The following is a 57,671-nucleotide window of genomic DNA, read 5'->3' as shown; positions in this document are numbered from 1 at the left end:
TCCAATCATTCCTCCAATAACTATCATAGCCATGGTTTCCTCCTAAATTAAAAAATAACACAAGATGTAGTGTCGTTTTTTTAATACTAACACAAAATCTTGTGGATGACTATCTTTTTATCTGTAAAAAAATATTTGAGAAATTGACAGAGATTACTTATGATAGTCATTAAAGACTGATAATTGATTAATTTTTAGAAAGGGTGTTATTATGCTAACTAACCACTGTGCACGTCATGTATTAGAAGAAATCATTGCTCTATTTCCAGATGCTAAAGCAGAATTAAATTTCTCAAACCGCTATCAATTATTAGTAGCTGTATTATTGAGTGCTCAAACAACCGATGTAGCGGTTAATAAAGTGACGCCTGCCTTATTTGCCGCCTACCCTAGTCCTAAAGAACTTGCAAAAGCGAGCCCGCAAGAGATAATGCCTTATTTAAAAACAATCGGCTTGTATCGCAACAAGGCAAATTATCTCCACAAATGTGCCAATCAATTAATGGAACGCCATCAAGGTGAAATTCCTGGTAATCGTAAAGATCTTGAAGCCCTGGCCGGAGTTGGTCGTAAAACAACCAACGTGGTCTTGAGTGTCGGCTTTGGAATTCCTGCCTTTGCAGTGGATACGCATATCCATCGTATCTGCCTCCATCATCAGATTGTTGATCCTGGTGCGAGTGTTCGTAAAGTTGAAAATCGTGTAATGGAGGTCTTGGATAAAGACCAATGGACTCAAGCCCATCAATCTTTAATCCTATTCGGTAGGAGAATTTGTCATCCGCGCAATCCAGAGTGCCATAACTATCCTCAACTCTTTACTTGTCAAGAGGAGGAGTAGACCCTAGATTTGCACGATTTAGAACGCTAAGTTGTGGTGTCTTTTGGTCGAGGCGACCTTGCATTCTTTTAAAGATAGGATCAAGCATTTTAATCGTTGCCACTGCATAATCGCCTTTGTTTATCATGACACAATCTGAGCGAGCTCCCTCAGTAACATCTGTTACTTCAGAGCGACTCGGCACACCGGTTTTAATTAATTTATCGAAGACTTCTGTGCCCCAAACGACGGGGGCATCAGCTGCTTCAGCCATCCACATGATTGGCTGTGGAAGTTCGGCTAAGCGAATATAAACTCTTTCAACAGCTAAATCGCCACGCGCGATCATTAAAGCGAAAGGCTGCTAGCTCGCAGTTGTAAGATAATTTCAGCTAGCTTCGTAATGGCTTGGACGGTTTCTATTTTAACCATAATTGGCATATAACTCGCAGCCTTACCTAATTCAATTTGAAGTTGTTTTTGAATTTCTTTAATATCCTGAGCAGTTCTAATGCATGAGCAAGCAATTACATCGGCACATTGACAAGCAAAAGCGATACCTTGCTTGTCTTTTTAATTTAAAATATCTGTTTCAAAAATTGTTTGAGGAAAGTGAAGTCCCTTTTTCAGCTTTTTGGCGCTTGGATCTTCTCTTTACTTTTTTATCCCTAATACAGCATACTTATCATTTGCTTTACTCACTTTTGTAGTAATTACCCCATCATCAATTAAAACCGAATCTCCAATTTTTAAAGCAGAATAAATCGTCGGAATTTGACTTGCTCATATAAAAAGATCCATTCTACAATTAATCATTTGGCTAAGAGACGCCGATTGGCTTCAATCATAGTAAATATCCAATTATAAAATTGTTTTAATGATTGGACTCTGCTTGGTGATTTATCTGAGCTTGGGTGAGATTGACATTTTTTCCTTTTTGAAAGCCGTCTTGATAGGCATGGTTAGATCTCGAAAAGGAAGGTTGATTAAATGTGAGTGAACCCGTTATTTCTCGGTTAAATTTTTCTTTGACAGCTTCTGGCGTTTGAATAATCAGGGCATACTTTTCATTTTCATTCATCATGACTTGACGTTGGATATCAAACTTTTCCTTAAGTCCGTCCATAAATCCTTGATAATAGGATTTTCTCAACTGAGATAGAGGATTGCTGCTTAAATCTTCTTCACTTAATTTAGCTAGATGAATTTTAGAATAATACTTCATTGTATCCGCTGCTAAATTAAACATTTGAAAAGCAAGATCCACATCTTCTGGAAAACCCATTAAAACAATTTTGCGTTGAACCGAATGCTGATGAGGTAATCGGTTACTTTGGATATAAAACATGCAACGAAAATTATCGGCGATAATCCTAACTAAAACTTTTTCCCACCAATACAAGCGTTTATAGACTGATAAGGAGCGTAAAATGATTTCTGGACTTTTTTTATCAGAAACTTCTTGCTGAGAGATTTTATGTTTTAACATCAGTTTTTGAGCCATCAGCAAAGCAGTTTGGCTCTCTTCATCATTTCCGCCATCTTCAGCTAAAGTCAATAAATTTCGGATCTTAGCTAAAATCTTTTGATTAGTCTCAGACATCTCTACTTCCCTCCTTTTCTAACTATTTTAGACTATTTATAATTTTTTGCATCTTTAAGGGCAATGGACATTCAAAATGTAAGGGCTCATCTGTAACAGGATGTAATAAATCAATGGCCTTTGCATGTAATAGTTGCCCGTCTTTTTGATTAGCTAATTCCCCCGGTAAATTTTGAAGATTTCTGCGATAAAGTGGATCGGCTATAATTGGATGACCTATAGCTTCCATATGGATGCGAATTTGGTGAGTCCGACCAGTCTGTAACTTTAATTGCATTAATGTGGCGTATTGAAAACGTTCCAGCACTTGAAAATCAGTAATAGCTTCTTTACCCGAGGGATCCACATGCCATCTTAAGCGATTGGATGGGTCACGTTTAACAGGCATTTCAATATGTCCGGAGTCGCTTTCAACTTGCCCATTAACTAAAGCGACATAAGTCCTCCCCATGGTGTGATCCACCAATTGTTGACTTAAGTGACGATGGGCTTGATCATTTTTTGCTACTACTAATAAACCAGAGGTATCTTTATCAATTCGATGAACAATTCCTGGTCGGTAAGATTGAAAGCCTTGGGATAGCGCTTTTCCTAAATAATGATAGAGGCCATTCACTAGAGTTCCGTTAGTGTGTCCTTTAGCAGGATGGACAACCATCCCAGCTGGTTTATTAACAAGCAAAAAACTGTCATCTTCAAAGATAATCTCTAACTCCATCACTTCAGCAATCAACTCGAATTCTTCAGGGCTGGCTTCTTTTTCAGGAAAATCAATCGTAATCATCTCATCCCCTTTTAAAATGGCGTTAGCTTTTAAAAATTGATTGTTAACTTTTACTCTTTTTTCTTTAATTAATTTTTGTAATTGCGATCTACTAAAATTTGGATAATAATTAGTCAAAACTTTATCTAAACGGTCTTGATCTGCTTCATTATTAGAGAGCTTTAATGCTTCTGTCAAATTAAATCACTTCCTTCTTCGGTCCATATAACCATTATAATCAATAAAATAACGCCTAGAGTAAGCGCCACATCTGCCAAATTAAAAATTGGAAAATCAAACAGACGAATCTGTAACATATCTACTACATAGCCTCTCACTAAACGATCAATTAAGTTGCCAACTGCCCCTCCTAATAAAAGTGCATAAGCAAGTTTAGTCCAAGGGCTATGGTAGCGATTTTTCCAAATTAAATAAACTAAATAGAAAATCACTAAAAAAGTTACCCCTATTAAGAAAAAACGTTGGCCGGCAAATAAGCCCCAACCCGCTCCTGTATTATGAATATAGTTTAACTGAAAAAAATCAGGAATAATTTCTAGCGTTTGATTTAGCGTTAAATGATTTTGGGTCCATATTTTTAAAGCTTGATCAAGTATTACGATTATAGCCGTTATGATAAAAGTGGTCGTCATTTAATCCTCCTTGTCCAAATTAATTCTAATTTGTTATAATATTTGTGTTTACAATACCTATTATTATATACTAGATGTATTAAAAAGTTCAATTTAGATAAACTATAAATGAATGACAAGGAGAAACGATGAAAACAAAAAAAATATTAATCCTCCTAAGCCTATCTATTCTCATTATTGCTTGTGGAAACTCATTAGAAAGAGCTAAACGAACTGTTGGTCTCATCCAAGACAATGTTACTCTAATTATTGGAAATGTTAGTGAAATTCAAAACCGTGAATTGGATCTTCAACAAGATTTTGAAGCGACCATTAATTTAAGTGAAGATTTATCCGGCTTTGGACAGAGTGATAATCCTCTTAACAAAAACATCGCAAAGCGCAAAGATTTATTAGCTGAAATGGAAGAAAGCCGTCAGCAATTACTTGAATTATGCCAAGAGCTTAAAGACATACCAGAAAACGATCAACTTCCCAAAGATCAAATAACAAAAGTTATTGAATATACGACCAATCTATGTGATAAAACAGATATCTATATTTCTAATTATCTTGAAAACATTGAAATAGAAGATCAGTCTTATCAATCTATCACTAGTGAAGAAATTGATCATGAGAGTTTCTTCGCTGTTTTTGATAATGTTAATCTTTTATATACGGAAAATAATATGAACTTAGATCAAATTCTCGAATACTTTGAACCTTTAAATACACTCTTAGTTAATTTAAAAGTCTACCTTGTTAATCTTACAGGCAAATAATTAGAAAGCGGTGATTTAAATGAATAAAAAACGCATTTTACAATTGACTTTACTTTCCTTTTTAATGCTTTTGCTAGTAGCATGTAAACCAAAAGTAGAAGATAAAAAAGAAGCCAAAAAAGTCCAACTTCCAGAAGTAGTCTTAGCCTATTCAGATGAAGAAGTAGTGGCATTCAACAACCGCATTAATCAAGGAGAAAATAATACTTATGAGGGCTTATCGCCTCACAATAATCCCATTCTTACCGCACCTGAGAAACTACCTTCTGTCCTCTTTTATGATTCAGGCATCGATATTACCTATCCTGAAGAAGGTGTTAAAGGCATTTATCTTGCTCCTTCTGTTTTTTCTGATCCTGAACGACTAAACTACCTATTAGATTATGTTGAAACCACCGCCTTAAATGCAGTGGTTATTGATTTTAAGGATGATGAGGGGGTTATTCAAACAAAATTAGAAACAGACAATCCTTTAGTTAATCAAAATTCTTATAACAATGTAGATATTAAAGAACTTTTGAAAGAATTAGAAAAACGTCAAATTTATCCAATCGCTCGCATTGTAACTTTCAAAGATCGACTAGTGGCTGAAGCCAAACCTGAATATTCCTTTAAAGATAGTGAAACAGGAGAAATTTGGCAGGATGGTAATGGTGCTAAATTTATTAATCCATTCCTTCCAGAAATTTGGGACTACAACATTACTATTGCTATCGAAGCTGCTAAATTAGGTTTTAAAGATATTCAATTTGACTATGTTCGTTTCCCTGAAGGTTTCCAAACTTTCTCAGATCAACTAGATTATAATATTGGTAACTATCAAACCTATGTAACCGATGACCCTGAAAAATTTGGACAAGAAAGGGTTTATGCCATTAATGATTTCTTAGAAGAAGCCAATGATAAATTAGCCCCATATGGCGCAGATGTTTCAGCTGATATCTTTGGATATACTGCAATTGCTGGGGACGCTCCTGATGTACGTGGAATCGGTCAAAATTTTGAACAAATTGCTGAAAGAGTCGATACGATTTCTTCTATGATCTACCCTTCTCACTGGGGTTTAGGATTTTTTGGTATACCGGCTCCTGACTTAGAACCTTATAACTTAGTTGATCAATATATGTATTCTGAAAACCTCATCCTAAAAAATATTACCAATGCGGCAAATAGTCGTCCATGGTTACAAGACTTTACTGACTGGAATCTGGCACCTGGTACCTATCAAGAATATGGACCTCTTCAAGTTCAACAACAAATTGTTGCTTTGGAAGAAAATGGAATTACTGAATTTCTTCTTTGGAATCCATCTGGTATCTTTAACGAAGGCGTAGATTACGCTCCTGAGTCTTCAGGTAATGAATACTATTACTAAACCATACAAAAAAGAAGCTGGATATTCAGCTTCTTTTATTTTATTATTTATCAACTTTTAGAGGACGTATCATGCGACCTTGCAGGTCGTATATGTAATCTTGAACTTTTTTACCGTCTCCCATAGCCTCGACTAAACGGTCGCGATAAGGCTCGGCTAATTCATCAAATAAAACTTGCTCATCTTCTAATAAATATTTCTTCCTTAAGGATTCAATTTCTCCTTGACTCCTTAATTTTACTTTCAATGAAGGAAGTTCCTCATCCATCTCCCTTTCAACAATACGATAATAATAATTATTATCCCCGTAAGTGATTTCTAAAGCTCCTGAATTGGTTCGTCTTTCCACAACATCTTTGTAATTATCTTTTTGTAATTCCCACCAAGCTTTTATCCCTCTGAGAGCTTCTGACTCTGTAGCGTAAGATCCATGTTCTTTCACAACATTATCACGACGATTCATCCAATAATTGGTATAAATTTTATGACTCATCTGATCATCCTTTCTAACTTAATTGACACTTTCATTATAACTATAAAGGTAAACGCTTTCAATGATTTTTGATTTTAAGCTCAAATATTTATTATAGAATATCAAAAGGAGGTGTCTTATGCCACTTATAAGCATCAAGGATGCTAGACCTTGTGATATTGACGATATTCAAACAATTTTTAAGACTTTATTCAAAACAGTCAGCTAACTTTGGAAAGTCCTGTTCCTTCTAACCAAAAATTTGAAGAAAAAGTCACTCGCTATCAAGAAAGTCATGCCGTTCTTCTAATTCTTATGGATCAAGAGATAATTGGCTTCGCCTATGCCTACCCTTTTTCGCCTCGCAGAGCATATCAACATTCAGCAAATATTGCTATGTATTTATTAGCAGAGCATGATGAATGGACACTTAAAAATTTACTCTATCAAGAACTAGAAAGTCGATTAAAAGCCAAAGAAATCATCAACTTGCTTACATGTCTACCGATTCATCAACAAAATCAGATCGATTTTTAAAAACCTAAAGTTTTATAATCAGAGGAAATTTTCCTAAATTTGAACGCAAATTCGATCAAATTTGGGAATGGGTTTGGCTAAGTAAAGAATTATGATTTAAAAAGCTCGATAAGGACACTTAAATCCGTACCGAGCTTTTTGACTTAATATGTAGTAACTTTCTTTCCACGATAATCAAAGCGGTAATACCCTCGTTCTATTAATTGATCAGCGTATTTTTCCTCTAGATGCAAAATATAGATATTATCGTCCAATGTTGGATCGATAGTTAATTGATAATCTACAGCAGAGAAAAATTTATCTTCATCAATGAGACGTTGAATCATCACTTCAAAAGCACGTTTTACAAATCGATCTTGAATTTCATTGTTTTTAAATTGAAAAATAGAATAAGTTTTAGCTGGTGGTAATTGAGTATAGGCTTGTTCAAAACTTTCACTGGATTCAATTTTTTCTATCGTTTCGATAGTTGTTGAGATTCTGATTTGATCAGATTCTTGAGATGAAATAGAACTTTCTTCAACCGTTGTTTGACTAGTTTGGTCAGGCTTGGTCTTAGTGCTTGACTCAGTTATTTCTGTTGTTGAAAGTGCTAAGGATTCAGATGATTCCTTGGCAACTTGAGATTGTATTCCAAAACTTTGACCTGCTTCTTGAATAGAGTCACTTTTTAGCCGTAACAACATGGTAGCTGAGAATAGAATAATCATAATGAAAAACCAGACAATTGGGCTTTTAGGAGTTTTTACTTGTTTTTGTTTGTCTTGCAATGTTACTCTCCTCTGTTAACTAAGCTAGTATGCTCTAGCAAAATCAATAATCTCTTCTACTTTCATAGAAGAATCGCAAACTGTTTCTGTACGATTCGAATCAGCATAAACTAATCCAGGAACTGTGACAACGTTATATTTTTCACGAAACATTTGTGTTCCTTCTAGGTCATTTTGAGTTTGTGAATGTAAGAAATAAACATTTAAATCACTTGTAATCGCAGCTTCCGCTAACTTACTAACAAATAAACGGCAATATGGGCAAGTCTCACGACCTACAAAAATAAGATTCCCTTCTTTTGCTTCTATTAATTCAAAAGCTTCATGACTATCTATTTGCTTAAAGTGCTTAACTGCTTCATTAAAATCATTTATATCCATATAAAACGCCCCTTTCGATTAGGTTTATTATATCGAAAGTTTTTAAATAGTGAAACTAAAATAGATCCTCCTCATTGAAAAGATGATCTTGTATTCGCTTTTTATGCTGAAGCTGTTTAAAGTAGCGGTTAATTAATAAGGCGATTAAGCCAATTATCAATAGAGACCATGCGATATTGAGATAGAACTTTTGCTCACTAGTAGTTGGTAAAAGTTGTGATTTTTTATCATTTGATTGCGTCTTGTCTTTGATATTTTTATCTTTATCAGAGGGTTTAGCTAAATTACTGGCTTTTTTGCCTTTAGTCTTATTGGCTAGTTTGTCTTTTAAGAAGGCTAAATTATCCTGTTTATCCGTTTCATTTGCTATTTGCTTATCTTCTAGTTTGAGTAACCCTCTATCATTTAGGTTCTTTTTGACCTGATCTACTGGCTGATCATGCTTTACATCTTCTTTAGCCATATCTGCTGATTCATTATTAGGCGTTTGAGTTTGAAGTAAGTCTTTTGCCTGATATTCTAATAAATAGCCCGAATCAGCCCCTAAATTAGCTGACCAAGTCTGATTATTCTCATTATATAAAACTAATTTCATTTGATAACGGTCATGAAGTGTTTTAATTTGTTGGATGTTTTCATCACTAATTAATTGATGCTGGTTAAGATAATTTGCAAGATAATGCTTAAGATTTTCAAATAATTCACTATTAATTAGATAAAAGTAATGTAATTGGCTTTCTTTTAGATTTAATAAATTACTATAAACAGTGTGATAAACTTCAGCCTTATTATTTATATAATAATTATTCAAGGCTTGGTAAGCCATCACTTCGATATCAAATAAGCTCAATTCTTTTGCATATTGGTAAGAGGTAAAAGTAAAATCATCTAATACAATCACTTCCTTGTCAGTAAGCTTATTATTTAGTTCTTCAACAGTCATCTTTTTATTAAAAAGATCATAAATTTGTTGAAAAGTAACTTTAGCATAGGCTTTGGGGACAATCTTTTGTAAATAATTATCGATTGAGACGATTAAAGTCGCTAGATCTGAAGCGTCTAATTGCATATTTTCTTGATTGATAAGGTAAGCAGTTGTTGAATAAGGATAAAGCTGGCATTGACTAAGTTGGGCCGTTGTTTCCTTACTACTTTGAATTTGATCCCCTAAAGTTTCGTTATCATAGAGTAATTGTTGGTATTCTGCTTCTAATTCGGCTTGTTCACTAATATATTGATCCAAAATTTGATTCAACTCTTCAATGTAAGCTTGCCATTCTATAACTGTTTCATCTTGACTGATTAAGGCTAATTGCTCTTGAGCAGATAGGGAAACAAAATCTTGCTGCTCAATTGATAAATTTTGGTAAAGAGTTTCAATGACCTCTTCCAATGCAAGATTTGCCTCGTTCAAGGAATTGCTAGGCCCTTCTTGAATAGAAATAATTTCTTGGTTCAAAATTTGATAGCGTTCATTAATGGCTGTCATGCGCACTTGATTGGCTTCAAATTGATTTTGTAACTCTTTATCTGAGATTATTTCTTGACTATTTGAAGAAGTCAGTGGGGTCTCTCTTAAAAGTATTTGACAAGCTTCTAAAGATACCATATTTTTATCGGTTTGGCTTTTGAGATAAGTCATTTCACCTTTTTGAGCATGAACATTCGGTAAACTGAAACTTTGAGTAAAGAGCATTAAAACAACTATTATCCTTTTCATAATTCACCCAATCCTCTATTTTGTAAGTAACTAGTTGTAAATACAGAATAGAGAGCAAAAAGATGCTATCCTTTATAGAGTTAATCTAAAAAAGGTACAAAATCAAGGTCTTTTTCATAGTTAGTGAATCGTTGCTCTACTTCTTCATATAAACGATCACCGTTCCACAGACCAAAGTCTTGAGCCTTTGCTAATGGAATTACTTGATAAAAAGACCATTCTGGATAGCCAACATTATAAGTTGGCATCAATCGCATAGAATCTAAAGTAACTTTTCCATCAACATCCATCTTAAAGGTATACTCTCCAATTCCACCGACTTTTTCATATGCTCTTACTTGGCCGGACAAAAAATTACCATGAGAATACCAAGCACCTTGATGATCGTTAAAACGTTTCATGGGTTGCATAATGTGAGAATGTCCTCCTAGAACAAAGTTTGCTCCTGCATCAATAGCCAATTGAGTTAATCTAATTTGAGAATCAACTGGTAAAAAAGCATCTTCGCCAAATTGATAAATAACGATAGCTACATCACATTGTCTTTTTAAATGTTGAATTTCTAATGGGATAAGTTCTTCATCAATCAGAGTCACTAAGTATCTTTCTTCTTGAGGAATTGGGTTACCATTCGTACCATAAGTATAATTTAAAAATCCTACTCGAATGCCATTTTTTTCAATGATCCGTAGACGGTTGTAATCGTCCCAAGATGAATAGGATCCGACATATTCCATTTTCTTATTTTTAAGAATTTCTAATGAAAGATGCGCCCCCTTAGCTCCGAAATCCATGGTATGGTTAGTGGCGGTTGAAACAATATTTACATCCATCGCTAATAGACTATCGACAATTTGATCTGGAACATTGAAGAAAGGATAAGAAGATACTCCCATTTGATTTCCGGCCACCAAGGTCTCCATATTGGCTGTCGTGATATCAGCATTAGCGACATATTTTGCCACTTCTTTAAACATTGGATCAAATTGATAACTCGTTGAACCAGTTTGGGCACTCCAATAAACACTATCATGTAATAAAATATCGCCAATTGATCGAATGGTTACATATTTTACTTTAGTATCTTCTTTAACTGCTTGAGTTTCTTCAGCCCTAACCTCTTCTTCTGCATAAACTCTCGTAAAAAATGGCTTAGAAATAAAGAGAATCATCCCAAAGAAGTTAATAGCGAACACATACTTCAAAATTCGATTTATTCTTTTCATCACATCACCTACTTTATCTGAAATTTTAAATATATTATAACAAACAAAACCTTCTTACTCTAGCTTCATTGAATTAAAAGAACTTATTTAAATATAAGTTAATTTAGATAATTTTTAGAACAATTTTAACTTCTAAAGATTAATAGTGCTTTTATCCTAATTAAGATATAATAGATATAAGAAGCAGAAAGGAGTTTACCATGTATAAGCAATCGACCAAGAACGCCACTTCGAAATATTTTACCTCCGTCAAGACTAACCACCAACAAATTAAACCCTTTAATCGTTTAGTAACCATTAAAAGGGATCGATCACAAGCTCTACTACGTTTTAATAAGCCAGTTATCCTAACTGAACATAAAGGATTAGCTCTATTAGTGATGACGGATACTCCAGATAAAAAAGAATCCTTTCAATTTTTTATCTTACAGAATGCGGTTCAGCTTAATGCGGGTGTATACTTTAATACCCTCTCTCTAACTGCAGAATGTAAACTTTATTTGGAACCCAGCCAAAATGAAGAACCACAAATTATTACTTTAAAAGAAGCTATAAAGGTAGAAAAAGAAATAAAACGCCTTAAAATTGAAAATGTCTTCGGTCTTGATTACCAAGTCTACTCAAGCGGTGAACGGATACTCAACCATCCACAAAATTACTATGAGTTAATTATCGTCGATCAAGGACAAGCTTCGATAGAAGTAAGCTATAATAAGCAGATTCTTTTATCAAAAAATTCCGCCTGGTTAATTTTTCCAGGACAAAAAAATCAAATTGCCTTTAAAGAAGAAGGGATGACTACACTGATTTCCATTTTATTTTCTGGTCAAGGCTTAGCCGAATCGATCGCTCAAAGGCCAATTCATCTTGGTCATCGTCAAATTCAACTTGTAAGTCGCTTGGTCAATTTAGCGGCTATTTCTGAGGATAAATGTCCTTTCTATTATGATGAAATGGTCACAAGTCTCCAATTAATACTTACGCAAATTCACAACGGTGAGAATAAAACAGAAACTGAAAGGTCTACCTCCATGCGAGAAAATTATGAAAATGACTTGTTCCAATCAATCATTGATTTTCTCCAAGAGAATGTCGGTCAGCTTCATCAAGTAAATGATCTGGTAGAAGTCTTCAATATTTCTCGCTCCAGCCTCCAAAGCTTATTTAATAAATATACAGGACAAACCCCTAAACAATACATTAACAGCTTACGTTTAAAACAAAGTAAGCTATTAATTCATGAATCTAAAATGACTCTTTCTGAAATCGCTAATGAATTAGGATATGGTTCCATCCAATATTTTTCAAGAGCTTTTTCGAAAGAATTTGGTATTAGTCCTTCTAACTATGCCAAATCAATAGTGAAATAATTCATTTCTATGTAAAGAAATCACTTCAATAGGCCCTTACTAGCTTAAAGGGCCTATTTGTTTTATAATAAATAACAGACATTTTTGAGGAGTGAGACGATGACATTTGACGGATTTTTTACACGAGCTTTAGTAGAAGAGTTACGATCACAATTAAAAGCAGGACGTGTACATAAAATTTACCAACCCTTTGAACAAGAATTACAAATAGTTATACGTGCTAACCGAACCAATCATCGCCTAGCCGCCTCGGTTCACCCGAATTATTTTTCTTTATACTTAACTCAAGAGAAATCAGCCAATCCACAACAGGCCCCTATGTTTTGCATGTTATTAAGAAAATACTTGGAATCTGCCTTCATTATTGATATCAAGCAATATGAGAACGATCGGATTATTGATTTCTATTTTACCGGTCGTGATGAAATAGGTGTTGACCAAGAATACCTGCTAACCTTTGAATTGATGGGGCGACACTCAAATATCCTTCTAGTCGACCAGAATAAACAAACCATTATTGATTGTATTAAGCATGTTCCAGATAGTCAAAACGCTTATCGTTCACTCACTCCAGGAGCAGAATTCAAGCGACCTCCCCGCAACAGACAACAAGTAAACTTATTTGAATTGAATGATTCTCAATTGTTTGAATTTAGTCATCAGAATGAAGCGATTCTAAGAGAAGGGAGAGCCTTCCAATGCGTACAAGGAATGGGAAAACTTCTTGCACAAGAGATTGCTTTTTGGATGTCTGATGAAGGTGGGAATCTATCTAGTTTGGCCAGTTTAGAAAGAGTAAAATCAGCCATTGAATTCCCCTCTCCTACTCTTTATCAAACGGAAAAAAATGTTTATTTCTATGCTTTTAAATTGGCAAATTTACCAGGAACAGAAGTGGCCTTCGATTCTCTTTCCGAATTAATTTATGCATATTCTCACCAAAAAGTTCATTTAGATAGGGTCAAGCAATTATCGGGTAATATTATTCATAAATTAAAGCAAGTGATTGATAAAAATCAAAAAAAATTGAAAAAACTTTCAATTGACCGACATGTTGCAGCAAGTGCTGATGACTATCGCATTAAAGGTGAACTTTTAAATGCCTTTGCCTATCAAATTAATGATAAGGAATACCAGGTGACCTTGGCTAATTTTTATAATAATGACGAGCCAATGGATATCCAATTAAATCCTCGATTAAATGCCGTTGAAAATGCTCAAGTTTACTTTAAAAAGTATCAAAAATATCGGGATGCTCTCAAATATATTAATCGTGAAGAAAGCTTAACCCGCGCTGAGATTGATTATTTAGAAGGTATTTTAGTCCAACTTAAGCAAGCTGATCTTGAAGATGTTGAATCGATTAAGCAAGAATTAATTAATGAAGGCTATGTGGGACAGAAGCCTTCTTCAAGTAAAAAGCGAGCAAAAAACCAATCTAAACCCCGTCGCTTTAAATCTAGTGATGGTGTCATGATTTATGTCGGTAGAAACAATCAACAAAATGACGACTTATCCCTCAAAAAAGCATCTAAAAACCATTGGTGGCTTCATGCAAAGGATATCCCTGGTGCCCACGTTATTATCGAAAGTGATAAACCTAGTGAAGAAACCTTTGTAGAAGCTGCTCAATTAGCGGCCTATTATTCTAAATTTTCACAATCTGCTAATGTGCCTGTTGATTACGTCCAAGTTAAACATTTAAAGAAACCTAACGGTTCTAAACCTGGCTTCGTTATTTATGAAGGCCAAAAAACACTTTATGTGACACCTCAGGCATCTGTTATTAAACGTCTTTCATTAAAAGAATAATGAATTCCAGCCCCCAACTTTAATATAAAGTTGAGGGCTGGAATTCATTTTATTTGTTAAATGCTGCTGTTAATGGAGGAACCACTTGTTTCTTACGTGAAACTACTCCTGGTAAATCAAATTGATGATCTTCAACTTTAGTATTGAAAGCTGCCTCTACAACACTAATATCCGCCCCTACCACCAAACCAATAGAATCGGATTCTAAGACATCCGTAATCACTAGCACATAGAGTTTAAGATTCATTTCTTTTCGCTTATCTTCCATTACTTTTAAAAGATTTTCTTTACGACTTAAAATCTCGTCAAAGCCGATAATGTTTGTCTGACCAATACGAATATTTTGATCGTTCATGACAAAGTTTTTAGCATCCCCATCAACAATTTCCTCATCCGATTGCTTACTAAGATCAGCTCCAGCCTTTAAAAATTCTAAACCATATGATTGAATATCAACTTGGGCTATTTCAGCCAATTTTTCAGCGATTTCCTTGTCTTTTTCGGTTGTTGTTGGAGATTTGAATAACAAGGTATCTGAAATAATAGCAGATAACATCATGCCGGCAATATCTGCTGGAATTTCATAGCCATATTCTTGAAACATCTTATAAAGAATACTGGCGGTTGACCCTAAGGGCTCCGCACGGTAATAAAGAGGCTGAGCTGTATTAAAGCCTGAAATGCGGTGGTGGTCAATGACATAATCAATTTGAACTTGATCAATATCGTCTATTGATTGTTGTGGCTCATTGTGGTCCACTAGAGCAACTTGGCTCACTTCATTAGCAGCTGTATTAATAATTCTTGGTGGTTGGATACCAAATTTTTCTAAAGCAAAAGCTGGCTCACTTGATATTTCACCCAGTGCGACTGCTTCTGCTTGGTGCCCTTCTTGCTTTAAGAAATAGGCAAAAGCGATGGCTGAAGCAATAGTATCTGTATCTGGCTTTTTATGCCCAAAAACTAAGTATTTTGTCATATTTATCCTCCTAAATTAAATTACAGTCTAAGTTTATCACTTTTTAATAAATTTTTGAATCCTTATTGACATAGGATAATTAAAGTAAGTTTTTAAAAAGATAAAAATAATAAATATTTTTAAAAATTTTTACATGATTATTTAGTTAGATTATAGGCTTTTGCTTTAATATAGATTAGCTATATTGATAATACAATTTAATATTATGTTTTTCTACTTATGGTAGAATTATAAAAGAAATAATAAAGGCATGATTGTGTGGATGCGTTTTAACTAGAACTAATGGTCTTATTTTCATTGTTTTATCCATGATCGCAGTTGCGTTATTCTTGCAAAGATACAAAGTTTTTAAATCTTTAGGACCGGTCCTGACTGTTGTTGTAATTGGAATTATTTTTTCTAATACAGGAGTCGTGCCTATCAGTCATAAAGTGTATAATGCTATAAGTTCACTTCTAGTTCCCGTCAGTATTATTATTTGCATGCTAAGTATGGATTTAGTTGAGTTGAAAAAGTAAAAATTCGGTGATTGCTTTAAGTTCAGGTATTTTATCTCTTATGGTGATTGCAACTATCTTAGCCTTCATTTTTCCCCTTATATGGATGAAGGATAAAAGATCGCTGGGATGTTTGTTGCGACCTACACTGGTGGTACTCCTAACTTAACGACTTTTGCAACAGTTTTAGATGCTAGTCATCAAACCATTGCGGCTGCTAACGCGTCAGATTACGTTATTGCTACCCCTTTAACAAACTTTATGCTCGCCGCGCCAGCTATGCTTAAAGCTTCAAAAGCTTAGGAAAAGTTTTGGCCTTATCATTTAAGTGAAGAAGAACCTTCAACTAGTGACACGAAAGCATTGATGTCAGATAAAGAGTGGTCCATTAGAGAAACTGCTTAGCTATTAACCATTGGTTTTGGTATAAATATTTTGACTACAGCATTTTCAAAAGCTTACATGCCGGAGGCTATTTGGAAGGCTGTTCGTTTAATCTTGTTAACGACCGTTTTATCGGTCTAGCTCAATAATAAACTATGTGCTAATTTAGATTTAGGACTCTTCTTATCCTTAATGTTTTTTCAACTATTAGTTTTGCAGTTAACTGGCAGCAATTTGTAGGTTCTACCTTAACCATGACATTTTAGTTTTTCGAATGTTAGTTGGAGGTTTGACTTTACACTTGCTGATCTGTCGTCTAATGATTCTTTCAATTGTTGGTTGTATCGTCGGTGGTCCAACAGCTTCTCTAACAGCAGCTAATTGGAAGTCTCTTATTGATAGTGGTTTAATTTTAGGAGTTTTAGCAGGAGCTGTAGGTAACTATGTAGGTATTGCTGTCGCTTATTTTACAAAATTCTTAGTTGGCGGTTAATTGATCTTATTACTAATTAGAAAAAATTGCTAAAAAAATTCTGTAGCCACCCATTAAATTTGAATGGTTACAGATTTTTTTATTATGATTTTAGGTAGCCGGTATATTCTGCACAGCGCAGTATACGGTTGGCATTTTCGACTCTTTCTTTAGTTGGAGGTTCTACACCTTCTAATTTGTATCGATAGCCTAATGCAGTGTATTTATAAACACCCATCATATGGTAAGGTAAAACTTCAAACTTTAAGACGTTATTTAAACTGGCTACATAATCGGATAAACGGTATAAATATTCATCAAAATCCGTTCTTGTTGGAACCAATACATGACGGATCCAGACGGCTTTATTAATATCTGATAAATAGCGTGACATTTCAAGAATATTATCATTTGGATGGCCGGTTAGTTTAATATGGCCTTGACGATCGATATGTTTTATATCAAACAAAAGCAGATCCGTATACATCATCAGTTCTTGAAATTTACTAAAAAAAGGCTCTTCATAAGTGAAAGGCTGGCCACAAGTATCTATGGTTGTATGTACTCCATTGGCCTTACATATTTTGAAATATTCGATTAAAAAATCCATCTGTAATAAGGGTTCCCCACCTGATACAGTGACTCCCCCTTCATTTCCCCAGAAAGCACGATACTGAATGGCTTCATTAAATAAGTCTTGTGGGCTGTATTCCTTGCCACCCGTCATCTTCCAAGTATCTGGGTTATGGCAAAATTCACATCGCATTCGACAACCTTGCATAAAAGATATAAAGCGAATACCCGGTCCATCAACTGAACCAAAACTTTCTGTGGAGTGAACATAGCCTTTAATTACTTGTGCTACTTCTGACATTTCAATTCCTCCATCTAACTTTTAGAAAAAGGAACTGAAATAAAATTCAGTCCCTTTTTCTGAAGTTTTTAATTAATTGTTTAAAGTTTACATTGAAGCGTGCATTGTACGGTTAATAACGTCTAATTGTTGTTCGCGTGTTAGCTTGATAAAGTTTACAGCATAACCTGATACACGGATTGTTAATTGTGGATACTCTTCAGGATGTTCCATCGCATCTAATAAGGTGTCACGGTTAAAGACGTTGACATTTAAGTGATGTCCACCACTTGTCGAGTAACCATCTAACATATTAGCTAGGTTAGCTTTTTGAGTGGCTTCTTCTTTACCAAGCGCTTTAGGAATAATTGAGAAGGTATTGGAAATACCATCTAAAGCGTACTCATAAGGTACTTTAGCCACAGAAAGTAAAGAAGCTAAAGCACCATGGGTATCGCGACCATGCATTGGGTTAGCCCCTGGTGCAAATGGTTCTCCTGCACGACGTCCGTCCGGTGTATTACCAGTTTTCTTTCCATAAACAACGTTTGAAGTAATAGTTAAAATTGAAGTTGTTTGTAATGAATCACGGTAAGTTTTATGTTTACGAACTTTTGTCATAAAGTTCTTCAATAATTCTACAGCAATTTGATCCGCACGATCATCATTATTTCCATATTTAGGAAAATCTCCATCAATTTCGTAGTCAATCACTAAACCATTTTCATCACGAATTGTTTTAACTTTAGCATACTTAATTGCAGATAGAGAATCTACTGCAACTGAGAAGCCTGCAATACCAGTTGCCATTGTACGAAGAACTTTTGTATCGTGTAAAGCCATTTCTAATGATTCGTAAGAATACTTATCATGCATATAGTGGATGATATTTAAAGTATTTACATATAACTCAACAATCCATTCCATCATATCATCATATTTAGCCAAAACTTCATCGTAATCTAAATATTCAGATGTAATTGGCGCATATTGAGGGCCAACTTGCGCTTTAGATTTTTCATCTACCCCACCATTAATGGCATAAAGTAATGTCTTAGCAAGGTTAGCACGCGCTCCAAAGAATTGCATTTGTTTACCTACACGCATAGCAGACACACAACACGCGATCGCATAATCATCACCATATTCTGGACGCATGATCTCATCGTTTTCATACTGAATAGCAGAAGATATAATCGACATTTTAGCTGCATATTCTTTAAAGGCTTGAGGTAATGATGGTGACCAAAGAATTGTTAGGTTTGGTTCCGGAGCCGGACCTAAGTTTGTTAAGGTATGTAAGAAACGGAAAGAGTTCTTAGTAACAAGTGGGCGTCCATCTAAACCTATACCAGCGATTGATTCTGTTACCCAAGTTGGGTCACCAGAGAATAATTCATTGTATTCTGGTGTACGTGCAAATTTAACCAAACGTAATTTCATCACGAAATGATCAACTAACTCTTGTGCTTCGACTTCAGTCAATGTGCCCTTAGCTAGGTCACGTTCGATATAAATATCTAAGAAAGTAGAAGTACGTCCTAATGACATAGCCGCTCCATTTTGTTGCTTAACGGCAGCTAAATAGCCTAAGTATAACCATTGGAAAGCTTCTTTTGCATTCTCAGCTGGACGTGAAATATCAAAGCCATAAATTTCGCCTAATTCTTTTAATTCTTGTAAAGCACGGTATTGTTCAGTAACTTCTTCACGTAATTGAATCACATCGTTATCCATTGTACCATTTCCGATGTTAGCAAAATCTTTTTGCTTTTCTTCCATCAAACGCTCTACCCCGTATAAGGCTACACGACGGTAGTCACCAATAATACGACCACGGCCATATGCATCAGGAAGACCGGTAATAACACCAGAGCGGCGAGCAGCGCGCATTTCTGGGGTATAGACATCAAAAACACCTTGGTTATGAGTTTTACGGTATTGTGTAAAGATATGTTCTGTTTCTGGATCTAACTCATAGCCATAAGCTTCTAAGGAATTCTTAGACATACGAATTCCACCGTAAGGTTGTAAGCTACGTTTAAAAGGAGCATCTGTTTGGAAACCAACGACTACTTCTTTGTCTTTATCTAAATAACCTGCTTGATGAGAAGTGATAGAAGAAACTACTTTAGTATCCATATCAAGAACGCCACCTGCTTCCCGTTCTTTTTTATTAAGATCCATCACTTGGTCCCAAAGATCTTTTGTATTTTGTGTAGCATCTGCTAGGAAACTTTCATCCCCTTCATATAAGGCATAGTTTTCTTGAATAAAATCACGAACATCGATTTCTTTTTGCCATTTGCTTCCTTGAAAGCCATCCCATGCTTTATTTAATTCGGTTTTATTTGCAATTTCCATTTTAATTCTCCTTTTTTAAAATGATCCGACAATTTCTACACCCATAATATAACACAAGAAAAGTTCAATGTAAACAGTTATTGTGAATTATATAATTAGTGTTAAGCTTTACATATCAGTGTTTTGTTAGAAAAAACAAAATAATAGAGTGTATTCTGTGCTCATTGTAGCAATAAGATTATAACAGTTGTTTGCTTTCTGTTTTTTGTTTTAGTACACAGAGTTTTAGTTGTTGATTTTGCAAATAAAAAACAAGCATCTGGTTCAGATACTTGTTTTTTATCTTATTCTTCATCTAACATTTTCAAGCGTGCAGGATGGATGTCTATCACCTTACCTAGTTGATCAAGCTCAACAATCTGACTGCCATTATTCTGGCGTTTACTAATATTGATATCAAAAGCCATCATCTCTAATGATTTACCGGTATCCCCTTGAATAATAATCGGTATATTCCCTTTTTGTAAGGCTAAAGCTTTTAAAATCCGATGGGGGTTTGATTTTATTTCTTTTAGAATGAGCGTTCCAACACTGGCGCGATTAGCACTAGCCAGTTCTTCACTATCCATTCGTTTAAGATTTCCTCGATTGGTTAATAAGAAGACTTGTGGTCTTGAAGCTGCTTGATCGATTAAGAGCATCGATACAAGATAATCATCCTTTTTCAGTTTCATACCTACGACCCCTTGTGCTTTTAGTCCTTGAATTGAAACTTGTTCTAAATCAAACCGTAAACCGTAGGAGCGGTGGGTCATACTGGCGATTTGATAGTTCTTGTCTGCTTTAGCTAATCGAGCTGCTACTAATTGATCGTGGTCATCTTGCAATTTAATTGCAGTCATTGTCCGAGTTTTATAGGATCGATAAGTTGAGAATTCTGATAAGAGGGTTTGTTTAATGCGACCTGCTTGTGTCATCATGACAATTCGGTCTTCACTCGGATTATCCGAAGCTTTTTGCGCAAACACCGCAATGATGGACTCCTCTTTATCTAATTGATATTGCTGAGACCAATGTAAACCCAGATCTTTCCAACGAATGTCTGGTAATTCGTGAACAGGTAAATGAATATAATTACCTTTAGATGTGATAATCACAATCGCATCATGAGTCGAGAGTTCTTGAACAAATAATGGATAGTCTAAATCTCTAGATCCTAAATCAGTGGAATCGGAAGCCGTAAATGACCTAACCGAAGTACGTTTCAAGTATCCTTCCTTAGTCACAGACACATAGACTTGCTCTTGTGGGATTAAAAGAGTCTTTTCCAAGGTAATTTCTTCCACTTCCTCTTCTAATTGACTCATTCTCAAACTATTAAACTTTTTCTTAATTTCCTTTAATTCCTTAACCAAAACCTTGTCTAAAGTACTGGCATTAGAAAGGATATTCTCGTACATATGGATTCTTTCGTTAAGTTCAAATTTTTCTTGTTGTAGGCCAACAATATCCGTATTAGTTAAACGGTATAACTGTAAGGAAACAATTGCTTCAGCCTGTGCCATTGAAAAATTATATTGTTGGTGTAAATTATCTTTAGCATTGGCCTTGTTTTCAGATTGGCGAATAGTGGTAATTACTTCATCTAAAATAGAAATAACTCGGATTAAGCCATCAACAATATGAAGACGGTCTTGATCTTTCTTAAGAAGAAATTGAGTTCTTCGACGAATAATGTCTTTTTGATGGTCAAGGTAAGCTTGTAACATTTTTTCTAAGGAACAAAGGACTGGTCGACGATCGTGAATGGCTATCATATTGAAGTGATAATTTACTTGTAAATCGGTGTTTTTATAGAGGTAAGCAAGAATTGGTTCGACCTCTACATCTCTTTTTAGTTCAATGACTAATGAAACACCATTAATATCTGAATCATCGCGAACATCAGCAATCCCTTCTAGCTTTTTAGAAAGACGTATTTCATCTAATTTTTGAATAAGTTTGCCTTTATTAACGTCATAGGGTACTTCACTCACAACAATTTGAGACTTACCACCCTTTAATTTTTCAACTTCTAATTTAGATCGAATAACAACTTTACCTTGACCCGTTTGATAGGCTTCTTTAATGCCCGCTTTACCTTGGATAATACCACCCGTTGGAAAATCTGGTCCTGGTAAATACTTCATTAACTGGTCGACACTGATTTTATCGGGATGCTTAATCATATAAATTAAAGCGTCAATGACTTCCCCTAAGTTGTGTGGAGGAATATCGGTTGCATAACCTGCTGAAATACCGGTTGCGCCATTCACTAGTAGATTAGGAAAGCGAGCGGGTAAAACACGAGGTTCTTCAATGGTATCATCAAAGTTCAGAATCCAATCGACTGTTTGAGAATGGATATCTCTTAAGAGTTCCATGGCGATACTTGAAAGCCTAGCTTCTGTATAACGCATTGCTGCAGCTGGGTCGCCATCCATGGAACCATTATTACCGTGCATGTCGATCAAAGGTTGGCGGTTTTTCCAACTTTGAGACATACGAACCATGGCCTCATAAACCGATGAATCTCCATGTGGATGATAATTACCGATCACATTCCCCACTGTTTTGGCTGATTTGCGATAAGCTTTTTCAGCAGTATTTCCTTCGGCAAACATAGCATATAAAATACGTCTTTGAACGGGTTTTAAACCATCGCGAATATCGGGTAACGCTCTATCTTGAATAATATACTTGGAATAGCGACCAAATCGATCACCGATAACCGATGAAAAATTTAATTCTTGGACTCCTTTATTTTCTAGTTCAGTCATTATAAATCACCTCCAAATAAATCAATTTGTCCATTTTCATCCACTAAATCCTTACTTGGATTTTCATTAAGGTCAGTAGACGGCTCTTTTTTTGATAGCTTATTTTTTGTTTTCGCAGATGCTTTTGAAGCTGGGTTTTTAGCCACTAACAAGGCTTCCTTGTCTTCTTGTGCTAGAGAGTGGTTGGTTTGGGTGTTTTCTTTTAATAGAGAATCTTCTTCATCCATGGTAAATTGAACATTTTTTTCAATCCATTTACGGCGAGGATCTACTTTACTACCCATTAAAGTCGATAAACGCTTTTCGGATAACGAATCATCGTCAAGAGTTACTCTTATCAATAAGCGTGAGGAAGGATTCATAGTCGTATGCCATAATTGATCCGCATTCATCTCTCCGAGCCCCTTATAACGTTGTAAGATGTAGCCTGGTCCCACTGCTTTAATTTTTGCTTGTAGTTCTTCATCTGTCCAAGCGTATTCGATTCTTTCATTCTTACCTTTTCCCTTTGATACCTTATATAGAGGCGGCATGGCCAAATAGACCTTGCCTGCTTCAATCAATGGCTTCATATAGCGGTAGAAGAAAGTTAAAAGCAGTACTTGAATGTGAGCACCATCCGTATCCGCATCCGTCATAATGACCACTTTATCATAGTTAGCAGCTTTAATATCAAAATCAGCCCCTACCCCTGCACCAATTGTGTAGATGAGGGTATTAATTTCTTCATTTTTCATAATATCGCTTAAAGATGCTTTTTCAGTGTTGATGACCTTACCTCTTAAAGGCAATATGGCTTGAAATTTACGATCACGCCCTAATTTAGCTGAGCCACCGGCCGAATCTCCCTCCACGATATAAAGTTCATTCTTTGAAGCATCTTTTGACTGGGCCTTAGTAAGCTTACCTGAAATTAAGCGTTCTTGTTGTTTATTAGAGTTAGAAGAACGTGAAGCCTCACGCGCTTTGCGAGCAGCTTCTCGTGTTTGTCTAGCCTTTAAAGCTTTTCTTAAAATAGTTTGCGCCCAATTACCGTTTTCTGCTAAATAATAACCTAAGTGCTCTGTTACAAAAGATTCAACAATGGTACGTGCCTTTGGACTTCCTAATTTGTCCTTCGTCTGTCCTTCAAATTGTAGATATTGCTCAGGAATACGAACCGATACAATGGCTGCCAGTCCTTCCCGGATATCGGACCCTTCTAAATTTTTATCCTTTTCTTTAATCAAACTCATTTTACGACCGTAGTCATTAAATACCTTGGTAATAGCTGTCTTCATGGCCGTTTCATGCGTGCCTCCACCATTGGTACGAACATTATTAGCAAAAGAAAGAATGGTTTCTGAATAACCATCATTATACTGCATGGCAAAATCAATCTCAAAATCTTCTGATTGGCTTGAAAAAGCCACCACATTTCCCATGACTTCTTTATCTTCATTAAGATATTGAATAAAATCTTGTAAACCATCTTCATAATGAAAAGTCTCTGAAATGTCTTTTCTTTGATCATGAATTTCAATGGTAATTCCTTTTAAAAGGAAGGCTGACTCTCTCAGCCTTTCGGAAATGGTTTCATAGTTAATGGCAGAAGATCCAAATATTTTTTCATCCGGCATAAAATGAACACTTGTACCAGTGTCTGATTGATTATTGTGCTTAGTCTTTTTTAAAGAGCTGGCAGGACGTCCGCCCTCTTCAAACCGCATATGGTATTGGTATCCCTCTCGAATAACCGTCACTTCCAACCATGAAGATAAAGCATTTACGACCGAGGCTCCTACTCCATGAAGCCCTCCAGCGGATTTATATCCACCTTGGCCAAACTTACCACCAGCATGTAATACAGTGAAAATAACTTGAACCGTAGGAACCCCTGAAGCATGCCTACCAATCGGCATGCCCCGGCCATTATCAGTAATGCGAATCGAGCCATCTGCTTCTAAAGACACAACAATTCGATTTGCAAAACCTGATAGAGCTTCATCTACAGAATTATCAACAATTTCATAAATAAGATGGTGAAGGCCCTTTTGATCAGTCGATCCGATATACATACCCGGTCTTTTTCTTACGGCTTCTAGACCTTCTAATATCTGAATGGCATCATCATTATAATTGCTTAAATTCACTTTAGAATTTTTGTTTGCCATTTTCTCACCCTTTTAATGTTATTTAATAAGAAATAGTCATGCGTTTTTTGAATAATCTTTTAACGATAGTATCTATTCAGTATAAAGGCTCTATTTCCCAACTCTATTATCATAGCAGAATAAATCCCGCTTTGACACTTTTGATTTACTTAAAGTTGTTTTGATGCCTAAAAGTCAAAAATATTGCATTTTTATAATTAAGAAATTCGCTTGGTGAAAATTATTCAATCATGTTAGAATGAAGATAGTAAACTAGGAGGTTAATAAATGTTAGCTATCTTAATGATTATTGTCGGATACTTGGCGGGATCGATTCCCTCAGGTGTCTGGTATTCAAAATATATCCACAATATCGATGTTCGGACCCTCGGTTCAGGCAATTCTGGTGGTACGAATATCGGCAGAAATTTTGGACCGATTGCAGCCATTGTAGTTATTATTGTGGATATTTTAAAGGGCTATCTTCCAGTTTTAATGGCCCAACAGCTCTTAGGCTCGGATAGTGATTTAGCTATTATGCTAACGGCTATTGCTGCTGTTCTGGGACATGCCTATCCAATTTTCAGTCAATTCCGTGGTGGAAAAATCGTTGCGACATCGGTAGGTGTACTATTGGCATTTAACTTTTATATTGCTTTAGCCATGGTCGCTCTCTTTATAACCATTCTCTTATTGACATCAATTGTGAGTATTGCTGCCATGACCTCTTTTTTGCTGGTCGCTATTTGGATTATTCTACGAGAACCTTTAGTATATTCTTGGGGCTTTGCCTTTATGGCTGTTTTGATGGTCTATCGTCATCGAGAGAATATTCAAAGACTGCTTAAAGGAGAAGAAAGTCGAGTGACCTTCGGTTTAAATCCTAGAAAAAAATAAATTAAAATAGCTAAGGCATTTTCCTTAGCTATTTTTATCTTTTTAATTTTATTCACCCTTGAAAAATTCCATCGTCAAATCATGAGTACTGATGGATTGGGGGGCTAAACTATGAATTCCCCGTTTATGCTTAAATAGCTCAGGCTCATTGGCAATATCCGGTAAGCCAGACCATGCTTCTACGGCTAAGAAAGGAGCTCGCTTAGGATAAGGAGACCATAAAGCAACATAGTCAAAGCCAATAGAACGAAATTTAATTTCAACATCATTGATAGCATCCATTAAGATAAGTTCAGCTTTTTCACTCACTTGATAGATTAAGGCATCATTTCTAAATTGTTTGTGACGCAGCTTTTGATTAATCACTTCTGTATACTTAGCTCTTTCTAAGTTGACTAGGCCATCATTATTAGTTTGTAAGAGATAATAATACCCTTCTGGATTTAATTGGTAACTTACTTGATTGAATTCCGGATAATTTCTTCCTACTGTATGTGGGAGATTAAAGGCCGGATGATAACCCACTGAATAATATAAAGGTTTTTCAAGTGAAGGATTATAAACTTCAAAAGTAATTGTTAACTTATGATCATATAAAACATAATTAACCTGAAGCGAAAATTCAAAGGGATAGGATTCTAGCGTGTTTTTATTGTTTTTTAAGTAAAAACTTGCAGAAGATTCGGTTTGACTTTGAACAGTAAAGGTATAATCTCTAGCAAACCCATGGCGACTCATTTGGTAGAATTTTCCACCATAAAGATACTGATCATCCTGTAGGCGCCCAACGATGGGAAAAAGGATGGGGGCACTGCGAGACCAATAGAAAGGGTCTGCTTGCCAGAGAAATTCATAGTCTGTCTTTAGATCAGTAATTGACTGGACTTCTGCCCCATTCTCAGTTATCTCCACTTTTAAAAAACTATTTTGAATGGTTACCATAGGCTTCACCCATTTCTTTATAAGATATAGTGGCTAAGATCTTGATTCTCAACCTTATCTGCTAATTTATCATCGACGTATTTTTCAGTAATTTCAATTACCATTGGTGTGTCTGCTGCTTCAAATAATAATTCTTCTAAAACTGTCTCAATAATCGTATGTAGGCGTCTTGCTCCAATATTATCTGTATTGCGGTTTAAGGTTTCCGCATAGTAGGCCATTTTCTGAACTGCTTCATCGCTAAAGTTAACAGTCACCTCTTCAGTAGCTAAAAGGGCCTGATATTGGATAAGTAAGGCATTTTTAGGTTCGGTTAGAATTTTAACAAAATCGTCAGCGGTTAAGTCCTGAAGATTGACTCGAATGGGAAAGCGTCCTTGTAACTCTGGAATTAAATCAGAAGGTTTAGCAACATGGAAAGCACCTGATCCCACAAAGAGAATATGATCAGACTTTATAATACCGTATTTGGTTTGAATTTGACTACCTTCAACGATTGGTAAAATATCACGCTGAACACCCTGTCTTGAAACTTCTCCCGATTGATTACTTGAAGAGGCAATTTTATCTAACTCATCAATAAAAATAATACCGTTTTTCTCAGCTAGTTTTAAGCCTTTTTGATGAATATCCTCTTCGTTTACCAATTTGTCTGCTTCGTCTACTGTTAATAACTTAAGCGCTTCTTTGACAGTCACTGTACGCTGAATCATTTTCTTAGGTCTTAAAGCGTTGAGGGATTCTTGCATATCCATCATTTGCTCCATAGCAGGATTAAGTGAGTTTAACTGTAGTTTCTTTTCTTCCATTTCAATAGTCACTTCTTGTTTATCCAACACACCCTCACGAATTTGCTGGCGAATATGACGACGGTTGGAAGCCACTTCTTCCGTCACTTCTTCTTTTTCTGCGTCTACTTCACCACGCATTTGGCGCATAAAAGCTTCCATATCTGGCAAGACGAAGCCACCGGCATTGTTAGGATCTTTTTTTACTTCCTTCTTTTTCTTCTTACCAGGGACTAGTGCTTTAGCAATTCGATCAATTGCTTTTTCACGTGCTTCATCTTCAACCTCTTGGCGCATTTCATCACGAACGATACGAATTGCTTGCTCTACCAAGTCTCTGACCATTGATTCTACATCACGACCAACATAACCAACTTCGGTATACTTAGTGGCCTCCACCTTTAAAAAAGGGGCCTTAATAATCTTGGCTAGACGTCTAGCAATTTCTGTTTTTCCAACTCCGGTTGGACCAATCATTAATAAATTTTTAGGTTTTACTTCATCTTGCATTTCAGCTTCAAGGCGTAACCGTCTTTGTCTATTTCGAATAGCAACGGCTATTGAACGTTTGGCTTCTGCTTGACCAATGATATATTTATCTAATTCTGCAACTAATTGTCTGGGACTTAATTCCATTCTTACATTCTCCTTTAAATCTAGGATTCAAAACTTTCGACCATGATTTGTTTATTAGTATAAACATCAATTTCAGCAGCAATTTCTAGGGCTTGAGAAACGATCTCTTTTGCACTTAATTGCTCACTTGTTCTAAGCATGGCTCTAGCTGCTGCCAAGGCATAATTGCCCCCCGAACCGATGGTTAAAATACCGTCATCCGGTTCGATAACTTCTCCCGTGCCGGATACTAATAAGAGACTTTCTTTATTCATAACGATTAAAAGGGCTTCTAACTTTTGTAAAGAGCGATCTGTCCGCCATTGTTTGGCTACTTCTACAGCTGCTCGAGTTAATTGGCCTTGATGGGCTTGTAACTTCGTTTCAAACATTTCTGACAAGGTAATAGCATCAGCAACTCCTCCGGCAAATCCAATAACCACTTGATCGTTAAAAATTCTACGAAGCTTGCGGGCACCACCTTTCATAATGACCGTTTCTCCCATTGTGACTTGACCATCTCCCGCCATTGCTAATTTATTATCTTTTTTAACTGCACATATTGTTGTCATTTATTCTTCCTCCTGCTTCTTTCTACGAGCTCTCGGATGAGCTTTTAAGTATTCTGATCGCATTTTATCGCCGGTTATATGGGTATATATTTGTGTAGAAGATAAATTCTCATGGCCTAGGAGTTCTTGGACGGAACGTAAATCTGCCCCACGATTTAATAGATGGGTCGCATAAGAATGTCTCAATTTATGGGGATTAATCTTTAAATTAAGCTGACTTTCTTCTACTATTTTTTGCAAAATATGGCGCACTTGATCAGGGTTAATTGCTTTCCCTTTTTCCGATAAGAATAATATATCATTATTTCTTTGATTCTGCATGGACCATTTACTTAATAACTCTTTACGCTCCGTTTCAATATAATCTTTTAAAGCTCGCATAGCTGGATCTCCAAAAGGGACAATTCGTTCCTTATTCCCCTTGCCGAACACACGTACAATTTGCAAGGAAAAATCAAGTTGGTCTAGTCTTATCTGACAGCATTCTGAAACGCGGATACCCGTTGCATACATCAATTCAAGGATGGCGAGGTTTCGCTTGGGATAATCTAAAAGACTAGTTTTAGCTACTTTAATGAGACTTTCAATTTCATTTTCATAGAAAAAAGAGGGCAAATGAGTCTCTTTTGCTTTATAAGTAATTAACTCCATTGGATCTTGGTCAATCCAATGCCGACGCAAACAATAATTAAAAAAAGAACGTAAAGAGGATAATTTTCTGGCAATCGTTTTGGGATTAAGCGAGCGTTCGTTTAGATAGGCTAAATAAAGCCTTAAATCTTGATAGGAAATTTGCTCTAAGCTAACTTCTCCTGAACTTTTAATAAAAAGCCAGAATTGGTTCAGATCTCTTTGGTAGGCGATGACTGTATGTTGAGAATAACGACGTTCGTTCAATAAATAATTCAAAAAATTAATAATCTTCTCCTGCATCATTTATCACCTCAATTTCCTCTTTTTTTATTATACCTTTTCTTTGAATTCATAGCCAATTAAGCGCCATATTCAAAATGCAGGCTAAAAGTAAATTTTATAGTTCAGTTAATATTTCTAAATAGATAAAAAACCGAACACTCACAAAACTGTGAAGCATTCGGTTTTAGCTAAATTGATTGAATTAAAGAAGTTTTTTTAAAATTCGCTTAGCTTTCTATGGCTTCAGTATAATCACAAGAAGAACATTGAACTTGCTTGCCTTTACGAGATTTCTTTTCGATAAGATACTCATTACATTTTGGACAATTACGACCGATTGGTTTGTCCCAAGAAACGAATTCACATTCTGGATATCTTGAACACCCATAAAATATTCGGTTCTTCTTCGATTTTCTTTCGATAATTTCGCCCTCTTTGCATGTAGGACATTTTACACCAATTTCTTTGACGATGGCTTCAGTATGACGGCATTCTGGAAAATTGGAGCAGGCATAAAACTTACCATAGCGACCAATTTTGATGACCATTGGATTGCCACACTCTGGGCAGTCAAAACCAGCTGGTTCATTTTTTATCTCAATTTTTTCCATCTCTTCTTCTGCCTTGTCTAAATCTTTAGCGAAAATCTGATAAAAATCATTCAGAACTTTCTGCCATTCTACTTTATTTTCCTCGATTTGGTCAAGTTTATTTTCCATCCCAGCTGTAAATTCAGAATCAACAATATCTGGAAAGTAAATTTCCATCATGTCATTGACAATTTCTCCTAGTTCTGTCGGCGTAAAACGTTTAGCTTCCATTTTAACATAGTAGCGTTTACGCAAGGTTTCTAAGGTTGGTGCGTAAGTGGAAGGTCGCCCAATCCCCAACTCTTCAAGCATTTTAACTAGGCTGGCTTCATTATAGCGTGCTGGTGGTTGAGTAAAATGCTGACTTGGATCAATCTTTTCAGCTGTAACTGCATCTCCTTCTTTCAAAGCTGGCAGATAGTTATCTTTATCTGATTTACTTGGATAAACTTTCAAGAAGCCTTCAAATTTAATGCGTGAACCATTCGCACGAAAGAGAACATCATTTTGAATGATATCCGCTTTAATTGTATCATAGACGGCATTTGACATTTGTGAAGCCACAAAGCGTGCCCATATTAAAGCATAGAGACGGAATTGGTCCTTAGTTAATGAATCTTTAATCGATTCGGGTGTTAAACTGACATTTGAGGGACGTATAGCTTCATGAGCATCCTGAGCCCCTGCTTTATTATTCACCTTATGTCCTGCTCCCAAATACTGCTCACCATAGGTATCTTTAATAAAATCTCCTGCCATCTTTTTGGCTGTTGGTGAAATTCGAGTCGAATCGGTACGCATATAAGTAATCAAGCCGATGGTGTTACGACGAATAGATATGCCTTCATAAAGCTGCTGAGCAATCATCATGGTTTTGCCGGTACGGAAATTCAAACGATTGGCAGCATCTTGCTGCAAGGTAGAGGTAGTAAACGGTGCATTGGGCTTACGAAAACGTTCTTTTTCAGTAATTGATTGAATATTAAATTCACCTTTAAGGTCAAGACGTTTCATAACTTGATCAACTTGCTCTTTATTCTTGAGCTCAGTTTTTTTACCGTCTAGTCCATAGAATTCTGCTTCAAATTTCGACCGTCCTTTTTTAAAGTTCGCTGGAATTTTCCAATATTCTTCTGGTTTAAATTGGCGGATTTTCTTTTCACGGTCAATAATTAGTTTTAAAGTGGTCGATTGAACACGCCCTGCTGATAAACCACCTTTAATCTTCTTCCATAATAAAGGTGAGATAGAATAACCCACTATTCGGTCTAAAATTCTTCTTGCTTGTTGAGAATCCACTAAGTCTTGATCGATTTGTCGTGGTTGCTTAAATGCTTCTTTAACCGATTCTTTAGTAATCTCATTAAATACTACACGGTTAGCCGCTTGCGGATCTAATTTTAATAGATAGGAAAGATGCCAAGCAATTGCTTCTCCTTCACGGTCCGGGTCACTTGCTAAATAGACTTTTTCAGCCTTATTGGCTAATTTTCTAAGCTCCTTAATGGTATCGCCTCTGCCCCTAATTGAAATATAATGCGGTTCAAAATTATTTTCTAAGTCAATGCCCATTCGTGATTTCGGTAGATCTCTGAGATGACCTTTTGAAGCAACGACTTTATAATTTTTGCCTAAATATTTATCAATAGTTTTGGCTTTGGTTGGTGATTCGACTATGACGAGATATTTATAGGCCAAGTAACAATCACTCCCTTTCTTATTCCTTTGCTCATATGCAAAATCGTAACAATCTTATGCTAAACTTTCAATTATGTCAATGAATACTCTTTATTTTATCTTTTGCCGTTGATAATCTAGAGCTATCTCTTCTATTAATTGGTCCAAATCGACAATCGGTCTTGCCCCTGCTTGTATTAAGTGATTGCATCCATAAGATTGCGGGTCATCGATGGGTCCAGGTAAAGCATAAATTTGATTATTATATTCCAAGGCATAATTAGCAGTAATTAATGAGCCCGATTTCTTGGCTGCTTGAATGACAATCACTACGGGGCATAGCCCAGCCACCAAACGATTTCTTGCAATAAATTGATACTTTCGAATAGCTTGATGGGGTAGGTACTCACTTAATAACAAATGACTGCTTGCTATTTGTTCTTGGAGCTGATGATGTTCTTTGGGATAATAATGCTCAAAGCCATTGGCAACAATAGCGATGGTTCTCCCTTCTTTTTCACTCATACAAGCCTTATGCGAAATAAAATCCGCTCCTTTAGCCAAACCTGAAACAATCACAAAGCTCGCTTTAGTTAGTGCCTTGCTAATTTTTTGTGCGCTTTTTTTTCCATAAGCCGATAATTTTCTAGATCCAACAATCGCAACTAAAGGTCGATTTAAAAGGTTAAGATCTCCTCTATAAAAAAACAAAATAGGTGGTTGGGGAAGCTGAAGCCAGCGATAGGGATATGATTTTTCACCAAAGAGAATCGCTTGCTTTTCTAAATTAGTTAGAATCTCTTGACAACTTTCCCAATCCTTGAAGAGTGCCTCTTCCTTAAATGACCACATGTTATTAATAAGTAAATAATGAACACTTGCTTGACGAGAGAGATTTTGTCTAACTTTAAAATAATGCCACAAATGACGGTATTTAACGCCTTTCATCTGTAAATAGATTAACTCTCTTTTTATCATGGCCTACACTCCTTAAGCTTTTACCCTTAAGATACAAAGTAATTAGGCCATAAGTGCTCTGCGATCCTCATTAAAAGCTTTAAGACATACAAAAGAGCAAATATTTTTCAATACTTGCTCTTTAAAATTTTGGCCAACTTACGAACCATAGAATTTATTAATTTTTTGAACAGGACTAAAGGATTGTCTATGAATAGCCGTGTAGCCGTATTGTTCTAACGCAACCAGATGTTTCTTAGTTGGATAGCCCATGTGCTGGTCAAAACCATATTCTGGATACCATCTTGCATAATCCACCATCAGCTGGTCACGATGGACCTTGGCAATAATAGAAGCAGCAGCTATGGAAAGTGAGCGTTGATCACCTTTCACCACTGCTTTTTGTTGAATCTGTAAATCTAATTTCATGGCGTCTACGACAACAAAATCCACTGCTTTGTTGAGCTTTAGAACAGCTTCTTTCATGGCCATACGACTGGCCTCATAAATATTAATGCGATCAATCGCTTGAGGAGATATGCTTGTGATGGCATAAGCTTTAGCTTGTTGTTTTATCATTTCAGCTAAGTCTGAACGCTTTTGATGCGTTAAGGTTTTCGAATCATTGACGTCCACCCAATCACTGGTATCTTGAGGTAAAATAACTGCCGCTGCTACTACTGGACCAGCTATCGGACCTCTCCCCACTTCATCAACTCCTGCAAGCACAAAAGACTGGTTAGCATCCAATAATTGGCGATCAAAGTCTAGGCGTTTTTGATAAGCTTGATAACGTTGGTTATAAGCAATTAACACTCGTTTATGACGTCTTACTAGCTCTTGAACTCCTTTTCTAGGATCTTCTTTTAATTGATTGAGGTAAACATCTTCAAGGTCTTCAATTGTTTTTAGCTGCGCTTTGATTTCTTTAATGGTTTGTTTCAATGTTAACCCTCTCAATCGGACGATCGAGTGTAATCGAACCCAGTTTATGTTGACGAAAATCAAATATTAATCGCTCAGCTGCTTGGGTATAGTCTTGATCCAGTTTTAATGTCTGTGTCAAACTAGTTAAAATTTCAGCCGCAGCCATCTCTTGATGATAGTCTTCTAAATGATAAAATTCTTTTAATAAACCAGGGTAAAATTGTTCTAAATGACCGATCAACACTAAAGATAGCTCCTGCATTTCGACTAATTGGTCTTTAATGGCTCCGGTTAAGGCTAAGTGATAACCCGTCAAGGGATCTTCAAACTTAGGCCATAAGATACCAGGCGTATCTAGTAATTCAAACTCTTTCCCAATTTTTAGCCACCGCTGCGCTTTAGTAACCCCTGGTTTATTGCCAGTTTGTGCTTGATTTTTTCCGACAAAGCGGTTAATGAGCGTTGACTTGCCGACATTGGGGATGCCTAAAATCATCAGACGAATCGCTCTAGGTTTTACCCCTTTAGCTTTTTGTTTGGCAAAAAAATCTACCATTAAGTCTTTGCAGGCCTTCTTAAGTTCATTCAAACCCAATTGATGCTGAGCATCAATTGCTAAAGCAATTTGACCTTGTTCTTGATAGTGTTGAATCCAATGTTTAGTTAAATTGGGGTCAGCTAAATCTGCTTTATTTAAAGCCAGAATTGAAGGTTTCTGATTAATAATTTCTGTAATCACAGGATTACGGCTGGATTCAGGTATGCGAGCATCTGCCAATTCAATTACTAAATCCACTAAATTAAGTTTTTCCTTTGCTTCCCTTTTAGCCTTTGCCATATGGCCTGGAAACCACTGAATCTGATTCAATTTATCCCTCCTTTTTAATAGACTCTTTATTCTATAGCTTGCAGTTTACCTACTTTTCCTATTCGATCAAGAGGATAATAAATAAAGTTAGCTTCTCCTTCAATTTCATCAATATCGACATAACCAAATTGGCGACTGTCTCCTGAACCAGGTCGGTTATCACCCATCACAAAAACTTTACCTTCTGGAATAAGCGGATCACCTGTTATTTCCCACAGAGTGAAGTCTTCAGTATAATTTGTCTCCATATTAGATTTGGCCGGCTCCAAATAAGGTTCTTCAATCAACTGATCATTGATGAATAACTGATCTTCTCTTACTACAATCGAATCTCCTGGAAGGCCAATTAAACGCTTCACATAGGTTCTGCCAGAACCCATAGGATCAGGAAAGACAATAATGTCAAAACGGTCTAAATCAAATTGTTTCCACATTATCAAATGGTCTGCTTGATAAAGAGTGGGATTCATTGATTTACCTTCAACTTGAAAGGGCTGTGCAAGATAGTTACGTACAGCTAAAAAGAGAAACAAAGCAGCAAGAATCACAAAAATGATATTTACGAACTCTATTAGAATTGTTTTAAAAAATTTCCCCATCTTATTCTCCTAATAAGGCCTCGATAGCTGCTTGATATTGTGGGTCTTCTGCTTCTAAATAAGCTCGCGTTTCTTCAACCAATTTGTCACTGGTTGCTGAGTCAATAACACCGTTTACTTCTAGCTTAAAGTCCTTTTGAAAGTTCCTTACAGCTTCTTCCATTTCAGGATTAAAATAAGCTGTTTTTTCCTCTTGATAACCCAATGCTTGTAACATTAAACTAGCTGATTGAACGTATTCGGAGGCATCGCCTATTTTTAAATCTTCTTCTTGATTTAACACAATCGTATTAGCGACTTCTGGTGCTTCTACCACTTGATCAGGTTCGATTCCTTTCTCATGAATCCACCCCCCACTAGGTGTAAGCCATTTTGCTACGGTTAATTTTAATTCCCCATATGAGGATTCTGAAATCATTCTTTGAACCGTCCCTTTTCCGAAAGAAGTCACCCCGATCACAGGGGCATCCGTATTTTCTTTAATGGCAGCAGCTAAAATTTCACTAGCTGAAGCCGAGCCTTCATCGATTAATAATACATAAGGCTCTGTAATTTGAAAATCACCATAGCGCTCGTCAGAAGCCACATACTCAAACGGCTCACTCAGACGATCATCTGTTTGCATAATGACTTGATCATCATCTAAGAACATATTACTAACTTGTAAAGCTGTTTCCAACATTCCTCCAGGATTATAGCGGAAATCAAAAATAAAGCGATCGACACCTTTTGACCGTAAGTCTTTAACGGCCGATACCATTTCCTCATAAGTTGATGAAGCAAATTGGCTCACTTTAACGACTCCCACTTGGTCATATTCATCATCTTGTTCATAGTCGACCGTAGTAAGAGGAATTTCTTCTCGAATCATAGTTACTTCAAAGGTTGATTGACCTCTCTTGATCGTTAAAGTGATCTCAGACCCCAAGGGTCCACGAATCTTTTGCACGATTTCACTGGTGTCTAATCCCTGAAGATCCACATCATCGGCTTTTAGAATAATATCATTGGCTTTGATACCTGCTTTTGCAGCGGGAGTTCCGTCAATCGGAGCTATAACCGTAGGCAAACTATCTTTTAACATAAATTGAACCCCTATACCGGTGAAGGATCCTTCCAGAGAATCATCAAAAGGCGTTATTTCAGTAGGGTTTAAAAATTCAGAATAGGGATCATCCACCGCATCCACCATGCCTTTTAGAGCTCCTTCTAAAAGCTTTTCTTTATCTAATTCCTCAATATAATTGATTTGTAAAGAATTATAAACTTCTTGGATAATCGCTAAATCTTCTTTGGTTAATTGATCTTCTTTTTCAACTGAAGGACTGCCAAATAGCTTTCCCATAGCTGAAATCGGAAGCGCTTTATAATTCATAACCAAAGCAAAAAGCGAAAAGATTAAAAAAAGGCAAAGCCATTTATCTGGAGTCCACTGAAGAAGGTTGTTTTTTTGCTTCTTGATAAATTTGCATTTAAAAATCATTTCATCTCCCTTCTTTCTATTGTTTAATCCAATTTTAAAGCTGTTTCTAAAGCTATTTCCATCATGTCTGTAAAGGTTTGTTCACGCTCTTGAGCGGTTGTCTCTTCACCAGTTAATAGATGGTCAGAAATCGTACAAATAGCTAAAGCTCTGCGCTGATATTTTGCTGCCACGGCATAAAGTCCGGCTGCTTCCATTTCAACTGCTAGAACACCATATTGAGCTAATTTTTCTTTATCTAACTCATCATTATAAAAACGATCGCTAGAAAGTACATTCCCTACATGAACCCGGTCTCCTACTTTTGTTTGTGCCAAATGATAAGCGTGATCAAGACTTTGAAAATCAGCAAGTGCAGCATAGGAAACTTGTCCTTTAAAAATATTACTTAAAGCTGAAGAATCGGTTGTAGCTCCTTGGGCTAAGACTATGTCTCTAACTTTAACATTTTCTTGCATACCACCGGCAGATCCTACCCGAATAATTGTTTGCACATCATAGTCACGGTAAAGCTCCTCTGCATAGATCATAGCTGATGGCATCCCCATTCCAGATCCTTGAACCGATACTTTTATACCGTGGTAATCTCCTGTGTAGCCAAACATATTGCGCACTTCGTTATATTGAATAACATTTTCTAAAAATTGGTCAGCAATATATTTTGCTCTTAAGGGATCACCGGGAAACAGAACTATCGGGGCTATTTGCCCATAGTGGGCTTGAATATGTGTACTCATCAAATCTCTCCTTTAAATTGCATATTGATATTGGTGCCAGGCATCATCAAAAATACTTAATAGTCTTGAATAGTGACTATTTTTTTCTAAATAATCAGATATTTCTTGAAAATCATGACTTTGCTTGGGAAAAGCAATGTCGTTACTGACTGCATTGGCTAAGCGACTCATGGGATCATTGGCAGCTTCATCAGCATATCGCATTATAAATTCATAAAAACTAGGTCCCATCCTAGACCTCCTATTCTTTAAAGATCATTCTTTGATAAAGTTAAATACTCTGGGTTTCGTGGAATTATTTTTATTATAGCATTTGTAATCCTAATAAATAAATCAATTATTCCATAAACCGACTTTTCTTTCATCTAAACCCTAACTTAAGTATAATTGAATTAGTATAAAAGAAGGAGCCGATTAAATGTTTAATTCATCTTCGTCCAATCCGACAATGACACCATCTAGAAGTAGTCATTCATTCAAACAAGTCGAAACTTGGAATGCTATCACTCATGGAATCGCTGCTGCTTTATCTTTGCTTGGGACTTATATACTCATTAAAAAAGGATTAGCTCAAAGATCCAGCATCGATATGATTGCCTATATCGTTTATGGCTTTTCTTTGGTGGCCCTTTTTACTAATTCAACCCTCTACCATTCTTTTTCCCACAGTAAATATCGACGTGTTTTACAAAAACTGGACCATTCAGCGATCTATTTATTAATTGCCGGAACTTATACTCCCTATCTCATGATAGCTCTTAATAATCACTTGGCTTATCTCTTTCTTGCTCTCATCTGGATGTTGGCAATAGCAGGGATTGTATTTGAAGTCTTTGCTATCGACTGTTTTCCAAAGTTATCGACCTATCTTTATTTAGCATTAGGATGGCTGTGCCTATTAATTATTTATCCCCTCTTTAAATCAATAGACCTTTGGGGAATAATTTATCTGGCTCTAGGTGGGATCGCCTATTCTCTCGGTACGATATTTTATTCTATGAAATCTAATCGCTGGATGCACGTTATTTGGCACCTCTTTGTTATTTTAGGAGCAGGTTTAATGTTTTACTCAATTTTTCAATACCTATAAACTTCAATCAATAAAATCCATCTCTCATTCTAAAAAGAATAGGAGATGGATTTATTCTTATGTTCTCTCTACGGTTGCTGAAACAGCTTCAAATATAGCCGATCGAAATCCATTCGCTTCTAAACTTCTAACACCGGCAATGGTCGTACCCTTAGGACTGGTCACAGCGTCTTTTAATTGAGCAGGATGTTGATGACTTTCCAGAACCATTTGACCGGCACCAGCCACTGTTTTAGCCGCCATATCAATGGCTTGCTGACGGTTCAAGCCATAATAAACGCCGGCATCACTGATAGCTTCAATCAACTGGTAGATAAAGGCAGGACCTGATCCTGCAATAGCAGAAGCAACATCAAATAAGCTTTCTTCGATCAACTGAAGATGTCCCAAGGGTTGTAATAAGTTCTTAAATTCATTAATTACTTGGTCATTGAAATTTTCTTTCTGGTAACAATAAGAAACATAACCCTGTCCGATGGCAACAGGGGTATTAGGCATTATGCGGATAAGATGATGCCCTTGAGGAAGTAGCTTTTGAATACTACTTAATGACCTACCCACTACCATCGATATCCATAATTTAGAATCAAGTAATTCAATAGAATTAAGGGAGTCCAACAAGATATTTAAGTCTTTCGGTTTGACTCCGATAAAAAAGATTTGAGCAGAAGCTAAAAGCTTTTCAAGACTATTTACTGCTTCAACACTCTCACCACAGTCCTTAGCCAAGCTTTGACTTTTATAATTGTCTTTATCATATAAGTAAAAGGCTAAATTGGAAAAGTTAGTCGAAAGAGACTTTATAATCGCTGATCCCATATTGCCACAACCAATGCAGCCAATTGCTTTAAAAGTGGTAAAATCAGTCATTTATTTTCTCACCCACCACTCAAAACGATGAGGGTATTCATTATCTGCATCTGCAGGAACTTCAACCAGCTTATCCAAACGGAACTTTTCTTGATCAATATCCGCCATATAGGTATCTGCAGGAAACTCTCCTTCGATGACGGTACGCACAATCTTATCGACGTGGTCCATCAAAGTTTTGAAAACACCTGCTCCTCCAATAACCATTAATTCTTGATCTTTTGCTAGCTCTAAGACATCTTCTACACTATGTACCAAGTTCAGCTGTGCAATATCTTGACCATAATCTTCTTGACTGGTTAATACAACCGTCTTGCGACCTGGTAAAAATCTACGGTCCATTGATTCGAAAGTCGTTCTCCCCATCAACATAGTATGTCCCATGGTAACTTCTTTAAAAAAATTGAGGTCGTTAGGTAAATGCCATGGTAAGTCCTTTTGATAACCAATTGCGCCTTTTAAATCTTGGGCATAAACATATGTAATCATCATTTCTCCTCCTATTTACTAAACTGAGATAGCTGCTTTAATTGTTGGATGTGGATGGTAGTTTTCAATCTGAATCTGATTCAAATTCAATTGATCGATGGATTGAAAATCTGAAATGTTAAGCTGGGGAAGCGAACGTGGAGAACGCTCTAAAAGAGTCCGTGCTGCCTTTAAATGGGTTAAATACAAATGGGCATCCCCTAAAACATGAACAAATTCACCCGGCTGTAAATGAGTTTCTTTGGCGATTAAATGGGTTAATAAAGCATAAGAAGCAATATTAAAAGGAACGCCTAAGAACACATCTGCTGAGCGTTGATAAAGCTGACAGGATAAACGGCCTTTACTAACATAGAATTGAAAGAAGCAATGACAGGGTGGTAAGACCGCTTTATCAATAGCTGCAGGGTTCCATGCCGTTACGATATGCCTTCTAGAATCTGGATTATCTTTAAGAGATTCAATGACCTGCTGAATTTGATCAATGGTTTCACCATTCGCCTCCCAAGATCGCCATTGTTTGCCATAGATAGGACCTAAGTCACCATGCTTAGCCGCAAACTGATTGCTAGCTATAATATTAGCTTGAAAACTAGACATCTCCATCTGGTAGTTTTCTGCAAATTCTTTATCTTCTAGGATACGTCGACCAAAATCAGTCATGTCCACTCCTTTGTAGTCAGCTGATTGCGTATAGTTTTCAAAGGCCCATTCATCCCAAATATGATTGTTATGGATTAATAAATATTTAATATTGGTATCCCCCTTTAAAAACCACATTAATTCCGATTTAACTAGACCAAAAGGCACCCGTTTAGTAGTCAAAAGAGGAAAGTCTTTACTGAGATCAAATCGCATTTGATAACCGAAAGTTGATAGCGTACCAGTTCCTGTGCGATCGGACTTTTTGTCACCATGGTCTAGAATATAACTGATCAGTTCTTGATATTGTTTCATCCGTCTACCTCCTATTGGTCCAAATCACTTAAATAGTCATAGCGTTCATAAAGTTCTAGTAAGTTAGCTTCTAGAAACTCAATTTCAGTATGAAGATCCATTAGCTTACCAGCATCTTCTGAATGTTCTTCCATCAGTTTTTGCTTTTGCTCTATTTGGCTTTCTAACTCGACTATCCGTTCTTCAAGACCTTGCCATTCTTGTTTTTCATGATAGGTCATTCGCTTTTTTTTATTTAATTGAGACTTTTGAGCGTTTTCTTTGTTGGCTTGCTTACTTGGTTTTGCTTCATTCTCAATATGATTATCCTTAGTTTCTAAGTATTCTGAAAAGCTTCCCCAGTATAAGTCAAACTTCCCTTCTCCTTTTAAGACCAGTAATTGATCGACTGTCTTATCTAAAAAATAACGATCATGAGAAACAATAATCACTACGCCTTCAAAAGATTCTATATAGTCTTCTAAAGTATTTAAAGTCTCAATATCTAAGTCATTGGTTGGCTCATCCAATAAAAGAACATTGGGTTCTTGGATTAAGAGGGTTAATAAGTAAAGTCTTCTTTTTTCTCCACCAGAAAGTGACTGTATCAGTGAACCATGACTCTCTTTGGGAAAATTGAAACGCTCTAACATTTGCGCAGCCGAAACTCTTGAACCGTCTGGACGTTTGAACTGATCCGCTACTTGGGTTAAATAGCTTAAGATACGCATAGCTTGTGGCAAATCTTCATCTAATTGACGATAATAAGCGATATTGACTGTTTGTCCTAACCGACATATACCCTTTTTAAGTGGATGCAAGCCTGCCAAGCAATTTAAGAAAGTTGATTTCCCCACTCCGTTAGGACCCACAACTCCCAAACGATCGCCCTTAACAAATGTCTTAGTTAGACCGTTAATGATAATCTTATCAGCAATTTCGACTGTAAGGTCTTCTAATTCAATAATTTGATTACCCATCCGCTGTTGTGAAAAATTAAAATCAATAGCATCTTGAGATTGGTCTCTTAGGCCGATCGAATCCTTCAATTGGTTAAAGCGATCAATCCTAGCTTGTTGTTTGGTTGATCTGGCCTGAGCGCCTTGACGCATCCAGGCGAGTTCTTGTAAGTAGAGCCGATCTTGTTTTTGGGCTTGTTTGGCTTGCATTTCGATCAATTCAGCCTTTTTAGTTAAATAAGTCTGATAATTGCCTTCAAACTCAGTAATGCGTCCATATTGTAATTCAATAATTTTATTGACTGAGCGTTCTAAGAAGTAGCGATCATGAGTGACTAGTAATAAAGCACCTTTGTAAGAAGCTAAATATTTTTCCAACCATTGGATTGACTCTACGTCTAAATGATTGGTCGGCTCATCTAAAATTAAAAGATCCGGTTCAGCAATTAAGACTTGAGCGATCCCAATCCGTTTTTGCTGGCCCCCTGAACATTCTCCAACCCTTTTATTTAGATTATAGATTTTTAATTGGGTCAGAATAGACTTAGCCGATATCTCAACTTCCCAAGCAGATTTCAAGGTCATTTCATCTGATAATTTGGTGAATTGATCTTGTAAGAAATGATTGGTTGGGTCAGCCTCTAACTCCATGCGACATTTTTCATAAGTTAATAACAATTGAATATCCGCTGCTTTTGAATCATAAACCGTTTCTAGGATGGTTTTATCTGGATCTAAACGAGGGTTTTGCTCCAGATAGGCAATTTCGTATTGATTAGGGGCTTTAATTTGACCATTATCATAACTATCGATTCCTGCAATTACTCTTAAAAAAGAAGATTTTCCAGTTCCATTCGGTCCAATAAGCCCCACTCGATCACCTGTTCGGATTGAAAAATCGACTTGGTCGATCAATTGCTTCACACCATATGATTTTGATAGATTTTGTATACTTAGTTCTTTCATAGTCTCTACCCCTTTTTTACAATCAACTTATTATAGCATACAAGCAACTTATCTTGAAAAATATCAAAATCATTCAGCATTAGATAGACTAGTCTTTTTAGTAGGATAAGATATAATAATATTATCAAAATTTTAGGAGGTTATTATGAAAAATAGAGCTTGGAAATTACTTTTTACTTATATCCTTTTCTATCTTATCAGCCCCGCTATTGCTCTTGCCTTAGGTGTGGCAGAAGAGTCGATACCATGGGTTTTACTAGTCAGTATGCTAATTATTTGCTTTGTTGCTTGGTACTTGTATGGAAAATATACAATGGATCAATGGCAGCGATTACTCCAGCAAACTAGTTGGAAGAGTCTTTTAGGTAAAACTATCCTTTGCTTCTTAATTATTGGCATTGTACGTATTATCCTACTTAGTCTAATTGAGCCTTATATAGACTTGGAGGGTATGGGGGCTAATCAACAAGCCATCCAAGATTTAATTGGGAACGTTCCTAGTTATTTTACTTTCTTTATGTTAGTTATTTTTGCTCCTTTTGTGGAAGAACTAATCTTTCGTCAAGCCATCATCGGTCCCTCAGTCCACAAAGGCAAATCGTTCAAATGGTCAATGACAATCTTATCGATTTTACTATTTACAGGAGCGCACATGGCTACTTTAGCAGATGCTGTCATCTATCTTCCGTTGACTTTAGGTCTCACTTATTTTTATTGGAAGTATCAAGCCAATGTAGCGGCATCCATGAGTTTTCATTTTATCAATAATTTGATTGCTTGGATTACGCTTACTTTTTTCACCTAGTTATAGTTTTAACTAAGGTGTCCACTTGATAGGCTGATAGCCTTTTTCAATTAAAAAGGAATTGGTTTTCGAAAAAGGCTTGGATCCAAAAAAACCACGATAGGCTGCTAGGGGGCTCGGGTGACTGGACTTGATCACTCGATGCTTGGAACGATCTATCAACTTTTCAAGTGATTGTGCTTTTTTACCCCAGAGAATAAATATAAGAGAGTTTGGATGATGATTAAGGCATTGAATGATTTGGTTGGTGACGAATTCCCATCCGATTCCTTGGTGAGAGTTCGCTTCACCTGCTCTGACGGTTAACACGCGATTTAATAACAGCACTCCTTGTCTCGCCCAGTCTGACAGGTCTGTTTCTTTTCGGATAGGGACTTTGAGATCATCTGATAATTCTTTAAAAATATTTTTCAAAGAAGGAGGCACTGACTGGCCCTCATTCACTGAAAAAGCCAAGCCGTTGGCTTGATTAGGACCATGGTAAGGATCTTGTCCAATAATAACTACCTTAGTATCAAAATATGGACACAGCTCTAAAGCTTTAAAAACTTCTACTGCTGGTGGATATATGACAGCCTCTTCCTGGTTTAAATAATTGTTTAATTGATTCAGGACAAGCGATTGTTCTTGCTTGTCTAAACAAGCTGTCCAATTGGCTGCGATTTCTTTTAAATCAGCTAATTGATACATAAAAACACCTCTTTCTTTTATTATCATTGTAATTTAAAAGTATACAAGTAGAAAGCAGTTGATTTATCTTTTATAAACTAATGGTATAATTATAATAAGTATTTTATTAGGAGGTTCAAAATGAAGAGTAAGACAGAATTAAGAAAAGAAATTTTTGCAAAAAGAGCCCAACTTTCAAGTGAATATCGTCGCTTTGCCGAAGAAAAAATTTATCAACAGCTTTTCCAACTGGATGAATATAAAAAAGCAAAAAAAATGATGGTTTATTATTCTACTGATGAAGAAATGAACACTCATCCCATCATTCAAAGAGCATGGAAAGACGGAAAAACAGTGGGTATTCCTCGAGTTTTCCCTGGTCGTGTCATGGAAGCCTTAGTATATAAAGAAAATTCTCCTCTAGAAAGATCCGCTTTTGGAATCTTAGAGCCAGAAAAAATCAGTCAAAGACTTGAACCAGAAGACATCGACCTTATCATTATGCCATGCGTAACTTGCAATAACCGTGGCGAGCGCCTTGGTTATGGCGGAGGCTACTATGATCGTTACTTACTTAGAGCTAAAAATGCCTATTTAGTTCTACCTTATTATGCCCAATTACAATACGATGACATTCCTACAGAAGACCATGACAAACAAGTTGACCTGGTGGTGACTGAAGAAGGCACTTACCTTATTGATTAAAATGAAATAGATTGCATATTTTAAGATTTAAAGCTATCATAAGCATAGTAAACGTAAAGGAGTAATGGAATGAATTCACAACAATTTGAACAAATTAAAAACGGCAAAGGTTTTATCGCTGCGCTTGATCAATCTGGTGGATCCACACCAAAAGCTTTAAAGGCATACGGAGTAAACGAGGACCAATATTCAAATGAAGATGAAATGTTTGATAAAGTTCATGAAATGCGTAGACGTATCATGACTGCCCCTTCTTTTAGCAACGAAAAAATCTTAGGCGCTATTTTATTTGAACAAACAATCGATCGTGAAGTTGAAGGCAAAAAAACAGCTGACTATCTTTGGGAAGAGAAAAAAGTAGTTCCTTTCCTTAAAGTGGACTTAGGACTCATGGAAGAAGCAGATGGTGTTCAACTAATGAAACCTATCACCCTTCTTGATGAATTGTTAGAAAGAGCTAATGAGCGTCATATTTTTGGAACAAAAATGCGTTCTACTATTAATTCATATTCTGAAGTCGGAATCAAAGCAGTTGTTGATCAACAATTTGAAATTGCTAAACAAATTATTGCTGCAGGACTCGTTCCAATTATCGAACCTGAAGTAAATATTCATGCAGAAGATAAAGAAAAGATCGAAGCAAAATTAGCTGAAGAGATTCTGGCTCACTTAAACAAATTGGAAGAAAATGAATTAGTGATGCTTAAAATTACTATCCCTACTAAGCCTTCTACCTATGAAGAAATTGCCAACCATCCAAATATGGTAAGAGTCGTTGCTTTATCAGGTGGATATCCTACCGAGGAAGCTAATGCCCGCTTGAAGAAAACACCTAACTGCATCGCTTCATTCTCCCGTGCTCTTTCACAAGATTTAAGAGCCAGTCAAAGTGATGAAGAGTTCAATCAAACTATTAAAGAAGCCATCGATGGTATTTACGATGCTTCAGTTAACAAAGCTTAAATATTAGGTTTATACATAAAAAGCTAACCTCAAATGAGGTCAGCTTTTTATTTGGCTATTATTTATTCTGCTTCCATGAACTGTTCTTCATTTAATGCTACTTGAACTCGCTCTTGATTACCCATGGCTAATTTCACCTTAGCTTCAGATAAGCCTTGGATAAAAGCTTTATAGTATCTAGCTTGAACGACTAACATGTCATCAACACTCTTGGACCATATCCTTATTTTATAAATCAAACGTCCTTGTGAGTCACGAAAGACTCCTAAAAATTCTGGAGCACGTAAAATCAACTGATCATCTTGTGGCACTTTTAAATAGATTTCTTGAAGCCGAGCTTCAAGCTGATCTATATTTTGTTCAGGATAAATGAACAAATCAATATCCACACGGATACTATTGAGTGAGAGATTGGACATTTGAGTAATACTCCCGTTGGGAATGAAATGATGAATTCCATTGTAATCACGGACGACCGTATTTCTTAAACCAATGGAATAAACGGTTCCACTGTAGCCGTTAATATCTACCGCATCCCCAACATCAAATTGGTGTTCCAAGAGAATGAAGAAACCATTAACAACATCTGAGACTAAATCTTTAGCACCCAAACCAATGGCTAAACTGACAATTCCAGCCCCAGCTACTAAAGTACCAACTGGAACACCCATGATACTTAAGACCGTATAGGCTAAAAAGAAATAAAAAAGATATTGAACCAAGTTAGTCAATAAACGACTAATTGTATGATTGCGTGCTTTTTTAGCAAAGCGAATACGTGAAGACCTTTTACCCAGAAAGTAACTCTCAATCATTTTAATTAAAACTTTTTTTAAAGTGTAAAGTAGAATGACTGAGAAAATGATTTTAAATAAGCTAATCAAAATATCTTGTGATAGCTGAATAATATCAATTTCCGTTCGGAATTGTGTGACGATATCTGAAATAAAGTCCATAGCCAACCTCCTAATTTATATCCTTAAAATGAAAGTCGATTGAAAACCGATATTTTCATTCTAAAGGAATGCTATGGCTTAAGCAAGTTGACCCCTATGTCTTTACGGTAATAAATTTGATCGAGTGCTTGTTTTGATAGATACTCATAAATTTTGTCTTGTGCTAATTGCTTTGTGTCAGCTAAACAAGTAACCATGGCAATTCTTCCCCCGCTAGAAACAAGTGGGCGGTAAGAAGAAATTCCTGCATAGTAGATTTTCATAGTCTCATCCATAGAAGACTTTAATGAAAACTCAATCCCACGTGTAGGATTTTGTGGGTAACCTTCAGCAGCTAAGATAACTCCCATGCATGCTTTTTCTTCCCTCCACTCCACTTGGGTCTCACGACCATGCAGCAAGTCATTGATCAATTCTGCAAAATCTGTTTTCAATAAAGGCAAGACGACCTGGGTTTCTGGATCACCGAAACGTGCGTTAAACTCAATCACTTTTGGTCCTTCAGCTGTGTTCATTAGCCCTGTGTATAAAACACCATTAAAAGGAGTCCCCTCTTTATCCATAGCCACTAAAGTAGGCTCTACAATCGTTCGAAGGGTTTCTTGATATAGTTCTTCTGAGATATCTTCAACGGGGGCAAATGCTCCCATACCGCCTGTATTAGGCCCCAGATTACCATCTAATAAACGTTTATGATCTCTAGCTGGCAAAGAGTGGCAAACTTTACCTTTGTAAACCATTGAAAAGATTGAAAACTCTGGTCCAAGCAAACATTCTTCAATTACGATTCTTTGCTTTGCTGGATCTTTTTCAAAAGCTAATTTAATCGCATTCTCTGCCTCTTCTTTACTTAAAGCAACGGTAACTCCTTTACCTGCAGCTGGCCCATCGACTTTAACTACAATCGGAGTCGACTGGTTATTCAAATAAGCGAGTGCAGCCTCTTGCTCAGTAAAACTAGCATACTGGGCAGTTGGAATCTTATATTTTTGCATTAATTTTTTGGCAAACAATTTAGAACCTTCGATTTGAGCAGCAGCTTTACTTGGCCCAAAAGCAATTTGACCTGCTTGGGTAAAATGGTCAACAATTCCTTCAAATAAAGGACCTTCCGGACCTACAAAAGTCCAATCAATTTGTTCTTGTTTGGCAAAATTGATTAAGTCTTCAAAAGCATTCTCAGCGATGTCTACACAATTTATGCCATCTACTTTCATACCTGGATTGCCAGGAGCACAAAAAACCGATTCGACTAGGGGACTTTTTAACAAATGATAGGCAATCGCATGTTCGCGTCCTCCACTACCAATAACTAATAATTTCATGATTACCTCTTTCTCTTAATGACGGAAATGACGGACTTTGGTCGCTAACATAGCAATACCGTATTCATCGGCTTTGGCAATTACTTCCTTATCACCAATGGAACCACCGGGTTGCACAATTGCCTGAACACCATATTGATGGGCTAACTCAATTGTATCTGTCATTGGTATAAAGGCATCTGAAGCTAATACCATCTTAGAAAAGTCGGCACCTAATTCTTTAGCATGATCCAAAGCAATTTTAGCAGCTCCTACACGGTTAGTCTGACCTGCACCTACACCATAAGTCTGCTGACCATCAGCCACAACAATGGCATTTGATTTAACATGCTTAACCACTCTCCAGGCAAATGATAAAGCCGCTCTTTTTTCATTAGAAGTTGAAACTGTCCCCATTTGCTGCCATTGTTCAGAATCTTCTACTAAACTATCAGCTTCTTGAACTAAAAGTCCTCCACTTATCGAAGTTATTTCTTCAGCATCCATTGAAAGGTCATCCATGTCTAATTGAAGTACACGCACATTCACTTTTTGCTTGAGGATTTCTAAAGCTCCCTCTTCAAAAGAAGGCGCAATAATAACATCAAGAAACATGGAATGAAGCGTTTCAGCTAATTTAATTGTTAAGGTCCGATTCACAACCACAATGCCTCCAAAAATAGAAATTGGATCTGCTTGACGGCATCGATTAAAAGCTATCTCTATTGTTTCAGCAACCGCTATACCACAAGGATTCATGTGTTTAACTGCCACTGCACATGCTTGATCTGGAAATTCGCGGATCATTTTGATAGCGGCATCTGCATCGCGTAGATTATTATAAGATAAAGGCTTACCATTTAAAACTTTGGCATGAGTAATAGCATAAGAAGATGTGATTGGTTTTTGGTAGACAGCTGCTTTTTGATGAGCATTCTCACCATATCTTAAATCATACATCCGATCATAAGTTAAGGTAAGTGATTCAACTGGTGCAATTTGACCTTCTTCTTCCACTTCAGCAATTTGATTAGCCAAATAACTGGCAATCAAAGCATCATAAGCTGCCGTGTGAGCAAACACTTTTTGAGCCAATTGTTGACGAGTAACAGCCTTAGTCTGACCTTGACTTTCTAATTCTTCAATGACAACAGCATAGTCTCTTGGATCTACAACAACGGTGACAGATTGATAATTTTTAGCTGCAGAACGGATCATACTCGGTCCTCCAATATCAATCTGTTCAATTGCTTCTGCTAAAGTCACTTCTGCTTTTTTAATTGTTTGCTTAAATGGATAAAGATTAACAATAACAAAATCGATGTACTCAATTTCGTGATTCTTAACCGCTAGTTGATGGTCTTTATTATCTCTTAAAGCCAGTAAAGCTCCGTGAATTTTTGGATGCAAGGTCTTCACTCTGCCATCCATCATTTCAGGAAAATTAGTCACTTCCTCAACAGCCGTTGTCTTAAGTCCAGCTTCATCAAGAAAACGTTTGGTCCCTCCTGTTGAGATAATCTCAACTCCTTGAGCAATTAAGGCTTTCGCCATTGGTAGCAGACCTGTTTTATCCGAAACACTTATTAATGCACGTGACAATTTACTCCACTCCTTTAAGAAATTCTTTTACAACTTGAGGATATAATTGATGTTCTACTTGATGGATTTTTTCCTCAAGATCCACTAATTTTTCGCCTTCTTCAATCAAAACTTTCTTCTGACCTAAAATTCTGCCTGTATCGATTCCTTGGTCCACTAAATGAACAGTCACTCCTGTTTCTTTAACCCCAGCTCGGTAGGCATCAGCGATGCCGTGCCGACCAGGAAAAGCAGGAAGCAGTGAAGGATGAATATTGAGTATTCGATCAGGATAAGCTTCTAATAAAGGTGGACCAATGACACGCATGTAACCTGCTAATAGAATGTAATCAATCTGATAATCCTGCATCTGTATTAATAGAAAATTTTCATAGTCTTCTCGAGTATTAAAGTCTTTTGGACTGGCCACTAAAGTAGTTATGCCCAATTTGTTTGCTCTTTCCAATGCATAAGCTTGATGATAGTCTGAAAATAATAAGACAAATTCAATGTCAGGTCGATCCTGGCATGATTCCACTAAAGCCTGAAAATTAGAACCTGACCCTGATGCAAATACTGCAACTTTCATCCTTCCCCTCCTTACTAGTTGAAAATAACTTCTTTATCTCTTTTCTCAACCACTTGACCAATTTCATAGGCGTTTTCTCCAAGTTGGTCTAATCTTTGTTTTACTTCCACTACTTTTTCAACATCTACTGCTAGGACCATACCAATCCCCATGTTAAAAATTTCATACATTTCTAAGGATTCAATTTTTCCTAAAGCTTGCATTTGATTAAAGATTGGTAACACTGGCCAAGAGCCTAAATTAATCTCACAAGCTAAATCCTCTTGCATCATCCGTGGTAAGTTTTCGACAAACCCTCCACCTGTAATATGGGCTATTCCGTTAATTAAACCGGCCTTAACCAATGGCATGACCGTTTTGACATAGATTTTTGTTGGAACTAATAAAGCTTCAGCTAAGCTTTGGTCAGCGCCTTCTAAAACTGGCTCCGATAATTGATAATCATGTTGATTGAAGAAGATGTCACGGACTAAAGAGAAACCATTGGAATGAATGCCTGATGAAGCTAAACCAATTAGAACATCTCCTGCCTTGACCTGATTACCCGTAAGCAATTCTTTTTTCTCGGCTATTCCGACAGTAAATCCTGCCACATCAAAATCTTTCTCATCATACATACCAGGCATTTCAGCTGTTTCTCCACCCACTAAAGCGGCTCCTGCTTGAACACAACCTTCAGCAACCCCTGCTACTATTTGCTCGACTACTTGCGGATCATTTTTACCCACCGCAATGTAGTCAAGGAAAAATAAAGGTTCTGCACCCTGAGCCACCACATCGTTGACGCACATGGCTACACAATCGATACCAATTGTATCGTATTTTCCTGCTTGAATAGCGACCATTAATTTGGTACCGACCCCGTCTGTTCCACTTACTAAAACCGGTTCTTGATATGAAAATTTTGAAAGATCAAACGCTCCACCAAAGCCACCTAAATGAGTTAACACTTCAGGACGTATGGTTCTTTCGACATGCTTTTTCATTCTTTTAACCGCTTCATATCCAGCGTGCACGTCTACTCCTGCACGACTATAAGCATTTTCCTTCGTCAACTTATTTCCTCCTAATCATTAATCTTCAACAATGCGTTCTAATTCTGCAAGATATTCTTTTTCAAAATCATGTAGAGCTGTCGGATAATCTCCATTAAAGTATGCCATACATAATCCTTTATAAGGAGCATCTGATTGAAGGTCAATAGCCGAAACTAAACCCTCTTCACTGAGATAGGCTAATGAATCAGCATCGATAATCTTTTCAATTTCTTTTAGTGTATGGTTGGCCGCAATTAAATCGCGCGTATTCGAAATATCAATACCGTAAAAACAAGGATGTTTAAGTGCGGGTGACGCAATGCGTACATGAACTTCCTTAGCACCTGCGGCTTTTAATAAGCCAACAATTCTTTTAGACGTTGTCCCTCGAACGATGGAATCATCTACCATCACAATACGTTTTCCTTCGACAACTTTGCGGACTGCTGAAAGCTTCATCCTTACACCCCGCTCTCTTAGTTCTTGGGTTGGTTGGATAAAAGTTCGTGCAATATACTGGTTCTTAATAAGACCCATTTCATAAGGAATACCAGCTTCCTCTGCATAACCTGAGGCAGCCGAAAGTGATGAATTGGGAACACCAATTACAATATCAGCTTCGACCGGCTGTTCTTGGGCTAGTTTTTTTCCTGAATTCTTGCGAGCTGTATGTACGTTGATACCATGTATGTTCGAATCCGGTCGAGCAAAATAGATAAACTCCATCGAGCAAATAGCTTGTTGACGGCTTTCTATATAATATTCTTTTTGGATACCTTCATTATTAATGGAAACCACTTGACCTGGTTCCACATCAAATAGATAAGAAGCACCAATTTGGTCTAAAGCGCACGACTCAGAAGCCATTACATACCCACCATTAGGCATTCTTCCTACAATCAACGGTCTAAACCCATTGGGATCACACACTCCAATTAATTCTTCTTCAGTAAGGAACAGATAAGTAAAACCTCCTACCACTTGCTTTAAAGATTCTTTTAACTTTTCAATGAAGCTTTCTTTTTGAGAGCGACGAATCAAATGCATAATTACTTCACTATCAGAAGTGGTATTAAAAATAGAGCCTTTTTTCTCAAGTTCCACTTTTAAAGTGTGAGCATTGACTAAGTTTCCGTTATGAGCCATGGCAACCGGTCCATCATTGAAATGAAAGACAAGGGGTTGGATATTATTAATATCATTAAGACCGGCAGTTGCATAACGTACATGACCTAAGGCAGCATCTCCAGGTAATTCTTCTAATTTTTGACGGCGATTAAAAACTTGATTCACTAAACCAAAGTCACGATGAGCTAGCATTTCATCGCCATTAAGGACAGCAATTCCCGCCCCTTCTTGACCACGATGTTGAAGGGCATGTAGACCATAGTAAGCATCAAATGCGGCATCTTTTTGATTCCATAAACCTATTAGACCACATTCTTCATAGGGTAAATCGAATATATCATCGGTGATTTCAGTAGAGACGACTTCTTGCCCTCGGATTACTTCCCTCTTAAAAGACATGGTATAGCTTCCTCCCATAGTTGTTGCAAGTCTGAGCGTTTGGCATCAATAAATTGGTCTTTGGCTTGAATTCGAATTCGATCTTTATCGGTTACTTGACCGATTAAAGTGAAATGGTCTTTAAATTCAGCTTCAAACGCTGCTTTTTGATCAGCTCTTACAGAAACAATAAAGCGTGAACCGTTCTCTGCGAATAAATGACTAGCTGGTAGGTCCACTTTTACTTCTAGACCTAAGTCCGTATTAAATGCTGACTCCGCTAAAGCAACAGCTAATCCACCTTCAGAAAGGTCATGCGCAGAAGCAAGATATCCTTTTTGGATAGCCGCGGCAACAGTCTCCTGGTTGGCCTTTTCAGCTGCTAAATCATAGTCAAATAAAGGACCTTCGATCTTACCTAGCATCATTTTTTGTAATTCAGATCCATTAAAGGCATCTGTCGTATGACCAATCATGTAAATAGCATCTCCAGCTGCTTTAAAGAATTGAGTAGTTACTTTTTCGATATCTTTTATTAATCCAACCATACCAATCATTGGAGAAGGATAGATTGCTTGACCATTTGTCTCATTATAAAGTGATACGTTACCAGAAATAACTGGTGTATCTAATTGACGGCAGGCTGCTGCAATACCATCAGCTGATTTATCTAATTCATAAAAGACTTCTGGCTTTTCTGGGCTTCCAAAGTTTAAACAGTCAGTAATTGCTAAAGGTTTTCCACCTGAAGCTACGATATTTCTAGCTGCTTCTGCTACAGCCATTTGGCTACCAATTTCCGGATTGAGATAGATGTAACGTGAATTATAATCAGCAGTCATAGCAATCGCTTTTTTAGTGCCACGAATTCTAACCACTGCTGCGTCTGAGCCTGGCCAGACTAAAGTAGAGGTTCGAACTTGCGAGTCGAAAGTATCGTAAGCTACTTTTTTAGAAGCGACTGTTGGCTGTTGTAAGATATCTTTTAATGTTTGGGTCGCATTATCAATTTGTGGTTGGAATTGTCCCTTATCTGCCCATTCACGAATACGCTCTGGTACTTGACCTTGATTGTTATACACCGGTCCATCTCCTAGCGAATTAACTGGTAAGTTGGCTACTTCTTTACCTTGATGCATCAAGCGGTATTGACCATCCCCAGTAACTTCACCAATCACTACAGCGTCTAGATCATATTCTTTAAAGACATTGATAATTTCTTCTTCCATACCACGCTTGACACATAAAAGCATCCGTTCTTGCGATTCAGAAAGCATCATTTCATAAGGAATCATGCCCGTTTCTCTTTGAGGAACTAGGTCAAGGTTTAAAGTTACACCTGTGCCAGCTTTTTCAGCCATTTCTGAAGACGAAGAAACTAAACCAGCCGCACCCATATCTTGAATACCCACTAAAGCTTCTTTATGGTTGTAGATAACTTCTAAACAGGCTTCCATCAGGAGTTTTTCCATAAATGGGTCTCCTACTTGAATAGCTGAGCGTTCAGATTCCACTTCATCGTCAAATTCTACTGAAGCAAAAGTTGCTCCATGAATACCATCGCGCCCTGTCTTTGCTCCTACGTAAACAATAGAGTTTCCAATTCCTTGGGCTTGACCTACTTGCATATCTGCATGGTCAATTAGACCTACAGACATCGCATTTACTAAAGGGTTTCCTTTATAACAATCATCAAAAGCAATTTCACCGCCTACTGTTGGAATCCCGATTGAATTTCCATATCCAGCAATTCCGGCGACTACTTCTTCGAATAAATAGCGCATACGGTCATTATCTAACTCCCCAAATCGTAAGGAGTTCAATGATGCGATGGGACGAGCTCCCATAGAGAAGATATCTCTTAAGATACCGCCGACACCAGTTGCTGCTCCTTCATAAGGTTCAATAGCAGACGGGTGATTATGACTCTCAGCCTTAAAAACAACAGCTTGTTGGTCACCAATATCGACAATACCTGCTCCTTCACCGGGTCCTTGAAGAACTTGTGGACCATCTATTGGAAACTTCTTAAGTACTTGCTTAGAGTTTTTATAAGAACAGTGTTCAGACCACATCACAGCATAAAGGCCTGTTTCAGTAAAATTTGGTTGACGTCCTAAAATATCTTCTTTGATATGTAAGTATTCTTCATCCTTTAATCCCCAATCACGATAAATTTTACTTGTTTCTACTTCTTGAGGAGAAAGTTCCTTTAATTTAGCCATGTTGCACCGCCTTTGTTTGATAGTGATTAATCATTGATTGAAAGACTCCAATACCATCTGTACCATTAATTATTTCTTCAACTGCCCGTTCTGGGTGTGGCATCATGGCCATCACATTGCCTTCTTTATTAGAAATCCCAGCAATATTTGCAATCGAGCCATTCGGGTTTTCTCCTGCATAACGGAAAAGAATTTGGTTGTTTTCTTCTAATAATTTAAGTTCATCTTCTGAAACGACATAATTCCCCTCACCATGAGCGATTGGAACGGTAATAATCTGTCCTTCTTCATAGGCATTTGTAAAGGCAGAACCTGCATTTACAACCTCTAGAGGCTGTTTTTTTGAAACAAATTTTAAAGAAGTGTTACGAATCAAAGCACCTGGCAGAAGTCCTGCTTCTGTTAATATTTGAAACCCATTACAGATACCAATGACTAATTTGCCTTCATTAGCAAACGCTTTAACAGCTTGCATCACGTTAGAATGAGAAGCAATCGCACCACAGCGTAGATAATCACCAAATGAGAACCCGCCAGGTACTAGGACTGCATCAAAACCTTCTAAGGAATCAGCCTTATGACTAACATATTCTACTTCTTGCCCCATGACATCTTTAATAGCATGAAAGGCATCTAAATCACAGTTAGAGCCTGGGAATTGAATGACTGCAAACTTCATCCTATTCCACCTCCGTAATTGTGTAACGATAAGATTCCATTACCGGATTAGCTAAAATTTTATCACAGATTTCCTCAACTAAAGTCTCAATTTTTTCTTGTCCTTTTTCAATTTTTAATTCAAAGTATTTTCCTTGACGAATTTCTTTAACCTGGTTAACTCCCATACGATGAACAGAACCTTTAATTGCTTCACCTTGAGGGTCTAAAATTGATTCCTTATAAGTTACGAATACCTCTACTTTATACATAAGAACAACTCCTTAAATTTTAGATTTTTATGATTTATAAGACCAATTGTCAATCTTTTTTAATGTTTTTAAAATACTCTCAGGATTTTGAGCAAGCTGAGTGATGTGTCCCATCTTACGATCTTGACGCGCTTCCCCCTTACTATATAGATGGAGGTGCCAATCGGGATGATTTGGCCATTGGTCAATCACCATCTCTTGATCTTGTCCTAAAATATTTGTCATTACAACAGGAGATAATAGTTTATTTTGTGGAAGTGTCATACCGCAAATTGAGCGAATATGTAAATCAAATTGTGAATACTGACATGCTTCAATGGTATAGTGACCTGAATTATGTGGTCGAGGTGCCAATTCATTCACTAGAATTTTATCGTCGGCTAGAAACATTTCAATACAAACAATTCCAATTAAGTTCAGTTTATGGGCAATCGTTTTTGCCAGCTTAAAGGCTTGATTGGCCACTGCTTCACAAACACGAGCGGGTACAATCGACTGATGAAGAATATGATTATAGTGAATATTTTCAGACAAAGGAAAAATACGCGTTTGACCTTGTTTATTCCTTACGACCATATGGGATAACTCCATATCGAAAGGAACAAAAGCTTCTAATATACAAGGAGCTGAGTCAATAAGCTGTTTGGCTTCTTCTATATCGTCTTCGCTCTTTAACATGATTTGTCCTTTACCATCATAACCAAAGCGTCTTGTCTTCAAGACGGCTGGGTAATCTAATTGCTCAAGACCTTGCTTAAGTTCTTCATAACTACTAACTGGATAATAATCTGCAACGGGTACACCACTAGTTCTTAAAAACTCTTTTTCTGTTAAACGATCTTGAGTAAGTCTTAAAATTGAAGAACCTTGAGGAAGATATGCTCCCTCTTCTACAATTCTATTAAGCGACTCCAAAGAAATATTCTCAAATTCAAAAGTTAATACATCGACTTGATGGGCGAATTCAGCTAGACTTTTTTGATCATCGAAAGCTGCTTGACAATGAAAGTCAGCAACTTGAGAGGCTGAACAATTTTGTCCTGGATCAAAAATTCCTACGCGATATCCCATCCGCTTTGCAGATTGGGACAACATTTTGCCCAGTTGTCCGCCGCCGATAATGCCGATAGTAGAACCAGGTTTAATGTAATTATTCAAGTTCTTGCCCACTTTCTATGGACATTTGACGCATCTGTCGGTGATATTGCTCTAATTTCTGCACTAAAGAAGTATCTTGTAGACTTAAAATTCGGATAGCTAATAGGCCCGCATTTTTTGCCCCTGCCTTACCAATAGCTGTTGTTGCTACCGGAACACCACCTGGCATTTGAACAATGGATAGTAATGAGTCCAATCCATTTAAAGTAGAGCTCTTAATAGGCACACCGATAACCGGCAAGGTAGTTTGACTTGCAACCATTCCCGGTAGATGAGCAGCTCCCCCTGCACCTGCTATAATAACTTGTAGACCTCGCTTGTGAGCATCTTTAGCATAAGCAAACATTTCATCAGGCATACGATGTGCTGACACAACTTTCTTTTCAAATTCGATTCCAAATTCAGTTAGCATTTCTGTGGCTATTTTCATTGTAGGCCAGTCTGATTTTGACCCCATAATGACTCCAACCGATACCATTTCATCGCCTCCTCAAAAGCATAGTAGCACATTAAAAGTGCTTAATAAACCTCGATTCAAACAAACAAAGGCTTAATTATCTTAATGTTCGTGTTTGAATCAGAATTAAAAACTATGCTTAAGTATTTTAATGATGTGAACCTCAAAAGTTGGAGTTTGTATTTAAACGGTTAATTGAATGGTATA

Annotated in this window: 56 protein-coding genes and 1 pseudogene (1 of these 57 running past the window's edge); 13 read left to right on the top strand and 44 right to left on the bottom strand. The window is 36.8% G+C overall.

Annotation, left to right across the window (positions count from 1 at the left end; all coding sequences use genetic code 11):
• Window positions 1-33, bottom strand: partial view of a deoxynucleoside kinase gene (locus ACQV2P_RS04280; protein WP_428873385.1) — the 5' portion only. Its footprint begins 645 nt before the window's first position; the window shows 33 of its 678 coding nt (coding positions 1-33); the start codon lies at window positions 31-33; its stop codon lies beyond the left edge, outside the window.
• A gap of 175 nt (window positions 34-208) precedes the next feature.
• On the opposite strand from ACQV2P_RS04280, the gene nth reads away from it, so the two are divergent.
• Complete coding sequence (gene nth / locus ACQV2P_RS04275) at window positions 209-841, top strand: endonuclease III (protein WP_428894674.1); 633 nt, start codon at window positions 209-211, stop codon at window positions 839-841.
• Here the strand turns inward: nth and ACQV2P_RS04270 are convergent.
• The 5 genes and pseudogenes from ACQV2P_RS04270 to lspA form a co-directional block, all read right to left on the bottom strand.
• Window positions 819-1,169 (bottom strand): pyruvate kinase, encoded by a 351-nt coding sequence (locus ACQV2P_RS04270; RefSeq protein ID WP_428875187.1) that lies wholly within the window; start codon window positions 1,167-1,169, stop codon window positions 819-821. The genes nth and ACQV2P_RS04270 overlap by 23 nt on opposite strands.
• Window positions 1,169-1,381: pseudogene (locus ACQV2P_RS04265) on the bottom strand (hypothetical protein); the annotation flags it as partial. The pseudogene ACQV2P_RS04265 and the gene ACQV2P_RS04270, both read right to left, overlap by 1 nt.
• Before the next feature lie 313 nt (window positions 1,382-1,694).
• Window positions 1,695-2,423, bottom strand: coding sequence for a DUF2786 domain-containing protein (locus ACQV2P_RS04260; RefSeq protein WP_428894663.1), 729 nt, complete (start codon window positions 2,421-2,423; stop codon window positions 1,695-1,697).
• Between the two features lie 22 nt (window positions 2,424-2,445).
• Entirely contained in the window at window positions 2,446-3,384 is a 939-nt protein-coding gene (locus ACQV2P_RS04255; RefSeq protein WP_428875189.1) for an RluA family pseudouridine synthase, read from the bottom strand.
• Window positions 3,381-3,839, bottom strand: coding sequence for a signal peptidase II (lspA, locus tag ACQV2P_RS04250; RefSeq protein ID WP_428875190.1), 459 nt, complete (start codon window positions 3,837-3,839; stop codon window positions 3,381-3,383). The genes ACQV2P_RS04255 and lspA overlap by 4 nt, the downstream gene beginning before the upstream one ends.
• Window positions 3,840-3,967: 128 nt before the next feature.
• Between lspA and ACQV2P_RS04245 the strand changes: the two genes are divergently transcribed.
• On the top strand, window positions 3,968-4,600 hold the full coding sequence (locus ACQV2P_RS04245; RefSeq protein ID WP_428894662.1) for a YkyA family protein: 633 nt from the start codon (window positions 3,968-3,970) through the stop codon (window positions 4,598-4,600).
• A 19-nt stretch (window positions 4,601-4,619) separates the two neighbouring features.
• Window positions 4,620-5,975 (top strand): putative glycoside hydrolase, encoded by a 1,356-nt coding sequence (locus ACQV2P_RS04240; RefSeq protein ID WP_428873393.1) that lies wholly within the window; start codon window positions 4,620-4,622, stop codon window positions 5,973-5,975.
• Between the two features lie 43 nt (window positions 5,976-6,018).
• On the opposite strand, the gene ACQV2P_RS04235 is transcribed toward ACQV2P_RS04240, so the two are convergent.
• Window positions 6,019-6,468 (bottom strand): hypothetical protein, encoded by a 450-nt coding sequence (locus tag ACQV2P_RS04235; protein WP_428894661.1) that lies wholly within the window; start codon window positions 6,466-6,468, stop codon window positions 6,019-6,021.
• Between the two features lie 210 nt (window positions 6,469-6,678).
• On the opposite strand from ACQV2P_RS04235, the gene ACQV2P_RS04230 reads away from it, so the two are divergent.
• Window positions 6,679-6,984: an N-acetyltransferase family protein gene (locus tag ACQV2P_RS04230; RefSeq protein WP_428875193.1), complete on the top strand. Its 306-nt coding sequence runs from the start codon at window positions 6,679-6,681 to the stop codon at window positions 6,982-6,984.
• A 143-nt stretch (window positions 6,985-7,127) separates the two neighbouring features.
• Here the strand turns inward: ACQV2P_RS04230 and ACQV2P_RS04225 are convergent, their stop codons facing one another.
• The 4 genes from ACQV2P_RS04225 to ACQV2P_RS04210 all read right to left on the bottom strand — a co-directional run bounded on the left by ACQV2P_RS04225 (window position 7,128) and on the right by ACQV2P_RS04210 (window position 11,081).
• Window positions 7,128-7,754 (bottom strand): hypothetical protein, encoded by a 627-nt coding sequence (locus ACQV2P_RS04225; RefSeq protein WP_428875194.1) that lies wholly within the window; start codon window positions 7,752-7,754, stop codon window positions 7,128-7,130.
• Between the two features lie 24 nt (window positions 7,755-7,778).
• On the bottom strand, window positions 7,779-8,135 hold the full coding sequence (locus tag ACQV2P_RS04220; RefSeq protein ID WP_428873397.1) for a thiol reductase thioredoxin: 357 nt from the start codon (window positions 8,133-8,135) through the stop codon (window positions 7,779-7,781).
• A 55-nt stretch (window positions 8,136-8,190) separates the two neighbouring features.
• On the bottom strand, window positions 8,191-9,855 hold the full coding sequence (locus tag ACQV2P_RS04215; protein ID WP_428894660.1) for an LPXTG cell wall anchor domain-containing protein: 1,665 nt from the start codon (window positions 9,853-9,855) through the stop codon (window positions 8,191-8,193).
• 80 nt (window positions 9,856-9,935) lie between these two features.
• Entirely contained in the window at window positions 9,936-11,081 is a 1,146-nt protein-coding gene (locus ACQV2P_RS04210) for a CapA family protein (protein WP_428894659.1), read from the bottom strand.
• Window positions 11,082-11,281: 200 nt separating this feature from the next.
• Here ACQV2P_RS04210 and ACQV2P_RS04205 point away from each other — a divergent pair, with 200 nt between their 5' ends.
• Both ACQV2P_RS04205 and ACQV2P_RS04200 read left to right on the top strand, forming a co-directional pair.
• Entirely contained in the window at window positions 11,282-12,451 is a 1,170-nt protein-coding gene (locus ACQV2P_RS04205) for a helix-turn-helix domain-containing protein (RefSeq protein ID WP_428873400.1), read from the top strand.
• Window positions 12,452-12,550: 99 nt separating this feature from the next.
• Entirely contained in the window at window positions 12,551-14,263 is a 1,713-nt protein-coding gene (locus tag ACQV2P_RS04200) for an Rqc2 family fibronectin-binding protein (protein WP_428873401.1), read from the top strand.
• 49 nt (window positions 14,264-14,312) lie between these two features.
• Here the strand turns inward: ACQV2P_RS04200 and ACQV2P_RS04195 are convergent, their stop codons facing one another.
• Entirely contained in the window at window positions 14,313-15,242 is a 930-nt protein-coding gene (locus ACQV2P_RS04195; protein WP_428873403.1) for a manganese-dependent inorganic pyrophosphatase, read from the bottom strand.
• 626 nt (window positions 15,243-15,868) lie between these two features.
• On the opposite strand from ACQV2P_RS04195, the gene ACQV2P_RS04190 reads away from it, so the two are divergent.
• Window positions 15,869-16,042, top strand: coding sequence for a hypothetical protein (locus ACQV2P_RS04190; RefSeq protein WP_428894658.1), 174 nt, complete (start codon window positions 15,869-15,871; stop codon window positions 16,040-16,042).
• 370 nt (window positions 16,043-16,412) lie between these two features.
• A complete protein-coding gene (locus ACQV2P_RS04185; RefSeq protein WP_428894657.1) occupies window positions 16,413-16,616 on the top strand; it encodes a hypothetical protein in 204 nt (67 codons plus the stop codon).
• An 82-nt stretch (window positions 16,617-16,698) separates the two neighbouring features.
• Here ACQV2P_RS04185 and pflA read toward each other — a convergent pair whose 3' ends face one another.
• The 4 genes from pflA to parE form a co-directional block, all read right to left on the bottom strand.
• Window positions 16,699-17,469 carry a pyruvate formate-lyase-activating protein gene (gene pflA / locus ACQV2P_RS04180; protein WP_428891755.1) on the bottom strand — a complete coding sequence of 257 codons (771 nt, stop codon included), beginning with the start codon at window positions 17,467-17,469 and terminating at the stop codon, window positions 16,699-16,701.
• 87 nt (window positions 17,470-17,556) lie between these two features.
• The gene (gene pflB, locus ACQV2P_RS04175) at window positions 17,557-19,812 is read right to left on the bottom strand and encodes a formate C-acetyltransferase (protein WP_428894656.1); all 2,256 of its coding nucleotides are present in this window, start codon (window positions 19,810-19,812) and stop codon (window positions 17,557-17,559) included.
• A 284-nt stretch (window positions 19,813-20,096) separates the two neighbouring features.
• Window positions 20,097-22,571, bottom strand: a complete 2,475-nt coding sequence (parC, locus tag ACQV2P_RS04170; protein ID WP_428876251.1) for a DNA topoisomerase IV subunit A — start codon at window positions 22,569-22,571, stop codon at window positions 20,097-20,099.
• Complete coding sequence (gene parE / locus ACQV2P_RS04165) at window positions 22,571-24,724, bottom strand: DNA topoisomerase IV subunit B (protein ID WP_428881772.1); 2,154 nt, start codon at window positions 24,722-24,724, stop codon at window positions 22,571-22,573. Before parE ends, parC begins: the two co-directional genes overlap by 1 nt.
• 267 nt (window positions 24,725-24,991) lie before the next feature.
• Here parE and plsY point away from each other — a divergent pair, with 267 nt between their 5' ends.
• Window positions 24,992-25,600 (top strand): glycerol-3-phosphate 1-O-acyltransferase PlsY, encoded by a 609-nt coding sequence (plsY, locus tag ACQV2P_RS04160; RefSeq protein WP_428873410.1) that lies wholly within the window; start codon window positions 24,992-24,994, stop codon window positions 25,598-25,600.
• A gap of 48 nt (window positions 25,601-25,648) precedes the next feature.
• Here the strand turns inward: plsY and ACQV2P_RS04155 are convergent, their stop codons facing one another.
• From ACQV2P_RS04155 to ACQV2P_RS04100, 12 genes are all read right to left on the bottom strand, one after another.
• Window positions 25,649-26,542, bottom strand: coding sequence for an aldose 1-epimerase family protein (locus tag ACQV2P_RS04155; RefSeq protein WP_428873411.1), 894 nt, complete (start codon window positions 26,540-26,542; stop codon window positions 25,649-25,651).
• 17 nt (window positions 26,543-26,559) lie between these two features.
• A complete protein-coding gene (gene hslU / locus ACQV2P_RS04150; protein WP_428892635.1) occupies window positions 26,560-27,966 on the bottom strand; it encodes an ATP-dependent protease ATPase subunit HslU in 1,407 nt (468 codons plus the stop codon).
• 20 nt (window positions 27,967-27,986) lie between these two features.
• The gene (hslV, locus tag ACQV2P_RS04145; protein WP_428873413.1) at window positions 27,987-28,517 is read right to left on the bottom strand and encodes an ATP-dependent protease subunit HslV; all 531 of its coding nucleotides are present in this window, start codon (window positions 28,515-28,517) and stop codon (window positions 27,987-27,989) included.
• Window positions 28,518-29,450, bottom strand: coding sequence for a tyrosine recombinase XerC (gene xerC / locus ACQV2P_RS04140; RefSeq protein WP_428894655.1), 933 nt, complete (start codon window positions 29,448-29,450; stop codon window positions 28,518-28,520).
• A 209-nt stretch (window positions 29,451-29,659) separates the two neighbouring features.
• A complete protein-coding gene (gene topA / locus ACQV2P_RS04135) occupies window positions 29,660-31,720 on the bottom strand; it encodes a type I DNA topoisomerase (RefSeq protein ID WP_428873415.1) in 2,061 nt (686 codons plus the stop codon).
• A gap of 90 nt (window positions 31,721-31,810) precedes the next feature.
• Complete coding sequence (gene dprA, locus ACQV2P_RS04130; protein WP_428894654.1) at window positions 31,811-32,677, bottom strand: DNA-processing protein DprA; 867 nt, start codon at window positions 32,675-32,677, stop codon at window positions 31,811-31,813.
• 138 nt (window positions 32,678-32,815) lie between these two features.
• Window positions 32,816-33,601: a ribonuclease HII gene (locus tag ACQV2P_RS04125; RefSeq protein WP_428875205.1), complete on the bottom strand. Its 786-nt coding sequence runs from the start codon at window positions 33,599-33,601 to the stop codon at window positions 32,816-32,818.
• The gene (gene ylqF, locus ACQV2P_RS04120) at window positions 33,585-34,451 is read right to left on the bottom strand and encodes a ribosome biogenesis GTPase YlqF (protein ID WP_428873418.1); all 867 of its coding nucleotides are present in this window, start codon (window positions 34,449-34,451) and stop codon (window positions 33,585-33,587) included. Before ylqF ends, ACQV2P_RS04125 begins: the two co-directional genes overlap by 17 nt.
• Before the next feature lie 26 nt (window positions 34,452-34,477).
• Complete coding sequence (gene lepB / locus ACQV2P_RS04115; protein WP_428894653.1) at window positions 34,478-35,050, bottom strand: signal peptidase I; 573 nt, start codon at window positions 35,048-35,050, stop codon at window positions 34,478-34,480.
• A gap of 1 nt (window position 35,051) precedes the next feature.
• Window positions 35,052-36,533 (bottom strand): S41 family peptidase, encoded by a 1,482-nt coding sequence (locus ACQV2P_RS04110; protein WP_428894652.1) that lies wholly within the window; start codon window positions 36,531-36,533, stop codon window positions 35,052-35,054.
• A gap of 23 nt (window positions 36,534-36,556) precedes the next feature.
• Entirely contained in the window at window positions 36,557-37,270 is a 714-nt protein-coding gene (gene deoD / locus ACQV2P_RS04105; RefSeq protein WP_428873422.1) for a purine-nucleoside phosphorylase, read from the bottom strand.
• Between the two features lie 12 nt (window positions 37,271-37,282).
• Window positions 37,283-37,501, bottom strand: coding sequence for a YozE family protein (locus ACQV2P_RS04100; protein ID WP_428873423.1), 219 nt, complete (start codon window positions 37,499-37,501; stop codon window positions 37,283-37,285).
• 187 nt (window positions 37,502-37,688) lie between these two features.
• Here ACQV2P_RS04100 and trhA point away from each other — a divergent pair, with 187 nt between their 5' ends.
• Complete coding sequence (gene trhA / locus ACQV2P_RS04095; RefSeq protein ID WP_428873424.1) at window positions 37,689-38,360, top strand: PAQR family membrane homeostasis protein TrhA; 672 nt, start codon at window positions 37,689-37,691, stop codon at window positions 38,358-38,360.
• A 57-nt stretch (window positions 38,361-38,417) separates the two neighbouring features.
• Here the strand turns inward: trhA and proC are convergent, their stop codons facing one another.
• The 4 genes from proC to ACQV2P_RS04075 are packed head-to-tail and all read right to left on the bottom strand — an operon-like array spanning window position 38,418 to window position 42,580.
• Window positions 38,418-39,230, bottom strand: a complete 813-nt coding sequence (proC, locus tag ACQV2P_RS04090; protein ID WP_428873425.1) for a pyrroline-5-carboxylate reductase — start codon at window positions 39,228-39,230, stop codon at window positions 38,418-38,420.
• Window positions 39,231-39,722 carry a dihydrofolate reductase gene (locus ACQV2P_RS04085; RefSeq protein WP_428894651.1) on the bottom strand — a complete coding sequence of 164 codons (492 nt, stop codon included), beginning with the start codon at window positions 39,720-39,722 and terminating at the stop codon, window positions 39,231-39,233. It lies immediately after the preceding gene.
• Window positions 39,723-39,737: 15 nt separating this feature from the next.
• Window positions 39,738-40,676, bottom strand: a complete 939-nt coding sequence (locus tag ACQV2P_RS04080; protein ID WP_428873428.1) for a thymidylate synthase — start codon at window positions 40,674-40,676, stop codon at window positions 39,738-39,740.
• Window positions 40,677-40,687: 11 nt separating this feature from the next.
• Window positions 40,688-42,580, bottom strand: a complete 1,893-nt coding sequence (locus ACQV2P_RS04075; RefSeq protein ID WP_428875213.1) for an ABC-F family ATP-binding cassette domain-containing protein — start codon at window positions 42,578-42,580, stop codon at window positions 40,688-40,690.
• 145 nt (window positions 42,581-42,725) lie between these two features.
• On the opposite strand from ACQV2P_RS04075, the gene ACQV2P_RS04070 reads away from it, so the two are divergent.
• A complete protein-coding gene (locus ACQV2P_RS04070; RefSeq protein ID WP_428876260.1) occupies window positions 42,726-43,385 on the top strand; it encodes a lysostaphin resistance A-like protein in 660 nt (219 codons plus the stop codon).
• A gap of 12 nt (window positions 43,386-43,397) precedes the next feature.
• Here the strand turns inward: ACQV2P_RS04070 and ACQV2P_RS04065 are convergent, their stop codons facing one another.
• Window positions 43,398-44,075 carry a uracil-DNA glycosylase gene (locus ACQV2P_RS04065; protein ID WP_428894650.1) on the bottom strand — a complete coding sequence of 226 codons (678 nt, stop codon included), beginning with the start codon at window positions 44,073-44,075 and terminating at the stop codon, window positions 43,398-43,400.
• Between the two features lie 120 nt (window positions 44,076-44,195).
• Here ACQV2P_RS04065 and ACQV2P_RS04060 point away from each other — a divergent pair, with 120 nt between their 5' ends.
• Together ACQV2P_RS04060 and ACQV2P_RS04055 are read left to right on the top strand one after the other, a co-directional pair.
• Window positions 44,196-44,759: a 5-formyltetrahydrofolate cyclo-ligase gene (locus ACQV2P_RS04060; RefSeq protein WP_428876262.1), complete on the top strand. Its 564-nt coding sequence runs from the start codon at window positions 44,196-44,198 to the stop codon at window positions 44,757-44,759.
• A gap of 69 nt (window positions 44,760-44,828) precedes the next feature.
• The gene (locus tag ACQV2P_RS04055; RefSeq protein ID WP_428873435.1) at window positions 44,829-45,722 is read left to right on the top strand and encodes a fructose bisphosphate aldolase; all 894 of its coding nucleotides are present in this window, start codon (window positions 44,829-44,831) and stop codon (window positions 45,720-45,722) included.
• A gap of 62 nt (window positions 45,723-45,784) precedes the next feature.
• Here the strand turns inward: ACQV2P_RS04055 and ACQV2P_RS04050 are convergent, their stop codons facing one another.
• The 11 genes from ACQV2P_RS04050 to purE all read right to left on the bottom strand — a co-directional run bounded on the left by ACQV2P_RS04050 (window position 45,785) and on the right by purE (window position 57,485).
• Window positions 45,785-46,678, bottom strand: a complete 894-nt coding sequence (locus ACQV2P_RS04050; protein WP_428873436.1) for a mechanosensitive ion channel family protein — start codon at window positions 46,676-46,678, stop codon at window positions 45,785-45,787.
• Between the two features lie 71 nt (window positions 46,679-46,749).
• Window positions 46,750-48,003, bottom strand: coding sequence for a phosphoribosylamine--glycine ligase (purD, locus tag ACQV2P_RS04045; RefSeq protein ID WP_428875217.1), 1,254 nt, complete (start codon window positions 48,001-48,003; stop codon window positions 46,750-46,752).
• A gap of 15 nt (window positions 48,004-48,018) precedes the next feature.
• On the bottom strand, window positions 48,019-49,584 hold the full coding sequence (purH, locus tag ACQV2P_RS04040) for a bifunctional phosphoribosylaminoimidazolecarboxamide formyltransferase/IMP cyclohydrolase (RefSeq protein ID WP_428881765.1): 1,566 nt from the start codon (window positions 49,582-49,584) through the stop codon (window positions 48,019-48,021).
• A gap of 1 nt (window position 49,585) precedes the next feature.
• Window positions 49,586-50,152: a phosphoribosylglycinamide formyltransferase gene (purN, locus tag ACQV2P_RS04035; protein WP_428873440.1), complete on the bottom strand. Its 567-nt coding sequence runs from the start codon at window positions 50,150-50,152 to the stop codon at window positions 49,586-49,588.
• A 14-nt stretch (window positions 50,153-50,166) separates the two neighbouring features.
• The gene (gene purM, locus ACQV2P_RS04030) at window positions 50,167-51,207 is read right to left on the bottom strand and encodes a phosphoribosylformylglycinamidine cyclo-ligase (protein WP_428873441.1); all 1,041 of its coding nucleotides are present in this window, start codon (window positions 51,205-51,207) and stop codon (window positions 50,167-50,169) included.
• Window positions 51,208-51,225: 18 nt separating this feature from the next.
• Window positions 51,226-52,716, bottom strand: a complete 1,491-nt coding sequence (gene purF / locus ACQV2P_RS04025; protein WP_428894649.1) for an amidophosphoribosyltransferase — start codon at window positions 52,714-52,716, stop codon at window positions 51,226-51,228.
• On the bottom strand, window positions 52,695-54,920 hold the full coding sequence (gene purL / locus ACQV2P_RS04020) for a phosphoribosylformylglycinamidine synthase subunit PurL (RefSeq protein WP_428892627.1): 2,226 nt from the start codon (window positions 54,918-54,920) through the stop codon (window positions 52,695-52,697). Before purL ends, purF begins: the two co-directional genes overlap by 22 nt.
• Window positions 54,913-55,599, bottom strand: coding sequence for a phosphoribosylformylglycinamidine synthase subunit PurQ (gene purQ, locus ACQV2P_RS04015; protein ID WP_428873445.1), 687 nt, complete (start codon window positions 55,597-55,599; stop codon window positions 54,913-54,915). Before purQ ends, purL begins: the two co-directional genes overlap by 8 nt.
• A 1-nt stretch (window position 55,600) precedes the next feature.
• On the bottom strand, window positions 55,601-55,849 hold the full coding sequence (gene purS, locus ACQV2P_RS04010; protein WP_428873447.1) for a phosphoribosylformylglycinamidine synthase subunit PurS: 249 nt from the start codon (window positions 55,847-55,849) through the stop codon (window positions 55,601-55,603).
• 27 nt (window positions 55,850-55,876) lie between these two features.
• Window positions 55,877-57,007 (bottom strand): 5-(carboxyamino)imidazole ribonucleotide synthase, encoded by a 1,131-nt coding sequence (purK, locus tag ACQV2P_RS04005; protein ID WP_428873448.1) that lies wholly within the window; start codon window positions 57,005-57,007, stop codon window positions 55,877-55,879.
• The gene (purE, locus tag ACQV2P_RS04000; RefSeq protein ID WP_428881762.1) at window positions 57,000-57,485 is read right to left on the bottom strand and encodes a 5-(carboxyamino)imidazole ribonucleotide mutase; all 486 of its coding nucleotides are present in this window, start codon (window positions 57,483-57,485) and stop codon (window positions 57,000-57,002) included. Before purE ends, purK begins: the two co-directional genes overlap by 8 nt.
• Window positions 57,486-57,671 lie beyond the last annotated feature (186 nt).

Origin of the sequence: Facklamia sp. P12932, assembly GCF_050409545.1 — a bacterium.
Taxonomy (GTDB): domain Bacteria; phylum Bacillota; class Bacilli; order Lactobacillales; family Aerococcaceae; genus Facklamia.
The sequence above is the reverse complement of the archived record's forward strand: the minus strand, read 5'-3'. Positions and strand labels throughout refer to the sequence as shown.

What these genes read in the sequence shown, in the direction of transcription:
- ACQV2P_RS04215 (WP_428894660.1), bottom strand. Translation starts at nt 9,855, where the DNA reads ATGAAAAGGATAATAGTTGTTTTAATGCTCTTTACTCAAAGTTTCAGT.
- purF (WP_428894649.1), bottom strand. Translation starts at nt 52,716, where the DNA reads ATGTCTTTTAAGAGGGAAGTAATCCGAGGGCAAGAAGTCGTCTCTACT.
- pflB (WP_428894656.1), bottom strand. Translation starts at nt 19,812, where the DNA reads ATGGAAATTGCAAATAAAACCGAATTAAATAAAGCATGGGATGGCTTT.
- xerC (WP_428894655.1), bottom strand. Translation starts at nt 29,450, where the DNA reads ATGCAGGAGAAGATTATTAATTTTTTGAATTATTTATTGAACGAACGT.
- purD (WP_428875217.1), bottom strand. Translation starts at nt 48,003, where the DNA reads ATGAAATTATTAGTTATTGGTAGTGGAGGACGCGAACATGCGATTGCC.
- lspA (WP_428875190.1), bottom strand. Translation starts at nt 3,839, where the DNA reads ATGACGACCACTTTTATCATAACGGCTATAATCGTAATACTTGATCAA.
- ACQV2P_RS04075 (WP_428875213.1), bottom strand. Translation starts at nt 42,580, where the DNA reads ATGAAAGAACTAAGTATACAAAATCTATCAAAATCATATGGTGTGAAG.
- ACQV2P_RS04110 (WP_428894652.1), bottom strand. Translation starts at nt 36,533, where the DNA reads ATGATTTTTAAATGCAAATTTATCAAGAAGCAAAAAAACAACCTTCTT.
- ACQV2P_RS04270 (WP_428875187.1), bottom strand. Translation starts at nt 1,169, where the DNA reads ATGATCGCGCGTGGCGATTTAGCTGTTGAAAGAGTTTATATTCGCTTA.
- ACQV2P_RS04205 (WP_428873400.1), top strand. Translation starts at nt 11,282, where the DNA reads ATGTATAAGCAATCGACCAAGAACGCCACTTCGAAATATTTTACCTCC.
- ACQV2P_RS04100 (WP_428873423.1), bottom strand. Translation starts at nt 37,501, where the DNA reads ATGGGACCTAGTTTTTATGAATTTATAATGCGATATGCTGATGAAGCT.
- ACQV2P_RS04260 (WP_428894663.1), bottom strand. Translation starts at nt 2,423, where the DNA reads ATGTCTGAGACTAATCAAAAGATTTTAGCTAAGATCCGAAATTTATTG.
- purS (WP_428873447.1), bottom strand. Translation starts at nt 55,849, where the DNA reads ATGTATAAAGTAGAGGTATTCGTAACTTATAAGGAATCAATTTTAGAC.
- hslV (WP_428873413.1), bottom strand. Translation starts at nt 28,517, where the DNA reads ATGACAACAATATGTGCAGTTAAAAAAGATAATAAATTAGCAATGGCG.
- ACQV2P_RS04050 (WP_428873436.1), bottom strand. Translation starts at nt 46,678, where the DNA reads ATGGACTTTATTTCAGATATCGTCACACAATTCCGAACGGAAATTGAT.
- ACQV2P_RS04155 (WP_428873411.1), bottom strand. Translation starts at nt 26,542, where the DNA reads ATGGTAACCATTCAAAATAGTTTTTTAAAAGTGGAGATAACTGAGAAT.
- ACQV2P_RS04085 (WP_428894651.1), bottom strand. Translation starts at nt 39,722, where the DNA reads ATGATGATTACATATGTTTATGCCCAAGATTTAAAAGGCGCAATTGGT.
- pflA (WP_428891755.1), bottom strand. Translation starts at nt 17,469, where the DNA reads ATGTCAGAAGTAGCACAAGTAATTAAAGGCTATGTTCACTCCACAGAA.
- ACQV2P_RS04060 (WP_428876262.1), top strand. Translation starts at nt 44,196, where the DNA reads ATGAAGAGTAAGACAGAATTAAGAAAAGAAATTTTTGCAAAAAGAGCC.
- ACQV2P_RS04200 (WP_428873401.1), top strand. Translation starts at nt 12,551, where the DNA reads ATGACATTTGACGGATTTTTTACACGAGCTTTAGTAGAAGAGTTACGA.
- ACQV2P_RS04195 (WP_428873403.1), bottom strand. Translation starts at nt 15,242, where the DNA reads ATGACAAAATACTTAGTTTTTGGGCATAAAAAGCCAGATACAGATACT.
- proC (WP_428873425.1), bottom strand. Translation starts at nt 39,230, where the DNA reads ATGACTGATTTTACCACTTTTAAAGCAATTGGCTGCATTGGTTGTGGC.
- ACQV2P_RS04080 (WP_428873428.1), bottom strand. Translation starts at nt 40,676, where the DNA reads ATGAAACAATATCAAGAACTGATCAGTTATATTCTAGACCATGGTGAC.
- ACQV2P_RS04055 (WP_428873435.1), top strand. Translation starts at nt 44,829, where the DNA reads ATGAATTCACAACAATTTGAACAAATTAAAAACGGCAAAGGTTTTATC.
- ACQV2P_RS04065 (WP_428894650.1), bottom strand. Translation starts at nt 44,075, where the DNA reads ATGTATCAATTAGCTGATTTAAAAGAAATCGCAGCCAATTGGACAGCT.
- purQ (WP_428873445.1), bottom strand. Translation starts at nt 55,599, where the DNA reads ATGAAGTTTGCAGTCATTCAATTCCCAGGCTCTAACTGTGATTTAGAT.
- trhA (WP_428873424.1), top strand. Translation starts at nt 37,689, where the DNA reads ATGTTTAATTCATCTTCGTCCAATCCGACAATGACACCATCTAGAAGT.
- dprA (WP_428894654.1), bottom strand. Translation starts at nt 32,677, where the DNA reads ATGATAAAAAGAGAGTTAATCTATTTACAGATGAAAGGCGTTAAATAC.
- deoD (WP_428873422.1), bottom strand. Translation starts at nt 37,270, where the DNA reads ATGAGTACACATATTCAAGCCCACTATGGGCAAATAGCCCCGATAGTT.
- purN (WP_428873440.1), bottom strand. Translation starts at nt 50,152, where the DNA reads ATGAAAGTTGCAGTATTTGCATCAGGGTCAGGTTCTAATTTTCAGGCT.
- purE (WP_428881762.1), bottom strand. Translation starts at nt 57,485, where the DNA reads ATGGTATCGGTTGGAGTCATTATGGGGTCAAAATCAGACTGGCCTACA.
- parC (WP_428876251.1), bottom strand. Translation starts at nt 22,571, where the DNA reads ATGACTGAACTAGAAAATAAAGGAGTCCAAGAATTAAATTTTTCATCG.
- purL (WP_428892627.1), bottom strand. Translation starts at nt 54,920, where the DNA reads ATGGCTAAATTAAAGGAACTTTCTCCTCAAGAAGTAGAAACAAGTAAA.
- ACQV2P_RS04235 (WP_428894661.1), bottom strand. Translation starts at nt 6,468, where the DNA reads ATGAGTCATAAAATTTATACCAATTATTGGATGAATCGTCGTGATAAT.
- ACQV2P_RS04210 (WP_428894659.1), bottom strand. Translation starts at nt 11,081, where the DNA reads ATGAAAAGAATAAATCGAATTTTGAAGTATGTGTTCGCTATTAACTTC.
- ACQV2P_RS04245 (WP_428894662.1), top strand. Translation starts at nt 3,968, where the DNA reads ATGAAAACAAAAAAAATATTAATCCTCCTAAGCCTATCTATTCTCATT.
- parE (WP_428881772.1), bottom strand. Translation starts at nt 24,724, where the DNA reads ATGGCAAACAAAAATTCTAAAGTGAATTTAAGCAATTATAATGATGAT.
- ACQV2P_RS04070 (WP_428876260.1), top strand. Translation starts at nt 42,726, where the DNA reads ATGAAAAATAGAGCTTGGAAATTACTTTTTACTTATATCCTTTTCTAT.
- plsY (WP_428873410.1), top strand. Translation starts at nt 24,992, where the DNA reads ATGTTAGCTATCTTAATGATTATTGTCGGATACTTGGCGGGATCGATT.
- lepB (WP_428894653.1), bottom strand. Translation starts at nt 35,050, where the DNA reads ATGGGGAAATTTTTTAAAACAATTCTAATAGAGTTCGTAAATATCATT.
- hslU (WP_428892635.1), bottom strand. Translation starts at nt 27,966, where the DNA reads ATGGAATTAAGTCCCAGACAATTAGTTGCAGAATTAGATAAATATATC.
- ACQV2P_RS04240 (WP_428873393.1), top strand. Translation starts at nt 4,620, where the DNA reads ATGAATAAAAAACGCATTTTACAATTGACTTTACTTTCCTTTTTAATG.
- ACQV2P_RS04220 (WP_428873397.1), bottom strand. Translation starts at nt 8,135, where the DNA reads ATGGATATAAATGATTTTAATGAAGCAGTTAAGCACTTTAAGCAAATA.
- ACQV2P_RS04190 (WP_428894658.1), top strand. Translation starts at nt 15,869, where the DNA reads ATGTTTGTTGCGACCTACACTGGTGGTACTCCTAACTTAACGACTTTT.